This is a genomic window from Actinoplanes nipponensis (assembly GCF_016862275.1).
Taxonomy (GTDB): Bacteria; Actinomycetota; Actinomycetes; order Mycobacteriales; family Micromonosporaceae; genus Actinoplanes; species Actinoplanes nipponensis.
Window position 1 is genome coordinate 1 of the sequence record NZ_BOMQ01000091.1, and the last position, 46,691, is coordinate 46,691.

Here is a 46,691-nt window from a genome sequence, read left to right on the forward strand (position 1 = left end):
GCCCGCGCTGCCCGCGCTGCCCGCGCTGCCCGCGCTGCCCGCGCTGCCCGCGCTGCCCGCGCTGCCCGCGCTGCCCGCGCTGCCCGCGCTGCCGTCTGCGCCTGCGGTTCCGGCCTTGCCCGAGCTCCCGCCCTCGCCTGTCCAACTTCCATCAGCTGCGCTGCCGCCCGTGCCGGCCTTGCCGGCAAACCCCACGTTGCCCGCGCTGCCGGTGCTGCCTGCGCTGCCCGCGCTGCCGGTGCTGCCTGCCCTGCCGGTGCTGCCCGCGCTGCCTGCCCTGCCTGCGCTGCCCGCCCTGCCCGCGCTGCCTGCCCTGCCTGCCCTGCCGGTGCTGCCGGCGCTGCCCGCCCTGCCCACCCTCCCCGTCCCGCCCACGCCTCCGGTCCCGCCGACCTTCCCGGCCCTGCCGGCACCCCCCAACCTGCCACCCCCCTCAACCACCCTGCCCACGCTCATCCCGCCAGTCCGCCCCCCGACTGCCGCACCCCACCTCACCCTCCCCGACCCGACCCGGCCGGCAGACAAAACCGCCCCCCTGACCCGTCAGCCCGTCGCGACCCCACCCCCGGCCCCTGCCCTCCGAGCACCAGCCACCACCACCCCCCTCACCCGCTCCCAGGCCCGCCCCCACCCGATCCCCCCGCCGGGCCCCCCGCGGCAGCCCACCGATTCCGCCGGCATGGGCCACTCCCGGGACTCCGGCGGCGCCGGCTCGACCGTGGTGGGCACCGTCCCGTCGTCCTGGCGGCCGGAGATCCGTACCGCCGGCCTGCTGCCGGCCGCCGACTCCGCCGCCCGCGGGCGATCCGTCCGCTACAGCGGACCTCCCAGCTGATCGCCCTCCCTCCGGGGACAGGAAACCGGCCCGCGCCCGGGTGGTGACCCGGCGCCGGCCTTCCGCCGGCCGTTCCTGACATCCGCGCTCCGCCCCGTGACCGGGGCCGGGCCGCGCCGGACGCCGGCATTCCCACCGCGAAGCTTTGACCCTGGCTGGGAGGCCATCGTGATCCGCATTCTGCTCGTCGAACCCGTGAATCTGCTGCGCGGCGCCCTCGCCGCGACGTTGTCCCTGGAGGAGGACTTCGAGGTGGTCGCCGACCTGGGCCGCCTCGACGAGGCGCTGGACATGGCCCGGGCCGTGCCGCCGGACGTGGCCGTGATCGGCGTCGACCTGCTGGCCGATGACGGCCTGCGCACGATCGACCGGTTCACCCGGGAGCTGCCGCACTGCGCCACCCTGGTGCTGGCCGGCCCGGACGCGCCCGGGCTGCTCGGGCGGGCGCTGGAGGGGCACGTCCGGGGGGTCGTCGGCACCCACGCCGCGCCGAGCGAGCTGGTGCGCGGCATCCGGCGGCTGGCCCGCGGCGAACGGGTGATCGACGCCGGTCTGGCCGTCGCCGTGGTGGCCGCCCCGCGCAGCCCGCTGTCAGCGAGGGAGCTGGACGTGCTCGGTGTCGTCGCGTCCGGGGTGCCGTCGCAGGAGGTCGCCGCGAAGCTGCATCTGTCGCCAGGCACCGTCCGCAACTACATCTCCGCCATTCTCCGCAAGACCGGTACGCGCAACCGGCTGGAGGCCGTCCGTCTCGCCGAGGAGGCGGGCTGGTTCCGCTGACGGCGCCGGGCCGGGACCGTCCCAGTGGCCGACGATGGCGCGGTACAGCGGCGCGGTCCTCCGCAGCGACTCGTCGGTGCCCAGGATCGCGTTCCGGCCGTCCAGCAGCAGGATCCGGTCGGCCCGCAGCGCCGAGGTGACCCGGTGGGCGACCACCACCAGCGGGCCCGGGCGGTCGGCGAAGGCCCGTTCGGCGCGGGCCTCGCCGGCGGCGTCGAGGTGGCAGGTGGCCTCGTCGAGCAGCGCCAGCCGGGCCGGGGAGAGGTACGCCCGGGCCAGGGCCACCAGCTGCCGCTCGCCCGCCGACAGCCGGTCCGGGGTGACCGTCGCGGGGTAGCCGCCGAGCCGCTCGACCAGGTCGCGCAGGCCGACGGCGTCCACCGCCCGGTCGAGGTCGCGGTCGGTGGCGGCGGGGCGCAGGTAGCGCAGGTTGTCCCGCAGGGTGCCGCTGAAGACGTACGCCTCCTGCGGGATGAGCACCCGGTGCCGGGCCAGGGTCCGGGCGTCGAGGTCGGCCAGGCGGGTCCCGCCCAGCCGGGCCTCGCCGCGCCCGGGTCGCAGGGTGCCGGCCAGCAGGGCGACCAGGGTGGACTTGCCGATGCCGCTGGGGCCGACGATCGCCAGGTGGTCGCCGTCGCGCAGGTCGAGGTCGAGGTCGCGGACCACGGGCTCGGCGTGCCGGCCGTACGAGAACGTGACGCCGCGCAGGCTCACGTCCGCTGTGTCCGGCTGTCGCGCCGCCGAGGCCGGTCCGGCCGCCGGGCCGGGCCCGGCGGCGCGCAGGATGCGTTCGAGGGTCACGGTGAGGCGTACCCCGCCGCCGCCGAGGCCGCCGATCAGGGTGTTCAGGGCGGGCTGCACGCCGTGCAGCAGGTAGGTCAGGGCGCCGAGGACCGCGCCGGCGGTCAGCCCTCCGCGGATCAGCCACGGCGTCGCCAGCAGCACGACCACGACCGGCAGCCAGCCGGCGACGGCCAGGCTGAGGCCGCGGACGGCCGTCATGCGGGCCACCGCGCGTTCCGCCGCGGCCTGGCCGTCCACCGGCCCGGCGAGGGCGGCGGCCACCCGGTCCTCCGCCCCGCACGCGACGACGTCCCGCAGCCCCGCGAACGCCAGGCCGGCGCGGTCGGCGAGCTCCTCGTCGGCGTGCACGTACGCGCGCTGCCGGGCGACCATCGCCGGCAGGGTCGCGGCGAACAGGGCCAGGCCGGCCAGGATCGGCGCCGCCACGGCCAGGGCGAGCCGCGGCGCCAGCGCGGCCAGGCCCAGCAGCGCCCCGGTCACCGCGAACAGGAAGCCGCGCAGCGTCATGACCGCCCCGGCGAACGTGTCCCGGACGATCTCGACCTGGTGGGTGAGCCGGGCCACGGCCCCGCGTCCGTCGCCGCCGCCCGCCGCCGACCGCAGCGCGCCGCCCACGACGCGGGTCACCAGGTCGTCGCGCAGCGGCTCGGCCAGGCCGGCCAGGCAGCGGTAGGTGTTGCGGGTGCCGGCCGCGCCCAGCACGACCGCCGCCGCGAGCAGGCCGAGCCAGGCCAGGCCGGTGCGCGGCTGGCCGGCGAGGAAGCCGCGGTCCACGGCGTGGGCGACGGCCTGCCCGGACAGCACCGCGGGCACCGCCTCGACGGCCGACCACCAGGCCAGCCGGCCCAGCTCGGCGGGATGGCGGCGCAGGAACCGCAGCAGGTACCTCATCGGCCGGCCCCGGGGAACAGCGCCCGGTAGCCCGGGTCGCGCCACAGCACCCGGTGCTCGGCGTACCCGCGGAGCCGGCCGTGGTCGAGCCAGGCGACCCGGTCGACCCGGGCGGCGGTGCCGGCCCGGTGGGTGACGACCAGGCGGGTACGGCGGTCAGCGGCGTCGATCAGCGCCCGGCCGACCTCGTGCTCGGTCACCGTGTCCAGGCTGGAGGTGGCGTCGTCGAGGACCAGCAGCCGTTGCGCCCCCAGGGCCCGGGCGATGCCGAGCCGCTGCGCCTCGCCGCCGGAGAGCGGGGTGTCGGCCAGTCGCGTGTCGTACCCGTCGGGCAGGCGCTCGATGACGGTGTCGATGCGGGCGGCCCGGGCGGCGGCCCGGATCCGGGCCGCGGTGGGGGCGCCGGGGCCCAGGGCGAGGGCGGCGTCGACGGTCTCGCCGACGAGGACGGGACGGGCGAAGGCGTACCCGACGGCGCGGCGCAGCGACTCGTGGCGTACCCGGGGCAGCGGCACCCCGTCGAGCAGCACCTCGCCCTCGTCCGGGTCGAGGAGCCGGCCGCAGGCCGCGACCAGCGCGGACTTGCCCGCGCCGGACGGGCCGACCACCGCCACGGTGGCGCCGGCCGCGACCACCAGGTCGAGGTGGTCGAGCACCGGCGGCCGGCCCGCGCCGTCCGGGTGGCGCACGGTGACCCCGCGCAGCTCCAGGCGGCCGGCGCCGGGCGGGAGGTCCCGCCGGCCGTACCGCTGCGCCGGCGCGGCCAGGATCTCGGCGGTCCGGCGGCAGCCGGCCCGGCTGCGGGCGATGCGGCCCAGCACGCCGACCACCCCGCCGAGCCCGGCGCCGAGCGCGACGTACTGCAGCGCGGCCAGCACCGCGCCGGGGGTCAGCCGGCCGGCGGCGAGCGCGAGCCCGGCCACGGCGACCACGGCCAGCTGCATGAGGGGCGCCAGCAGGACGCCCTGCGCCGCGGCCCGGCCGATCGCGTCCCAGATGCGGGCGCCGTGCCGGCCCAGCTCGGGCAGCGGCCGCAGCACCCGCCGGATCTCCGCGTCCACGGTGGCGGCGGCCCCGATCGTGCGCGCGCCGGTCAGGGCCTCGGCCAGCCGCGCGGCGATGGTGCTCTGGGTGTGCTGGTAACGGGTGGCGGCGTCGGCCGTGTCGGCCACGTACGCGCGCAGCAGCAGGGTCAGCACCACCAGTCCGGCGACGAACGTCGCGCCCAGCCACGGGTCGATGAGGGTCAGGGCGACCAGGCTGCCCGCCGGCGGCACGAGCGCGGTGGCGGCCAGGGCGACGGCCGGGCCGGCCCCGGCCGCGCCGGGAACCTGGCCCACCAGCCGGCTGACCAGGTCGCCGGCCGGGTGCCGCCGGGCGGCGCCGGGAGCCAGCGCGAGCACGTGGCGGATCAGGGTGTGCCGCAGCCGGGCGGTGGCCCGGGCGGTGCCCAGGCCGGCCGCGAGCCCGGTCAGGATCTCGGCGGCGGCGATGACGGCGATGAGGGCGACGGCCGCGGCGATCCAGCGGCCGGGGCGGTCGCCGGGCCGCAGCGCCGCGTCGACGGCGGCGCCCAGCACGGCCGGGAGCAGCAGGTCCGCCCCGGCCACGGCCAGGGCGCTCACCGCCAGCACGGCGATCCACGGCCCGCCGTGCCGGACCGCGCGGGCGAGCACCCGGTCGCCGGTCACCGCGGACATCGCGCCTCCTCGGACGGTTGTCGGGTCGCGACGAGAAGGGCGGCCCCGGAACCGGGGGGTGTCCGGTCCGGGGCCGCGCCGTTCCCGCCTCGTCAGTTACAGGTCGTGACGCTCAGCGAGCTGTCGCCGCAGAGCAGCAGGCTGGCCCGGCTGCCACCGCCGCCGCCGGAGTTCTTCGCCTCGGTGGACAGTTCCATTCCCTGCAGGTCGAGAAGTGCCATGGTCGTTCTCCTCCTTGCTCGGTGGTGCGTTCTTCTTCCCGCCCGGTCGGGCGGAAGTCATCGGGCGCCGGCCGGGCCGGCCGCCGGGGCGAGGAACGGCAGGTCGGCCGCGGGGTCGTGGCGGGCCGCGCCGAGGGCGAGCAGCACCCCGGCCGTGCCGGTGGCCAGGTCCATGGACAGCCGCAGCAGCTGGTCGCCGGGGAAGGCGAGCCCGCTGCGGAACGGCACCGCGTGCCAGGCCAGGTTGCCGACCTGCCGGTCCAGCCGGTCGTCGTCGCGGTCGTGGCCGGCCAGGTAGCGGATGATCCCGGCGCGCCCGGCGAACAGCCCGGCCTGGGCGTAGAACGGGGACCCGGCGGCGCGGCCGATCGCGGCGCCGGCCCGGGCCAGGCGCTCGTCGGGGCGGTGGGCGAGCACCTGGTCGAGCACGATGCCGATGCCGGTGCTGCCCTGGGCCAGGTACGGCATGGTGCGCCAGCCCTCGTCGACCTCCAGCGCGCCGTCGGCCCGGGTGACGCAGCGGCGCAGGTCCTGGCGGAGCGCCGTCACGGCCCGGTCCAGCTGGGCGGGGTCGCCGGTGCGCTCGTACAGCCGCAGGAAGAGCAGGGCGGGACCGGTCCAGCCGTGGGTGAGCCCGGCCCGGGGCTGCCGTCCGCCGCTGACGGCGCGCTCACCGGCCGGCGGCTCCTCGGCGGCGACCGCGGCCAGCCGGGCGGACACCAGGTCGGTGGCGCGGCGGGCGGCGTCGTGCAGCGCCGTCTCGCCGGTGGCGTCGGCGAGGTGCAGCAGGCTGAGGGCGATGCCGGCCAGCCCGCTCATCAGGTCGGTGCCCAGCTCGTCCCAGGGTTCGCCCAGGCAGCGTGCGAGCACGTCGAGCGCTTCCTGGCGGCGGTCCAGCTCGTGCAGGACGTACGCGACCCCGTGCAGCCCGTCGTAGAAGCCCAGGCGCGAGCCGGAGGACGGGCGCAGCGCCCGCCGCACGAGCCAGTCCTCGAAGCCGGGGAACGGGCCGGCGCCGGTGGCGGCCAGGGCGTGCAGCACGCCGGCGGCGCCGTAGGCCAGGTTCAGCCCGCCGGAGTGGAACTGCTCGATGTCGCCGGGGAACAGCCGGTCGTCGCGGCGCGGGGTGGCACTGTCCACGATGGCGTCGGTGAGCCGGCGCATCAGGGCCGGCACGTCGGTGTCCGGCCGCGGCCGGGCAGCCGGGCCGGGGGCGGCGGGCCGCCCGGTGATCGTGGCGACCGCCTCGTCGAGGAACTCGGCCGGCACCTCGAAGTGCTCGGCGATCACGGCGGCGAAGTCACGTGCCTTCTCCGGCGCCAGCCGCAGCATGGCGGTCAGCGGCAGGAACATCGCCAGCCGCAGGCAGGCCAGGGCGTACCGGTCGACGTCGGGCCCGGTGACCCCGCGGGGCGCCGCGAAGCCCTGGTTGCGCAGGCCCGGGCGGCGGTAGCCGTCCGCCGGGCCGGCCACCTCGAAGTCGATGAGGACCGCGGTGTCCGCGTCCGGGCCGTCCGTGCGCACCAGCACGTTGAACAGGTGCAGGTCGCCGTAGACCAGGCCGCGCTCGTGGACCGCGTCGATGATCCGCTCGACCTGGGCGTAGACGTGCAGCGCCCACCGGCTGTACGCGCGGTACCGCTCGGCGCCGGCCCGCGCGTCGATCAGCGGGTACCGGTCCACCAGCAGCTTGTTCAGCGGCACGGCGTCGATGTGCTCCAGGGCCAGGAAGTCGTGCTCGCCGAGGCGGAACCGGTCGTGCACGCGGGGCACGCCGGGCAGGTCGGACAGCAGCTCCAGCGCCTCCTGCTCGCGGGTGAGCCGGGCCACCGCGTCCACGCCGTCGGCGTCGAGGCCGGCGTGCGGCCGCGCCTCCTTGAGCACCACGCGGTCGCCGGTCCGGGTGTCGGTGCCCCGGTAGAGGCCGCCGCCGTTGGAGAAGTGGATGACCTCCTCGATCCGGTACGGCAGGTCGACCACGGTGGTGGCGTTGCGGGCGGCCAGGTGCGGGCCGAGGAACCGGGGCAGCGGGACCCAGTCCGGCGTCCGGAAGACCGGGTCGCGCCGGTCGGGGACGAGCCGGCCGGACGGGTCGGCCAGGGCCGGCTCGACCACGCCGTCCGCGACGCAGTACCGGGCGGCGAAACCGCCGTACCGCACGTGCACGGGTCCGTCGCCCAGGCGCAGGTCGCTGAGGATGTACGGGCCCGGCTCGCCGTCGAGCAGCTCGCCGAGTTCCTTGCCGACGACCTCCAGCTCGGCGTCGTCGCGCGGGTACACGGTGATGAACTTGCCGCTGGAGCCGCGCCGGGCGTACTTGGCGTTGCGCAGCAGCAGCGCGGCGCGGCCGTGGATGAACTTGAACGGCAGGCCCCGGGACCGGCAGTAGCCGAAGACCCGGTCCAGGACCCGTTCCGCGTTGTCGAGGCAGGCCGAGACGTGGATCTTCCAGCCCTGGTCGGGCAGCTCGCCGCCCTCCGGGCCGTAGATCAGCCAGTCGTCCAGCGTCTCGCGCCGCCAGCCGTCCGGCACCGGACGCCGGGCCGCGGCGAACCAGGTCGCCTCGGGCTGGGCGCTGGTCAGCGCGTCGTAGAAGTACGGGTCGGCGACGCAGAACCGTTCGTACTGCTTGTCCATGGCGCCGGCTCCCCTCCGCTGATCGGTCCTGGTCGGCTGGCCTTGCTGCCTCCCAGTCTCGGCGCGGCGCAGGGGCGGACCCAGTGAGCGCTGTCATGGGCTCGGGATGAGACGGATGAGGGGTGATTGCTGACGACGGTCACGTTTAGGACGGCGTCCGGGTGGGAGGGAGCCGGCGGACCAGGGCCGGGCGGGTCAGGGCCGGCCGGCCGCGGCGACGCGCTGGGCGCGCGGGTCGAACCCGGACGCCTCGGCCAGGCGCTGCCACAGCGCGCGCTCGGCGGCCGACGGCTGCGGGGGTACGACGATGCGCACCTCGGCGTACAGGTCCCCGGCCGTGCCCCGCGGGTGCGGCATGCCGCGGCCCCGCAGCCGCAGCCGGCGCCCGGTGGACGAGCCCGGCGGGACCTGGACCCGGACCGGGCCGCCCGGGGTGTCCACCGGCACGCTCGCCCCGAGCGCCGCCTCCCACGGCGCGACGGGCAGGTCGACGGTGATGTCCCGCCCCTCGACCCGGTACCGCGGGTGCGGCGCCAGGCGCACCACCAGGTACAGGTCGCCACGGGGACCGCCGCCGAGCCCGGCCGCGCCCTGCCCGGCCAGGCGGATGCGCTGGCCGTCGGTGACGCCGGCCGGGATGGCGACCTCGTAGCCGCGGGCGCCGGCCGAGGTCTGCAGCGTGATCCGCCGCCGGCCGCCGGTGTAGGCGTCCTCCACCGGAAGCTCGAGCTCCGCCTCGCTGTCCGCGCCCGGCGCCGAGAACCGGGTGGCCGGCCCGAAGCCGCCGCCGAACAGGCCGCCCAGCAGGTCGTCGAGGCCGGTGCCGACGGAGCCGCGGCCCGGGTTGTGCACGTACACCCGGCGGCCGCCGGCGCCCGGGAACGGGCCGGCGCCGGGCGCCGGACCCTCGTAGCCCTCCGGCACCTGCCGCCAGGCGTCGCCGAAGCGGTCGTACCGGGCCCGCTTCCGGTCGTCGGAGAGGACCTCGTACGCCTCGTTGATCTGTTTGAAGGTCTCCTCGGCGCCGGGCTCCCGGTTGATGTCCGGGTGGTGGCGGCGGGCGAGCTTGCGGTATGCGCGCTGGATGTCGTCCTGGCCGGCCGTCCGGCTCACCCCGAGGATCTGGTAGTAGTCAGTCGTTGCCACCGCGATCCGCTCCTCGCTGGAAAGGCTGCCACTTCCAGTCATAAAACTTGAGCCCACCACCGTCAAGTCTGGGGAGAATCACCAGCTCAGCCAGCTCGTAACGGGGGGGCGCGGGGTCGCCTTGACGGTGACACGAGATTGTTGTAAAGAAGAAGGGGGGTTGAGTCAAGGGGACTCAACTCCGGGTGGTTCCCCCGGACCCGTCCTGGTGAAGGAGCACCGAGGAGGAGATGACCATGTTGATGCGTACCGACCCGTTCCGCGAGTTCGACCGCCTGTTCGAGCAGCTCGCCGGCACCGCCGGCCGCCCGGCGGTGATGCCTGTGGACGCCGAGCGTGACGGCGAGTGGTTCAACGTCTACTTCGACCTGCCCGGCGTCGACCCGGACTCGATCGACCTGACCGTCGAGCGCAACGTGCTGCAGGTCAGGGCCCAGCGGCAGCGCGCGGGCAAGGAGGGCGTCGAGGGCGTGATCTCCGAACGGCCGATGGGGGTGTTCAGCCGCCAGCTGTTCCTCGGCGACACCCTCGACACCGACAACCTGCAGGCCAGCTATGAGAACGGCGTGCTGACGCTGCGCATCCCGGTCTCCGAGCGGGCCAAGCCCCGCAAGATCAGCATCGGCGCCGGCGACAGCGGCCACAAGGTGATCAACGGCTGAACGGCGCGGGCGAAGGTCCTCTTCCCGGCCCGGCGCCCGCCCGCGGGCGCCGGGCCGCGACCCGGACGAGCAGGACCGGGCAGACACCCGGCCGGGCACGATGACGGCCGCCCGCCACTCACCCGGCGGGCGCGGGCGCATCCTCCGCCGGCACCGCTGCCGGCACCGCCGCCGCCAGCGTGAACGTCAGGCGGGCACCCTCCCGGTACGCCGGGTCCAGCGCGATGTGCCCGCCGTGGTACTCGACGATCTTCTTGCACACGGCCAGGCCGATGCCGGTGCCCGGGTAGCTGTCGCGCGGGTGCAGCCGCTGGAAGATGACGAAGATCTTGCCGGCGAACTCGGGGTCGACGCCGATGCCGTTGTCCTGCACCGCGAACGTCCAGACCCCGTCGGCCTGCGCGGCGGTGATGTGGATGACCGGTTCCCCCTGCGGGCGGCGGAACTTGATCGCGTTGCCGATGAGGTTCTGCCACAGCATGGTCAGCAGCGTGGCGTCGCCGTGCACGGTGGGCAGCGCCGGCCGGACGATCCGCGCGCCGCTCTCCGCGATGGCCAGCGCGAGGCCGTCCTCCACCTGGGCGACGACCAGGTCCAGGTCGACCGGCTGGGTCGCGTTGTGCACCCGGCCGATGCGCGAGAAGCCGAGCAGGTCGTTGATCAGGCTCTGCATCCGCGTGGCGCCCTCGACCGCGAACGAGATGTACTGCTGGGCCCGTTCGTCCAGCGCGCCGGCGTACCGGCGTTGCAGCAGCTGGCAGAACGAGGCCACCTTGCGCAGCGGCTCCTGCAGGTCGTGCGACGCGACGTAGGCGAACTGCTCCAGGTCGGCATTGGACCGCTCCAGCTCGCGCCGCTGCTGCTCCAGCTGGTCACGGGCCTGCTGGCTGGCCGCCAGCCCGTCGACCAGGCGGCGCCGCATCGCCTCCACGTCATGGCCCAGCCGGGCCAGGTCGGCCGGGCCGTGCGGGGTCAGCCGATGCTCGAAGTCGCCGCCCGCGACCCGGCGGACCGCGGCGCTCAACCGGCTCAGCGGTCGCAGCACCGCCAGGCGCAGCAGCACGGCGATCACCACGATGAAGGCGAGCAGGACCGCGGCCAGGAAGAGGAACACGCCGTCGCGGACCCGGCGGGAGCGGTCCAGGTCGGCGCGCCCGTCCCGGCGGATCTCGGCGAGCCGTTCGTCGAGGGCGATGACGCGGGACCGGACCGTGGTGAAGGCGTCCTGGCCGCGCAGCACGACAGCCATGGACGCCGGGCCGGCGCCGGCCGGGTGCCCGGCGATCAGCCGGTCCGCCACCGCGCGCCACCGGCCGGCCTCCTGCTCGGCGGCGGTCAGGGCGGCCAGCGCGCCGGGCTCGTCGCTCAGCAGCGCCCGCATCCGGGACACGGCGGCCCGCGCCTCGCCGATGCCCCGGGTGTACGGCTCCAGGAACTGCCGCTGGCTGCTGAGCAGGTAGCCCCGTACCCCGGTCTCCTGGTCGGCCAGCGCCGCGCGGAACTCGACCACGGCCGTGCGCGCCGGTGAGATCCGGTCGCTCAGGTGGTTGGACACCGTCGCGGTACGCGACAACGCCTGCGCGCCGACCACCACCCCGGCCAGCACCAGCAGGACCATCGCCGACAGCACCACAGCGAACCAGCGCTGCGTGGTCCACCGGCCGCCGGCCGCGGCTCCCGCAAGATTCACAGGCGCACCGTACGCGAGGGCGGCGCCGGTCAGAAGTCCCGGGCTGCGTCGAACCAGGTCAGCGCCTGCTGCTCGGCGACCGGCACACCCGCGAGGGCGGCCAGCAGGGCCACCGCCGTGGCGGCGTCGTCGCGTTCGCCCGTCTCGATGCCGGGCAGCGCGTTGACCGCGCCGACGAAGCCGGTGATCGCCCGCTCCGCCTCGGCGAGCCCGGTGGCGGCGGCCGCCGCGGCGGCCGCCGTCCGGAATGCCTTCGTCGCCGGCCGGGCGGCGCGGGCGGGCCAGCCGGAGAACGGGAGGCCGTACTCCTCGACGAACCAGCGCCGCGACCGCAGCCGGCTGACGCCGCTGTGGTCGCTCAGCCGGCCCGCGGGCAGCGCCCGGAGCTGCCGGCGCAGCTGCCGCCCGCCGGCCTCGTCGATGTTCCAGGCGATGAGCCGGGTCAGCGCCGGCCAGGTGTCCAGCGGCGGCAGCCCGGCGAGGTCGGGCACGTACCGGAGCTCGAGGGCGGCCAGCGGCAGCCGGGCCAGCGCCTCCGGGTGTGCGAGGGCGCCCCGGAGGTCCAGGCTGTGCAGGGCCGGGAACCGGCCGAGGCTGCGGCAGTCGAGCGGCCGGTCGAGCGGGCCGCCGATCACGGTCAGCGCGGTCACGCCGGCCAGCGCGGGCAGCGGCGGCAGGGCCCGGGCGCCGCCCGCGCCGGAGGCCGGTGCGGGCATCCGGTCGGCGGTCGGCGCGTCCGGCAGCACGAGCGCGACGGACGCCGGTAGACCGTCGGGGTGCGCGACGATGGTGAAGCGGGCCGGGTCCCCGTGCAGGGTCAGGTGCCGCAGCACCGACGGCGCGGGCAGCCGGATCCGGATCCGGGGACCGTGGCTGACCAGGGACAGCTCCCGGATCCGCGAGCCGGAGGCGTCCCAGTCGGCGTCGCGCAGCGGTGCGACGCGCAGGCCCTCGGCCGGGCGCTCCCGGGTCCAGGCCAGGACGGCGTCGTCGTCGCCGGTGTAGGTGAGGTACCGCGGCCACGGGTCACCCGCCGGGGTGGTCAGCGCGTCGAACACCGACCAGTCGATCCGGGCCGCCGGGTCGACGTGCAGGTCGGCGCCGCTCCCGGGCGGACCGACGTGCAGGCTGCCCACCCCCGGCCGGCGGACCAGCAGGTGGCTGCCGGGCCCGGTGAGGGAGATCCGGCACTTCTCGATCATGGTCATCCGGTCATCCTCGCGTGCCCGGCCCGCGGCCGGACCGCCGCGTCAGCGTCCCGCGCCGAGCAGCGCGCGCACGGCCGCGGCGTCCGGCCGCCCCAGCGCGGCCCGCGCGAGGTCGGCGGCGGCGGCCCGGTCGGTGGCGCGCACGGCCTCCTTGATCGCCGGTACAGCGGGTGGCGTCACGCTCAGTTCGCGGACCCCGAGCCCGGTCAGCAGGGGCGCCGCCGCCTCGTCGCCCGCCAGCTCCCCGCACACCGCGACCGTGACGCGCTCACCCGCGCCCCGGCACGCCGCGTCGATCAGCCGCAGCACGCCCGGATCCAGCCCGTCGGCGAGCTCGGCCAGCGCGGGGTTGCCCCGCTCGGCCGCCAGCGCGTACTGGGTCAGGTCGTTCGTGCCGATGCTGAGGAAGTCCACGTACGGCGCGAACGTGGCCGCCTTGAGCGCGGCCGACGGCACCTCCACCATGATCCCCACGCGCAGGCCGGCGGGTGGGCCGCCGCCCTCCCGGGCGATGACGTCGTCGAGCATCCGGCGGGCGCGCAGCAGCTCGCCGACCGTGCTCACCATCGGGAACATCACGCTGACCGGCACGTCGCGGGCCACCCGGACGACGGCCAGCAGCTGGTCGGTGAGCAGGGCGGGATGCCGCAGCGTGTACCGCAGCCCGCGGACGCCCAGGAACGGATTCGCCTCGACCGGCGCCGGCAGGTACCGCAGCGGCTTGTCCCCGCCGACGTCGAGGGTGCGGACGGTGATCCGCCGGCCGCCCAGCGCCCCGGCGATCTCCCGCCAGGCGGCCTCCTGCTCGGCCACGTCCGGCGCCGCGTCCCGGTCCAGGAACAGGAACTCGGTGCGGATCAGCCCGACCAGGTCCGCGCCGTGCTCCGCGGCGGCCCGGGCGTCGGCCGGCGAACCCACGTTCGCACCGACCTCGACGGTGACGCCGTCGCGGGTCACGGCCGGAGCCGCGGCCCGGCCGGCCGCGTGCCGCCGGCGGGACTCCTGGTCGCGGGCGCGGGCGCGCAGCTCGGCCAGCACCGGCTCCGCCGGGGCGACGAGCACCTCGCCGGTGCGGCCGTCCAGCGCCACCGGCGTACCGTCGGCGATCTCCAGGACCGCCGGCCCGGCGCCGACCACGGCGGGGATGCCGCGGGTCCGCAGCAGGATCGCGCTGTGCGCGGCCGGGCTGCCGGACGCGAGCAGGACCCCGGCGATCCGGCCGGGGTCGAGCCCGGCGGCCCCGGCCGGGGTGAGATCGGCGGCGATCAGCACCCCGGACCCGGCCACCACCTCGCCCGGCACGCCGAGCAGGGCCCGCAGCGTCTGATCGGCGACCGCGCGCACGTCGGCGGCCCGGGCCTTGAGGTACGGGTCGGCCAGCGCCTCGAACTCCCCGGCGATCCGGTCGGTGGCCGCCGCCCAGGCCCGCGGCGCGCTCTCGCCGGCGTCGGTCCGGGACCGCACCTCGGCCAGCAGGTCGTCGTCGTCGAGCAGCAGCAGGTGCGCGTCGAAGATCGAGCCCTCGCCCCCGGTGGCCGCCCGCAGCCGCGCCAGGTCGTGCCGGACGGCGGTGAGCGCGTCGCCGATGCGCTGCCACTCCCGGGCCGGTTCCCGGGCGGGGACGTCGGGGACGGCGAGCGGCGCCGCGGACAGGCGCCGGGCCGGCCCGATGGCGATGCCCGGCGAGGCCGGCCACCCGGCCGCCGGCTGTCCCGCGCCGGTCCCGCCCGACGCCTGCGCCGCGGGACCGCCTTCAGCCCGGCCGGAGAGCGCGGCCCGGCCCCGGTCCTCCGCCTGGTCCGCGGGCCCGCCCCGCGGCTGGTCCGCCGCCCACGGCTGCGGTCCGGCGCCGGCGGTCTCCTCGGTCTCGTCGAACGCGCGGCCGGCCAGCGCCACGACCCGGTCGACCGCCGCCCGCGCCCGCGGGCCCGAGGCGCGTACCTCGATCCGCTGCCCGTGCCGCACGCCCAGGGTGGCGACCCGCGACAGGCTCGTCGCCGGCGCCCACGGCGACCCCGTGTCGGCGTTGCGGATCCGCACCTGCGCGTCCAGGGACCGGGCCAGCGCGACGAGCCGGGCAGCCGGCCGCGCGTGCAGGCCGTGCCGGTTGCGCACCACCACCGTGGCCGAAGGCCCGTCCCCGGCACCGTCCCCGGTGTCGGCGCTGGTGGCGGCGGGCGCGCCGAGCTGGGACTGTTTGCCCGCCAGCCCGGCCGTGGCCTCGGCGGCGACCTCGTCCCGGCCGGCCCCGCCCGCGGCCGCCACCGCGGCGGCCACCAGACCCTCGACCAGCGGTCCAGGGCACAGCACGACCCGGTCGCGCCGGTCGTCCGGCATCAGGTCGAGCGCCAGCTCCGCGGACAGCACGGCGCTGCCCAGGTCCATCAGCACGACCACGCCGTCGCCCCGGTCGGCGGCGGCCACCGCCTCGGCGATGGCCACCGCGTCCGTGCCGAACGTCTCGTCGTCGAGCCCGGCGGCGATCTCGACCGGCACCGGCACGCCCTGGATCATCTCCGCCGCGAGCGCCGCCGCGGCGCCGGCCAGGACCCGGCTGTGGCTGACCACCACCAGGCCGACCACGCCCTCAGTCCCCGCCGAGCACGGTCGCCGCCGCGCTCACCAGCATTGTCACCGAGGTCGCGCCGGGGTCCTGGTGCCCGGCGCTGCGCTCGCCGAGATAGCTGGCCCGGCCCTTGCGGGCCACCATCGGGATGGTCGCGTCCCGGCCCTGCTCGGCCGCCCGGAGCGCCGCCCGCAGCGCCTCGCCGAGCGGCCGGCCGGCGGCCAGCGCCTCGTCCAGGGCGTCCACCGCGGGGGCCAGCGCGTCGTACATCGTCTTGTCGCCGGCCGCGGGCTTGCCGCGGGCGACCACCCCGTCGAGCCCGGCCCGCAGCACCTTGGCGTACCCGGGGGCGTCGAGCGCGTCGGCGGCCCCGGCCGCGGCGGCCATCCGTAGGAACGCGGTGCCGTACAGCGGGCCGCTGGCCCCGCCGACCTTGCTGACCAGGGTCATGCCGGTCCGCTTGAGCACGTCGGCCGGGGTGGTGGGCGGGTCGGCGGCCAGCGCGGCGAGGACCGCGGTCATCCCGCGGTCCATGTTGACGCCGTGGTCGGCGTCGCCGATCGCCGAGTCGAGCTCGGTGAGCAGGTCCCGGCCGGCCGCGATCAGCCGGCCGAACTCCCGGACCCAGGCGGTCAGGGCCGCGGTGTCCACGGTGGCGGTCATCGCGGTCAGGCTCCCCACCGCAACGCCGGGGTACGCACCGGCGCGTCCCACAGCCGCAGCATCTCGTCGTCGGTCTTGACCAGGGTGACCGAGCAGCCGGCCATGTCGAGGCTGGTGATGTACGGCCCGACCAGCGACCGGGCCACCGTGATGCCGGCCTTCGCGAGGATCGCCGCCACCTCGTGGTAGACCACGTACAGCTCGATCAGCGGCGTGGCGCCCATGCCGTTGACGAAGGCGATCACGCCGTCGCCGCCGGTGAAGTCGAGGTCGCCGAGGATCGGGCCGACGAGCATCTCGGCGATCTCGGCGGCCGTGGCCAGCGGCGCCCGCCGCCGCCCCGGCTCGCCGTGGATGCCGATGCCGACCTCCATCTGGCCGTCCGGCAGGTCGAAGGTGGGCTTGCCGGCGGTCGGCACCGTGCACGAGGAGAGCGCCACGCCCATGCTGCGGCCGTTCGCGTTGACCCTGCGGGCGATGTCGGCGACCTCGGCCAGCGGCCGGTGCTGGCCGGCGGCGGCCCCGGCGATCTTCTCCACCAGCACGGTCACCCCGACCCCGCGGCGCCCGGCGGTGTAGAGGCTGTCCTGCACCGCCACGTCGTCGTCGGTCACCACGGCGACGACCTCGACGCCGGTCTCGGCGGCCGCGATCTCGGCCGCCATCTCGAAGTTCATCACGTCGCCGGTGTAGTTCTTGACGATGTGCAGCACCCCGGCGCCGCCGTCGACGGCCTTGGTCGCCGCCATGATCTGGTCGGGCACCGGCGAGGTGAAGATCTCGCCCGCGCACGCCGCGTCCAGCATGCCGGGGCCGACGAAGCCGGCGTGCAGCGGTTCGTGCCCGGACCCGCCGCCGGAGACCAGGCCCACCTTGCCCTGGACCGGGGCGTCGCCGCGGAAGACGATGCGGTTCTCGTGGTCCACGCGGAGCTCGGGATGGGCGTCGGCCATGCCGCGGAGCGCGTCCGCGACCACATTCGACGGATCGTTGATCAGCTGGTTCATCGATGACTCCTCGCCGCTGGGTGCCGGAGGGACGACCTGCCACCTCAAATTACGCCCGGACCCACGGAAAGGAACCGTTCCGCGGCCCGGCTTGCCGGCCGGACGGGCGCGGACGATCCTGAGCGGTGCCGGTTCGCCGCCCAGGAGGGGGAGAAGTGGACATCGAGCGGGAGTTGTTCGACCTGTGGCGGGTGCCGCCCGCCGGGCACCCGGACCCGGTGGCGGTCTTCGCCCGGCTCTACGCCGACCCGGTGACCATCAACGGCGTCCCGATGCCGGTCGCCGACCTGGTGGCGCGGGCGGCGGCGCTGCACGCCGCGTTCACCGACCACGTCATCGAGGTCGTCGACCGGGTCAGCGCGCCCGGCAAGCTGACCGTCGCGTTCCGGCACCGCGCGCGGCACACCGGCCCGTGGCGTACCCCGCTGGGTGAATTGCCGCCGACCGGGCGGACCGTCACCGGCCTGGGCATCGACGTGCTCAGCCTGGGCCCGGACGGACGGATCACCGCGATCTGGGTGCTGGCCGACGAACTGCAGCGCATCCTGCAGGTGCACGACCCGCGGGTGGGCGCCGGAGGGTGATCCCGCGCCCGGCGGGCGCGGGGGTATGGTCGCTGCGCGCCGGGGCACGCGGAGGTGGATCATGGTACGGGTGAGCCGTCGATTCGCGCTGTGGCAGGCCGACCTGGACGGCGGCGTGTGCGCCGTCCCGGAGGAGTGCGTCGAGACCCTGCGGGACCGCGAGCGCATCGCCCTGGTGCTCGAGCACCGCGAGCACGGGCTGACGCCCACCCGGCACGGGTTCGCGGCGGCGCTGCGGCAGGACGTCGAATGGCAGTTCACCGGCCTCGCCTGGCCGCCCGACCTGCGGCCCGGCGTGCTGGTCACGGTCGCCTGGCACTCCGCCCGGGACGAGGTCGTGGTGCGGACCACCCCGCTGGCCGAGCCGGTCCGCGTCGACGGCGCCGACTACTTCCACGAGTACGACCCCAGGGTCGTCACCCGCGAGTTCCACGTGCGCAAGTCCAACCGCGGCGACGTGCTGCACGCCGTCCGCCGACTGGGCCGCGTCTTCACCGACGGCAGCGCCGTGTTCCCCGAGTCGGGGCTGGCCGCGCAGTGCGGGCTCGGCCGCGGCGCGCGCGGGACGTTCCTGCTCCGCAACGCCGTCGAGCAGCTGATCCGCGAGGGCTACCTGACCCGGGTGCCGGGCAGCGTCGACGCGGCGGGCTACCCGTCCTACCCGGCGGTCGACGGCCAGAAGCCCGCCGAGATGCTGTTCTACGCCCCGCTGGTGGAGCCGGCGCCGTACCCGGGGGAGGAGGACGAGGCCGACGGCGAGGGCGCCGACCGCCGCGACCACTGGGTCAACGGCTTCGTCCGCAAGCTGCCGCCGGGCGCCCAGCCGTCGGAACGGCAGCTCACCCTGCACGAGCGGGCCGTGGAGAGCGAGCAGGTCCCGGCCAGCCCGCTGGCGCCCGGCTACACCTTCGTCAAGAAGCACCACCGCGGCTGAGGCATCATGACCGCATGAAGGTCCACGACTCCATCGACCACCGGCTGCGCGCGTTCATCCTCGGCCAGCCCATGTTCTTCGTGGCCACCGCGCCCGCCGGCGCCGACGGCCACGTCAACGTCTCGCCGAAGGGGATGGGCGGCACCTTCGCGGTGCTCGGCGAGCTGCGCGTGGCGTACCTCGACTTCCACGGCAGCGGCGCCGAGACGGCCGCGCACCTGCGCGAGAACGGCCGGATCACGCTGATGTTCTGCGCCTTCGGCGCCACGCCGAACATCGTCCGGCTGCACGGCACCGGCCGGGTCGTGCCGGCCACCGACCCCGGGTACGCCGAGCTGCTGGCCGCGTTCCCGGCCCCGCCCGACCTGCACGGGGCCCGGGCGATCGTCGACGTGGCCGTGCACCGGGTCAGCGACTCCTGCGGGTACGCCGTCCCCCGGATGACCTACGAGGGCGACCGGGACCTGCTGGTGCAGTGGAGCTCGCGCAAGAGCGAGGACGCCCTGACCGACTACCGCCGGGCGAAGAACGCGGCGAGCATCGACGGGTTGCCCGCCTTCGACTGAGCCCGGGCTCAGGAGCCGGTCGGCGTCGGCACGGCGGCCGCGGGGAAGCGGATCACCCGGTCGTCGTCGGCCGCCGGCGTGCCGCGACCGTCCCGGTTGCTGGTGGTGATCCACAGCGAGCCGTCCGGCGCCCGTTCCACCGTGCGTAGCCGGCCGTACCGGCCCTGGAGCAGCGCGACCGGAGCGCCCGCCCCGCCGGTGCCGTCCAGCGGCACCGACCACAGCCGCTGGCCGCGCAGGGCGGCGACGTAGAGGGTGGTGTCGTCGATGGTGGCGCCGCTGGGGGAGGCCTCGGCGGTGCTCCACACGACGATGGGGTCGCGGAAGCGGGGGTCGCCGGCGCGGCCCTCGACCGTCGGCCAGCCGTAGTTGCCGCCCGGGACGATCTGGTTCACCTCGTCCCAGGTGTTCTGGCCGAACTCGGAGGCGTACAGCCGGCCCTGGGCGTCCCAGGCCAACCCCTGCACGTTGCGGTGGCCCAGGCTGTAGACCAGCGACCCGGGGAACGGGTTGCCGGCGTCGGGCACGCCGCCGTCGGGCCGCATCCGCAGGATCTTGCCGTTGCGGCTCTGCTGGTTCTGGGCGTTGGCGGTGCCGCCGGCGTCGCCCACCCCGGCGTAGAGCATGCCGTCGGGGCCGAAGGCGAGGCGCCCGCCGTCGTGGATGGTCGCCTTGGCCAGCCCGCTGAGAATCACCTGCTGGTCCTGGGGCGCGTCCAGGCGCAGGCGGGCGATGCGGTTGTCCGAGGCGGCGGTGTAGTAGACGTACACGTAGCCGTCGTCGGCGTACGTCGGCGACACGGCCAGGCCGAGCAGGCCCCCCTCGCCGGCCGGCACCACCCCGGGCACCGTGGCGGCCACGGCCGGGGCGCTGCCGGGGCTCAGCCGCAGGATGCGGCCGCCAGCCCGCTCGGTCACCAGGGCGCTGCCGTCCGGCAGGAAGCCGAGCCCCCACGGGACGGCCAGCCCGGTCGCCACTGTCTGCGGGCTGGTCAGGTCCGGGGCGGCCGCGGGCCGGACCTGGGAGAGCGCCTCGGTGGCCGGCGCGGCGGCGAGGGCGCCGAGGCCGAGGATCAGGATGCCGGAGAACGCGAATCGACGGCGCATGACGGGAACCTCCGCTCCAAAGCATTGACCTTGGTCAATATACTCCGCCGGCCACGAGGGGCCCGGGTGAGCCCTTCGTGGCCGGCGGGGGCACGCGGCGGGGGTGGTACGGCGTCAGCACCGCGTCCAGCTGAAGTGGAAGAGGGTGTCGACGTCGCCGTCGCTCGACCGCATCGACATGCTGTTGCGGGCGGTCGACGTGCCGTTGTCCACCCGCAGCTCGGTGTTGATGTTCAGCACCCGCTGCTCGGCGCACGGGCTGTAGATCAGCACCGGGGCGACGTCGCTGGTGTCCCAGTAGCCGTTGAGGGGCCCGGTGAAGGTCTCCTCGCTGCTGTTGTTGGCCGAGGAGCCCTGCCAGTAGTAGTTGGTGCGCTGCAGGGCCGTCGCGCCGGCGTAGAGGCGGGCGCGGCCCCGGTATTCCGCCTCGGCGATGGCGAACGTCCAGCCCGCCGGGACGGTGATCAGCACGCCGACCTGGCAGTTCTTGCGGCGGTCGGTCGGGTCGGCAGCGCCGCCGGCCTCGGCCACGAAGTCGTGGTACCTGATCCGGAAGCCGCTGCGGTCGGCGTTGGCGACCACCGTGGCGGTCCCGGGCGCGCAGCCCGAGCCGTTCGCGGCTATCACCTCGGCGGTGACGTTTCCGTCCGGGGCGGCGGCGAGCGTCTCTCCGCCGGCGGCCCGGGCCGCCGTGGACAGCGACAGGGCGAGAACCGTGCCGAGTACGGCGAAAGCCGTCCGTCTCGCGCCGACGAGGCGTCTGGTCATGGTGATCCTCTCGTTCGTAACTGACATGCCGACTGTTCTTCCCGCGGGCAGGATTCATCGCATTCCCACGTCCACAGCTGCCCGAGAATGTGACGCAGAAATATCGATCATCGTCTGCCGGCTGCCCCATTGTCTTCCGCCAGGGAATGTTAGCCAGCCGCCTGTTGGTATGCAAGCATTGGCGAGGATCGATGCACCAGATGGGACGCGGCAGCGTCTAAATGCAGCTTGGGTGCTGCATCCGGGGTGAGTTGCCCGATGAAGCTGTATAGCGCCGCGCACTTGCCGCGTCATGCGACAAAAGAACGTCACATTGACGCTCTTCTATGTCTACCAATAGCATTGCCCCGCGCGCGCATCGTCGTTTCCGAAATTTCGAAGGGAGTTCCATGCGTAAATTGTTGGTGCGTGGGGGAGCCGTGCTGGCGTTACTCGCCTCCTCCTTGACCGTGGCGGCGCCGGCCTCGGCGAGCAGCATCCTGGACGACCCGCCGCGCGACCACATCGTCATCGACCTGGTCGCCATGGCGGGCTCCGGCTGCCGGCCGGGCACGGCCGACGTGGCGGTCTCGCCGGACAACACGGCGTTCACCGCCATCTACAGCGAGTACCTGGCCCAGGCCGGCCCGGGCATCGCCAGCACCGAGGGCCGCAAGAACTGCCAGCTCAACGTGCTGGTCCACGTGCCACAGGGCTTCACCTTCGCGATCACGAAGGTGGACTACCGCGGCTACGGGCTGCTCCAGCGGGGGGCCACCGCCTCACAGCGCGCGAACTACTACTTCCAGGGCATGACCCAGAGCACCTTCACGACCCACCCGATCACGGCGCCCCTGGACGACAACTGGTTCGCCAGCGACGAGGTGCCCGTCGCGGCGGTCGTCTGGCATCCGTGCGGCGAGCTGCGCAACCTCAACATCAACACGGAGTTGCGGGTCGCCAAGGGCACGTCGACGGACGCCAGCTTCCTGACGATGGACTCCACCGACGGCAGCATCGCGACCACGTACCACTTCGCCTGGCGGCAGTGCCAGTAACGGACGGGCCCGCGGTGGCGGGGGTCGCCGGCTCGGCCCGGCGACCCCGGCCATCCGCACCCGGTCAGTTCGCGCGGCGGCTGATCATGCCGTGCGGGTCGAGCACGTACTTGCGGGCCGCGCCCCGGTCGAACTCCTCGTAGCCGCGGGGGGCGTCGTCGAGCGGGATCGGGGTGGCGTTGACGTTCCGGGCGATCTGCACCCGGTCGTGCAGGATCGCCATCATCAGCTCCCGGTTGTACTTCATCACCGGGCACTGGCCGGTGACGAACGAGTGCGACTTGGCCCAGCCGAGGCCCAGCCGCAGCGAGAGCGAACCCACCTTCGCCGCCTCGTCGACGCCGCCGGGGTCCCCGGTGACGTAGAGGCCCGGCACGCCGATCGCGCCGCCGGCCCGGGTGAGGTCCATCAGCGAGTTCAGCACGGTCGCCGGCATCTCGGTCTCGGCGTTCGCGCCGTGCCCGCGGGCCTCGAACCCCACCGCGTCGACGGCCGAGTCGACCAGCGGCTGGCCCAGCGCGGGGGCGTCCCGGCCCAGGATGTCGTAGACCTGCTCGACCGGCTCGCCCTGGGAGACGTCGACCGTCTCGCAGCCGAAACTGCGGGCCTGCTCCAGCCGTTCCTTGTTGAGGTCGCCCACGATGACGACCGCGGCCCCCAGCAGGAACGCCGAGGTGGCAGCGGCCAGGCCGACCGGGCCGGCCCCGGCGATGTAGACGGTGGATCCGGTCGTGACGCCGGCGCTGACGCACCCGTGGTAGCCGGTGGGGAAGATGTCGGTGAGCATGGCCAGGTCGAGGATCTTCTCCATGGCCTGGTCCCGGTCGGGGAACTTCAGCAGGTTCCAGTCGGCGTACGGCACCATGACGTACTCCGCCTGCCCGCCGACCCAGCCGCCCATGTCGACGTAGCCGTACGCCGAGCCCGGCCGGTCCGGGTTGACGTTGAGGCAGACGCCGGTCTTGCGCTCCTTGCAGTTGCGGCACCGCCCGCAGGAGATGTTGAACGGCACCGAGCAGATGTCGCCGACCTTGATGAACTCCACGCCCGGGCCGACGTCGACCACCTCACCGGTGATCTCGTGGCCGAGCACCAGCCCCGCCGGGGCCGTGGTGCGACCGCGGACCATGTGCTGGTCGCTGCCGCAGATGTTGGTGGCGACGGTCTTGAGGATCGCGCCGTGCGGTGTCTTGCGGCCGACGTTGGCCTTGTTGACACCGGGGCCGTCCTTCATCTCGTACGTGGGGTACTCGCCGTCGCGGATCTCCACCTGGCCAGGACCCTGATAGACAACCGCTCTGTTGCCTGCCATCTGTTGTGCTCCCATCCTGCTCGCACTCGACTGTGGCCGGATACCTCACGGCCAAGAGCCTCACCTCCGCGACGGGCGGGTGATCAGGCCGCGGGTGGCGGGAGAGTGACACCGCTATGACGGCCATGTTTCCCGCGTGGCGCGGCAAAGAGAACCGTCAATACTCCCGAGACATGCCGATATTCGCATTGATCCCGTAAGGGGCGCGGGCGCCGGCCGGGCCCGGCGCCTCAGTAGCCGAGGGCCGCGGCGGCCACGGTCCGCAGCCGGCCGGCCGTCGCCGGCGGCAGGTACAGATCGGGCAGGTCGCGGGGCGACTCGCCGAAGAAGAGCCCGTGCAGGGTGACCGCCTCCAGATAGATGCCGCGGCCGGTCGGGTGCTTGCCGTCGGGGGCGAGCACGGCGCCGGGGCCGTCGCGGGTCACCACCGCCTCGAACGCGTCGCCGACCGGGGCGATCACGGTCGGCGCCGGCAGCGCCGCGGCCAGCCGGGCGTACCCGGCGCGGATGACGGCCACCGTGCGCGCCCGCGCGGCCGACGGCGCCGGGCCGGCCAGCGCCCAGTTCTCGAAGAGCACGACCCGCCCGCCGGGCTTGAGGGAACGCGCCAGGGCCGGGGCGTACGTGTCCAGCAGCGTCGCCGTGACGCGCGCCGGGTCGGTGACGATCAGCGTGCTGTACTCCTGCAGCACGATGTAGTCGTAGCGGGTGGAGCCGTCCAGGGCGTGCCGCGCCGCGCCCCCGTCCCAGGTACGCCGCAGCGTCTGGCCGTACCGGATGACCTTGGTGGCCCGGACCTCCCGGCCGCCGTCGCGGGCCAGCCGGCGCACCACGTCCGGGGTGTCCTCGCCGGTGGCCGCGCGGGTGCCGATCAGGCTGTTGCCGACGAACAGCACGTCCAGCCCCGCCGGGCGCCCGGTGGTCCCGGCCGAGGCGCCGTGGTGCGCGCCGCTGGCCACCAGGCCGGCGGACGCCACCACGCCGACGAGCACGAGCGCGAACGTTCTGCGGATCACGCCGCCATGGTGCGGTCCGGGGCGGCCCGTCCGGCTCATCCGGTCGGGCGGTTCTGGTCATGATCAGGACCGATCTGTCCGGCGTCCGGGCCGGCCGCGGGCGCGCCGGCGACCGCCCGGCCGTAGGTGACGCGCCGGATGAGCGCCTCGAACGGCCCGCGCCGGCCGCGGCGGCGCATCCGGTCGGCGAGGACCACGGTGGCCAGCCAGGTCGCCGCGGCCAGCAGCGCGGTGGCGGTGACGCTCAGGGCGCCGGACAGGTCCAGCAGGAACGGCGTGAAGACCACCGACCAGACCACCGACTGGACCAGGTAGCAGGTCATCGACCGCTGCCCGACGGCGGCGATCGCGGTGGTCACCGGCCGCGGGCGGGCGCCCAGCCGGACGGCGAGCAGCGACAGCAGGGCCGCGTAGCCGAAGCCGCCCAGGATGCCCGTCGCGTCGTGCAGCGGGCCGAGCAGTTCGAGCACCGGCCGGGCGGGGGAGTCCACCACCCCGGCGAGGATCAGCGCGACCGGCTGCGCCCCGAGCGCCGCCGCGCCGAGGCCCACCCACGCCGTGCCGCGCAGCAGCCGGCGGTGCTGCTCCGGCCGCTCCAGCAGGCGGGCCCGGCCGGCCCACAGGCCGATCAGGAACGGGCAGACGAAGCCGATCGGCCCGAGCAGCGCCACGTACAGCGACACCTGGGCGCGGGCGGGGAGCACGGCGGCCAGGTCCGGCGGCAGCATCGCGGCGTGCGGCGGATCGCTGCTGATGGTCAGCGACCCGTCGCCGGGCAGCGCGGTCAGCACGAGGAACAGCGCCGCCGTGGCCAGCAGCGCGCCGTTGCGCCAGCGCACGCACCAGGCGCCGAGGAGCAGCAGCACGCCGTACGCGGCCAGGATGTCGCCGGCGAAGAACAGCAGGGCGTCCAGGACGCCCACGACCACCAGCACCAGGCTGCGCCGCCACAGCAGCCGGCGTACCCCGCGGGGGCCGAGCGAGCGCTGCCGGTCGGCGATGCGCGCGACGCCGTAGCCGAACAGGGCGCCGAACAGCGGGAACGCCCGGCCGTCGACGAAGGTCGCGAGCAGCCAGATGACGGCCCGGTCGAGCGCGGAACCGTCCTGCGGGTAGCCGCCGAGCACCGTGGCGCCGCGCAGGAAGTAGTGCGAGTTGGCCAGGGCGATGAACAGCAGCATGCCGCCGCGGGCCAGGTCGGGACCCAGGGCGCGGGCGGAGACCGGGGTCGGGCGGGGTGGGGTGGCGGTCGCTGTCATGCCCCTCATGCAAGCAGCTCCGGGTCCGCTTCCTCGTCGGCCGTCGGTCGGTATCCGCGAGACCGAAGTAGGTGGCCCCGGGCCCCGGCTCTACCCTGGTGGCCGTGACCGACGTGGACAGCAGGACGCAGGACGAGACGACCGGCGAGACGGCCCCCGAGCTGATCGCCACCCACTACCTGGCCGGCATCGACGAGGTGGTCGAGCATCTGCGCGCCGCCGACCAGCTGGGCCTCGGCGTGCGGGTCAGCTCGTACCTGGTGGCCGACGAGGAGGGCGAGGGCTTCGCCGTGCGGTGGGAGCTGGAGCTGCTGACCTCGTCCCCGGTGCATCAGGAGGAGGAGGCCGAGTAGGCGGCGTCGGCCGCGTGCGGCCGGCGCGCGGCGGCGTGGCGCACCACCGGCGGCACCAGGCAGCCCGCGACGGCGAAGGCCGCGCCGAGCAGCAGCCAGCCGGGGGTGCCCCAGCCCAGCGCGAGGGTGGTGACCACGGCCGGGGCGATCATCTGGCCGAACTGGTGGCCCATGGAGTACGTGCCCTGGTACTGCCCGTGCGCGTGCTCCGGCGCCAGGCCGAACGAGATGCCCCAGCCGCCGGCCGAGTACCACATCTCGGCGGCCACGTGCACCAGCGCGGCGGCCACCAGCAGGGCGATGGTCAGCCACCGGGTCGTGCCGGCCGTGAGCGGGAAGATCAGGCAGGCCAGCAGCAGCCCGAACCCCGCCCGCCGGGACGCCCGGGCGGCCCCGTCGAGGGTGTCCGTGCCCCGGGCCGCGCGCACCTGCAACAGCACCACGGTCACGGTGTTCACCGCGAACACCACCGAGATCATCCAGCGCGGCGCGTCGGTGCGTCCCGCGATCCACAGCGGCAGGGCCACCTCGAAGAGGCCGAAATTGGTGGCCAGCAGCCCGTCCAGCACGACGAAGGCGAGGAACGGCCGGTCGCGCAGGGCGGTCAGCCGCGGCCCGGACGCCGACCGGGGTACGGGTGCGATCGGCGCCAGCCGGGTGAGCACGGCGGCGGCGAGCAGGAAGGTCACCGCGTCCCCGAGGACCAGGGCCAGGTACGCGCCGCGGGTGTCCACGGTGAGCCCGACGCCGGCCAGTGCGGCCCCGACGGTGATCCCGACGTTGGTGACTGAGCGCAGGTAGGCGCGGGTGTGCACCCGGCGTTCCGGCGGCACCGTCCCGCCGATGACGGCGCCCCGGGCGGCCCGCTGCGCCGCGTCGAAGACCGCCATGGGCCCGGCCACCGCCAGGAACCCGGCGAGCGAGCGGACCTCGACCATGGCCACCTCGCACAGGCCCAGCGCGGTCAGGCCGGCGATCGCCACCCCGCGCGGGCCCAGCCGGTCGGCCAGGTAGCCGACCGGCGTGCTGGTCACCAGGCTGACCAGGGCGACCAGGGTGAGGGCCAGGCCGGTCTGCGCGACCGTGAGGCCGACCGAGCGGGTCAGGAACAGCGCGCTCGACGCCATCCACAGTCCACTCCCGACCGTGTTGACCAGGGTGGCCACGGCGAGCGTGCGGATCGGTCCGGGCTCCGGCAGCAGCGACATGCCCCCATCAAACCGTACGCTCGTACGGTTTGCCAAGCGCCGGAGACGACGCGGCGCTGCCGGCGGGCCGGGGCCCGCCGACAGCGCCGCGGATCAGCTGGTCGGGAAGGAGTCGGGAGTGCGGATCCGGCTGCGCAGCAGCGCACCCGACTCGGTGAGCACCCCGGTGCCCGCGTACGTGCCGCTCGCGCACGTGCCCGGCTTGAGGGCGGCGCTGCCCTCACCGGCGTCGGAGAACGTCCAGTTCGCGTAGCTGATCTTGAGGCGGTCGAGCAGGTCGAGCCACGCCGCGCTGCTCGCCGTGTCGACCGCGCCGCCGCCGGTGGCGCTCACCGTGCCGAACTCGGTCGCGAACATCGGCAGCGACGCGGCCGCCCGCTCCAGCTCGGCGCGGTAGTTGTCCTTGTGCGATGCCGCGTAGAAGTGGAACGTGTACATGATGTTGGTGGCCCGGACCGGGTTGGCGATGACCTCGGCCGAGCTCGAGCCGTCCGAGACGCCCAGCGAGGACCAGCCCCGGGTGCCGACGATGACCACGGCGTCCGGGTCGTTCGCGCGGATCACCGGGATGACCTGCTCGGCGTAGCTCTTGATGCCGGCCCAGCTCACGCCGTTCGGCTCGTTGGCGATCTCGTAGATCACGTTCTTCTTGGCGGCGTTACGGGCCGAGACGGCCGCGAAGAAGGTCTTGGCCCGGTCGAGGTTGTAGTTCGGGTCGCCGGGGGTGAGCGTGTGGAAGTCGATCAGCGCGTACATGCCGCGGGCCTCGGCCAGGTCGACCAGGGTGTTGACCCGGCTGGTGAAGCCGGCCGGGTTGGTCTCGTAGCCGCCCTCCTGCACGTACATGGCGATCCGGAGCAGGTCGGCCTGCCAGTCGTTGGCCAGCGCGTCCATCGAGGCGGCGTTGTAGCAGTTGGCGAACCACTGCAGGCCGTGCGTGCTCATGCCGCGCAGCTGGATGGCCCGGTTGTACTGGTTGCACAGGTTGACGCCGCAGACGTGCAGCTGCCCGTTGATCGCCACCGGGGTCCGGCCGGCCGGCGCGCTGGTGGGCGTCGTGGTCGGGGTCGGGGTCGGGGTGATGGTCCGGGTCGGCGACGGTACGGGCGAGGTCGGCGTGCCGCCGCCGCCGCAGGCCTTGCCGTTGACCAGGCAGGTGGTGGGCCGCCCGGTGCCGTTGACGATCAGCCCGAACTCGGTCGAGGCGCCGGCGCCGAGGGTGGCGTTCCAGCCGGCCGGGGTGAAGGTGTACGTGCTGCCGGCGCTCGCCTGCGTGGCGTTCCAGGCATTGACGACGGACGTCCCGGCGGGCAGGGTGAGCTCCACCCGCCAGGTGGAGATGGTCGACGAGGTGTCGTTCTTGACGACCACGCTCGCCTCGTAGCCGGTGCTCCAGGAGTTCGTCACGGTGAACGCGGCGGTCTCCGCGGAGGCCGGCAGGGCGATCAGGGCCACTGCCGAGGCGGCGGCGACGACCGCGCCGGCCAGGAGGACTTTGAGTTTGTTGCTGCGCATGAACGGGGGCTCCGTCGGTTGAGGGGGGAGACGGCGGCGTGGGAGCGCTCCCACGCCGGCCGACTGTAGCCCCACCTCCGGACCGGCGCAATCTGTCGAAGCTCGCCGAGGAGGCCGGTCAGCAGGTTCCCGGTGCTGCCCCCGGCCGGAGCGCCCGGCGGTCCCACGCCGTCGGCCGGGCGAGCTGGACCATCTCGTCGGTCACCGTGGCCGGCGGCGACGCCTGGAACAGCTCCGCCGGCGCCGGCCCGGCCAGGTGGGCGACGTTGACGACCCACTTCTGGTAGCGCCACTCGCCGTGGCCGTCGTCCTCCCAGAGCCGGAAGTTCAGGCGCCATCGCCCCCACCGGCCCGGCAGCAGGACCAGCACCGTGCGGTCAGGTCGCCGGGGGAAGACGGTGAAGCACTGGCACCAGACGCCGGTGACGCCGGTGACCTGGAGTCGACCGTCGGCCCGCTCCAGGCGGACGCCGGCCACGCCGTCGAGGGGGAGCGACCCGGACGCCGGCAGGGTGTGACCCGAGCGGGTCTCCCGCCCGGCGAAGCCGTCCCGCTCGCGGGCGAAGACCTGGTGGACGAGCACGCCGGCCCCATCGGCCGGCGGCACCGGGCACGCCTCGGGCACCGCGTTGCGCCGAACCGCACCGGGAGCGCCCCGCGATCGCTTCGTCCACTCCGTCACCACGCGCTGCACCACGATCATCGGGCGACCTTTTCACGAACCTCTCCCGGCCCGGCCACGGAGATCACGCGATACTTCTCGGATGTCGTCCTACACCGCCCTGCTGCGGCGCCTGGGCCGCCGACGCTGGTTCGCCACGCTCGGCCGGCTGCTGACCCCGCTGGACCGCCGGCTGTACCGGCTCACCGGCGGGCGCTGGTCGGTGATCGGCCGGCACGAGCTGCCGTCGCTGCTGCTCACCACGACCGGCCGCAAGTCGGGCCTGCCGCGCACCCAGCCGCTGCTGTACGCCACCGACGGCGACGACTACGTCGTGGTCGGCTCCAACTGGGGTCAGGCGCACCACCCGGCCTGGTCGGCCAATCTGCTGGCGCAGCCGGCGGCCCGGGTGACCCTCGGCGACCGGGAGATCGACGTGCGGGCCACGTTGCTCACCGGCGCCGAGCGGGACCGGATGTGGCAGGGGCTGCAGCGGATCTGGCCGGGCTACGACGCCTACGCGGCGCGGGCCGAGCACCGGGAGATCCGGCTCTTCCGGCTGAGCCCGCGCCCGTGGGATGGCACGAACGCGTGAGGGAGCGCTCCCACGGGACTCCGTAGGCTGCGAGCCGAGGCGGTCCGGTACTGGTGACCGCCCCGGCATACAGGGATCAACTGTGCTCAAGCGCGTCGCACTGCTCACGTCGGTACCGCTGGCCACCCTCGCGCTCGCCGCAGGTTGCACCAGCGCCGGTGGCCCGGCCCAGCCGCCGGTGAGCGGGTCTGCCGCCGTACCGCCGGCCACCGCGACCGGGACGCCGGCCGCCGCGACCGGGACGCCGGCCGGCGACGCCGGCGACGGCGCGGGCGGGTCCGGCGACGCCGCCGGGGGCGACCCGGGCGACGGCGGCATGCTCGCCGGGCTCGGCGAGGACGCCGACTGGAAGAAGATCGTCAAGCCCTGCCCGAACGACGGCCAGCGGGTCATCGTCCAGCGGGTCGTCACCGCGGACGTGACCGGCGACGGCACGTACGACGCCGTGGTCGCCCGCAGCTGCGAGGCGGTGACGTCCTACTGGCCGTCCACCGTGGAGGTCTTCGACGGCACGTCCCCGTCCACCCGGCCCGAGCGCGTCGGCACCCTGCTCGCCGACGTGGGCCCGGCCGACGAGCCCTGGCTGACGACGCTGCGGGTCAACGGCCGCGAGGTCGTCATCGAGGCCAACGGCGTGGACGACAGCAGCAGCAAGGGATGCGCGGATCTCGGCTTCACCTACCGGTACCGCTTCACCGGCGGCTCCTTCAAGCGGGTGGCCCGCGAGGTCGGCAACGCCGGCAAGTGCCTGCCCACCGGCTGACCCGCCGGGCGGCCCGGTGCCGCAACCGGCCGGTGGCGGGAGGACGCGCCCCCGGCCGGTTGCCCGGCGGCGCGACGATGGGTCCATGGTCGACACCGACGCGCTCCTGGCCGCCTACGACGCACAGATGCGGATGCCCTCCGGCGCCGTCCCGACCGGCCTGACCTACGAGCGGGACGGTCCGGTCCTGCGGATCGTCGGCGGGCCCGTGGGCCGGATCCGGGCGCCGCGCGACGTCGGCGTCACCGGGGCCGGGCTCGACCGGCTGATCGCCCGTCAGCGGGACTACTTCCGGGCCCGGGGCCAGGGCGTCGAGTGGAAGCTGCGGGCCCACGACCGGCCCGCGGATCTTCCCCGGCGCCTGGCCGCGGCCGGTTTCGTGCCGGGGGAGCCGGCGTCGGTGCTGATCGGTCCCGCCGAGCCGGTGGCCGCGGAACCGGTCCTGCCCGACGGCGTGGTGCTGCGGCAGGTCAGCGAGGCCGAGGACCTGCGCCGCTTCGCCGATCTGCAGACCGAGGTGTTCGGGGTCGACTGCTCCTGGGTCGCGGCCGACCTGGGCGCCCGGGTGTCGGCCGACCCCGACCTGATCACCATCCTGCTCGCCGAGTCCGGCGGGCGGGTGGCCGGTGCCGCCTTCGCGGAGTTCTGCCCGGGCACCGACTTCGTCGCGCTGCTCGGCGGAGCGACGCTGCCGCAGTGGCGGGGACGGGGCATCTACCGCGCCTTGATCGCCGCCCGGGCCCGGGCGGCCGTGGACCGCAACTTCCGGCTGCTGCACGTCGACGCCTCCCCGGCCAGCGCGCCCATCCTGCGCCGCCACGGCTTTCACCAGATCACCACCTCGACGCACTACGAGTGGACGCCGGCCCACGCTTGACGGCGAAATACTAAGCGCGCATACTAATTTCATGAAGACGATCGCCACCGCCCGCATCACGACCGACGTTCCCGCCGCCGCCTTCTTCGAGCGCTGGGCCGACATGGCCACCTGGCCGAGCTGGAACACCGACACCGAGTGGGTCCGCCTCGACGGGCCCTTCCGGACCGGGGCCACCGGCGCACTGAAGCCGAAGGGCGGCCCGACGACGAAGTTCGTCATCGCCTCGCTGGTCCCCGGCCGGGAGTTCATCGACGTCTCCCTGCTGGTCGGCGCGAAGCTGACCTTCGAGCACCGGGTGGGCACGGCGGCCGACGGGCGGACCGAGGTGGCGGTGCGGGTCACCCTCGCCGGGCCGCTCGCGTTCTTCTGGGACCTGGTGCTGGGCCGGGACATCGCCCGGGGGCTCGCGGCCGATCTCGACCGGCTCGAGGCGGCGGCCCGCGCGGCGGGGGTGGCGGCATGAGGCACTGGCTCGGCGTCGTCTGCCGCGACCACGTGCGGCGCGGCACCGGGCTGGGCATCGCCCAGCTCGGGCACGGCAAGCGCGACGGGCTGGCCCGGCTCGCGGCCGGCGACTGGCTCGTCTACTACTCGCCCCGCACCAGCCTGCGCGGCGGCGAGCCGCTGCAGGCCTGCACGGCCATCGGCCAGGTCGCCGACGACGAGATCTGGCAGGCCGACGAGGGCGACTTCCGGCCGTGGCGCCGCCGGGTGCGCTACGTGGACGGCGCCGCCGAGACGCCGATCAAGTCGTTGGCGCTCGACCTCACCGCGGCGCCGGGCTGGGGCCAGCAGCTGCGGCGCGGCCTGGTCCCGCTGTCGGAGCACGACTTCACGGTCATCCACGGCGCGATGCTCGCCCCGGTCCCGGCGTCGTGAGCCTGGCCACCCGGCACTCCAGCGCGGACGAGAGCCCGGGTCTGCTGCTCTGGCAGGTGAGCAACAGGTGGCAGGCCGCCCAGCGGACCGCGCTGAAGCCGTTCGGCCTCACCCACGTGCAGTTCGTGCTGCTGGCGACGCTGACCTATCTCCAGTCGTCCGGACCGGTCACCCAGAAGGCGCTGGCCGGGGTGGCCGCCACCGACCCGATGATGACCTCCCAGGTCCTGCGCGCGCTGGAGGGCCGGGGCCTGGTGCACCGGCCCGAGCATCCCACCGACCGGCGGGCCCGGGCGCTGGCCGTGACCGACGAGGGACGCGCGCTGGCCAACCGCGCGGTGGTCGCGGTGGAGGAGTGCGACGCGGCGTTCTTCGCCCGGCTCGGCGACGACGTGCCCGCCTTCGCCGCGGCGCTGCGCCGGCTGAGCCGCCCCGCGCCCGACTGAGCCCGCTGGATCGAGCCCGCCGGGCTGAGCCCGCGGGACTGAGCCCGCCGGGCTGCGGCTGCCGCCGAGCCGACGGGCGGCGCGTGGTCCTAGTCGTCGTCCCCGTCGTCGTCATCGTCGTCGTCCTGGTCGCCGCCGGGGCAGCCGGTGAGGGTGAGCAGCCCGGCGGCGGCGCCGGCGGCCAGCAGCGTGCGGGTGAAGAACGTGCGACGTCCGATCGTGGGCGGGCTGTCCGGGCCGTTGCGCGGGGTGCGTGCCGTTTCTTCCATCCCGGCAGTCTGGCAGCGTGCGACCGTGGTGTCACATACGCGCCGCCGGTGGTGCTCTGTAGATGTGAAGCAGGATGGGGAACTCGCGGGGCACGGTGGGACCGCGCCGGCCGCCGTCGTGCCGGCGGCTCCGTCCCCCGCCGGCCGGATCGTGCGGCGAGCCGAGCGGGAGGGCGGGGTGGCCGTGCCGGCTCCGGCGGGACGAGGGGCCGTCCGGGCCGACCTGGAAGCGGTGTTCCGGTCCGCGTACCCCCGGGTGGTCGCGGTGGCCGCCCGGGTGCTCGGTTCCCGCGACGAGGCCGAGGACGTGGCCCAGGAGGTGTTCCTGACCTTCGGGCGCTCCGCCGTGCCGGCCGCGGAGGCCCCGGGCTGGTTGTCCGTCGCCGCCGCCCACACCGCGCTGAACCATCTCCGTACGGGCCGGCGTCGCGCCTGGCGCGAGGAGGCCGCCGGCGGTGGCGCCGCCGTCAGCCCCGACGTCGCCGACACCGTCGTCACCCGCGACGAGCGCCGCCGGGTGCGGGCCGCGCTGGCCCGGCTGCCCCGCCGGCAGGCGGTCGCCCTGGTCCTGCGGCACAGCGGCCTGAGCTACGCCGAGGTCGCGGCCGCCCTCGATCTGTCACCCGGCAGCGTCGGCACCACCGTGCGCCGCGCCGAGTCCTCCCTACGCAAGGAGTTGAACCGCCATGCGCCATCCGACTGACGGCACCCTGCGCCGGCTCCTGGACGAGCCGTCCGGGGTCGCCGACACCGACCGCGAGCACGTGGCGGGCTGCCCGGCCTGCCGGTCCGGGCTCGCCGCGGCCCGCCGGGACGCGTCGCTGAGCCGCGCCGCCCTGGACGTCGACGCCACCGTGGACGTGGACGCCGGCTGGTCCCGCCTGTCGCGGTCCGTCGCCGCCGACAGCCGCCGGGGCCGCGCCGCGACGGCCGCCCCCCGATGGCGGGCGGCGCTGCGCCGGCCGGCCGTGGCCGCGGTCGCCGTCGTGGCCGTCCTGGGAGCGGCCAGTGCCGCGGCCGCCGCGGACTGGCTGCAGATCTACCGGACCGAGCGGATCGCGCCCGTCACCCTCAGCCAGGCCGACCTGATCGCCCTGCCCGACCTCTCGGCGTACGGCCCGGTCGAGGTCACCGAGCCCCGGGTGCGGGCGGTCGCCGACGCCGCGGCCGCGCAGAAGGCCACCGGTCTGGCCGTGCCGCGGGTGCGGGACCTGCCCCGTGGCGTGACGGGGGAGCCGGCGTTCCAGGTCGGCGACCGGGTGACCGCGGAGTTCACCTTCTCGGCGGCGCAGGCCGCGCGGACCGCCGCGGCGGCCGGCCGGACGCTGCCCGCACCGCCCCCGGGCCTCGACGGCAGCACGTTCCGGCTGACCGCCGGCCCGGGACTCGCGGCGGTGTGGCGGGAGGCGCGCGGCGTGCCGGCGCTGATCGTGGCCCGCGGCGTGGCGCCCACGGCGTACTCGGAGGGCATCCCGTTCCGGACGGCGGCCGACTACCTGCTGTCGCTGCCCGGGCTGCCGGCGGCCGTCGCGGCGCAGCTGCGCGGCTTCACCGGCGACGGCACGACATTGCCCCTGCCGGTCAACTCGCAGTACCTGACCAGCGCCACCGCCGACGTCGGCGGCCGGCCGGCCACGGTGCTGAAGTCCCGCGACGGCCTGGTGGCCGGGGTGGTGTGGGTGGACGACGGCGTCGTCACCGCGGTGGCCGGCTCGCTCGGCCCCGACGAGGTGCTGTCGGTCGCCCGCGGGCTGGGGGAGCGGTGACGACCGGCCCCGTCGCCGGCCCCGCCGCGGTGGCCGGCGACCCGGACCGCGACGACACCGACCGGCTGCTGGCCGAGCTGCCGCCCGCGCCCGCGGTGTGGTGCTCCGGCCTGCGCAAGCGGTACCGGCGCCGGACGGCGGTGGACGACGTGTCCTTCAGCGTCGGCCGCGGCGAGGTGGTCGGGCTGCTCGGGCCCAACGGCGCGGGCAAGACCACCGTCATCAAGATCCTGCTCGGCCTGGTCCGGCCGGACGCGGGGGAGGTGCTGCTGCTCGGGCGCCCGGGCCGGGACCCGCGGGCCCGGGCCCGCGTCGGCTACCTGCCGGAGCTCTTCCGGTACCAGCCGTGGCTCACCGCGGCCGAGGTGCTGACCCTGCACTGCCGGCTCGCCGGGGTCCCGGTGCCGGCCCGCGAGCGGGGCGAGTGCCTGGCCCTGGTCGGCCTGGCCGACCGCGCCGGTGACCGGGTGGGCGGCTTCTCCAAGGGCATGCAGCAGCGCCTCGGGCTGGCGGTGGCCCTGGTGGCCCGCCCGGAGCTGGTCGTCCTCGACGAGCCGACCAGCGCGCTGGACCCGCTGGGCCGGGCCGACGTGCGCGACCTGCTGCTCTCGCTGCGCGAGCGCGGGGTCGCCGTGCTGCTGAACTCGCACCTCATCGGCGAGGTGGAGCGGGTCTGCGACCGCGTCGTCATCCTGGACCGGGGCCGGGTCGCCGCCGCCGGCACCCTGGCGGAGCTGCTCGGGGCCCGGGAGCTGCGGCTGCGGCTCGGCGCGGTGGGCGACCGGGCGCGGCAACGGCTGGCGGCGGCCGGCCGGCTCACCCACAGCGGGGACTGGTACACCGTCATGCTGCCCCCGGAGGAGGACCCCGCCACCGTGCCGGACCTGGTGGTCGACCTGATCGGCCTCGGGGTCCGGGTGCACGCCGTCGAACCCGGCCGGATCAGCCTCGAGGAGCGCCTGTTGGACATCCTGCGTACCGGGCCGGGCGGTGGTCAGCGATGATCGCCCGGACCGTCCTGACCGTCGCCGCGCTGACCCTGCAGGAGGCCGTCCGCCGGCGGGTGCTGCGTTCGATCGTCGTGATGACGGTGGTGCTGCTCGGCCTCAGCGCCTGGGGCTTCCACCGGCTCGACGCCGAGTTCGGCGCCTTCACCACCGGGGAGGCCCGGATCGCGGCCTCCACGGTGCTCAACCTGGTGATGTTCGGCCTGAGCCTGATCGCCGCCCTCGGTACGGCCTTCCTGGCCGGCCCCACCCTGGCCGGCGAGATCGAGTCCGGCATCGTCCTGGCCGTCATGACCCGGCCGGTCCGCCGCCCCGCCGTCCTGGCCGGCAAGTGGCTGGGCCTGGCCGCGTTCGGCAGCGCGTTCGTGACCGTGGCCGGGCTGGGCCAGCTGCTCATCGTGCGGGTCACCGTGGACTACTGGCCGCCGCACCCGGCGACCGGGCTGGCCCTGCTCGCGGCGCAGACCACGGTGCTGCTGACCCTGAGCCTGCTGCTGTCCACGGTGATCTCGCCGATGGCCTCGGGCATCGTCGCGGTCGGCCTGTTCGGGGCCACCTGGATCGCCGGGGTGGTCGGCATGGTCGGCGAGGCGTTCGGCAACGACGGCGTGGCCCGCGTCGGCACGGTCTCCCGGATGCTGCTGCCCACCGACGGGCTGTGGCGCGGCGCCATGCACGCGTTCCAGCACCCGGGGCTGTCCCAGTTCCCGGCCTTCGAGGACTCGCCGTTCCTGAGCATGGCCCCGCTCACCGCCGGCTACCTGGCCTGGGCCGGCGTCTGGGTGGCGCTGGTGCTCGGGCTGGCGGCGCTGGTCTTCCAGCGCCGCGACCTGTGAGCGGCGCCGGGATCACCGGCGGGCGGCGAGGCCCGCCAGCCGGTCGATGGCGGCGCTCACCTCGGCGGTGAGGCCGGCCACGGTGGCGGCCTGTGCGGTGGTCATCGTCTCGGCGCCGGCCGTGGTGTGGTCGATGTCGGTGATGGTGGCGCTCATCGTCGTCATGATCTCCACGACCGCGGTCACGTGGGCGTTCAGCTCGGCCAACGTCGCGGTGATGGTGTCGGTGGACTCCGCGGTGGTGGCGGCCAGCGTCTTGACCTCGTTGGCGACCACGGCGAAGCCGCGGCCGGCCACCCCGGCCCGCGCCGCCTCGATGGTGGCGTTGAGCGCGAGCAGGTTGGTCTGCCGGGCGATGCCGCCGATGAACCGGGCCACCTCGTCGACCTTCTGCAGGCTCTCGTGCAGGGTGCCGACGGCCCGGCTGGCCTGGTCGTTGTTGGTCAGCAGGTGGCTGGCCGCGGCCCGGGCGTCCCGGACCCGGTCGTCGATCTGCGCCGCGGCGTCGCCCACCGTGCCGGCCCGCGCGGAGACGTCGGCCAGTTGCCGCGCGACCAGCGCGGAGGTCTCGGCGACGAGCTGCCGCGCCTGCTCCTGCGTCTCCCGCTCGGCCGCGCTCTGCCGCTCGTGGGTCTCCTGCAGTTCCCGCTGCCGCTCGTGCTGGCCGGCCCGCAGCGCCCGGTCGCGGCTGCTGATGGTGTCGAGCATCGCGTCGATGGCCCGGCCCAGCCCGGCGATGTCGTCGTCGCCGGTCGCGCCGATCCGCAGGTCGTGGTCCCCGGACGCGACGATCCGCTCGGTGGTCTGCCGCAGCGGGCGGACCCGGCGGCGCACCGCCCGGCGGGTGGAGACCGTCAGCAGGAGCACCAGCAGCAGCGTCGCCACCGCGATGAGGACGAACAGCGTACGGGCGGTGCCGGTCGCGGCCGCGTGGATCGGGCGGCGCTGCACCGACTCCAGCACCAGCGTCGCGCCGTCGACGGTGCCGATGGCGGCGTCGAGCGCGATGCTGTCGCCGCCCAGGACCTTGGTGCGTACGGTGAGCGGGCCCAGCAGGCTGGACACCGAGGGCTGGCTGACGCCGCCGGCCCGCGGCTGCGCGACCAGCCGGGTGGGCAGGTTGACGTCCGTGCCGAGGGCGGCGAGCCGGTCCGGGGTGAGTCGCCGCAGCAGCACCAGCCCGCCCGACGAGGTGCCCTCGCCGCTGCTCGGGTAGGTGGCGGTGCCGCAGAACAGGTACATCGCGTCCGCCGAGACGATGCCGCAGCGGGCGGCGCCGGGCCGGCCGGCCGGGTCGTACAGCCGGCTCAGCAGGGCGGGGTCGGTCAGTTGCGGCGCCGGCGTCCCGAAGCCGGGCGCGTCGGAGGTGTAGCCGCCCACCACGAGCCGGCCGTCGCGGGAGACGCCGAGCAGGCCGTCGAGGTCGCTCGCCGCATGCGTCGCGTCCGGCGGGAAGTCGTCACCGAACGCCGCCCGGTCCGCGTCCCGGATGTCCTGGTAGGTGTCGTCCCAGACCGCGTTGGTCGCCCCGAACGCGGTGAGCAGGCGGGCCTGGCCGTCCAGCCCGATCCGGATGCGGTCGGCGTCCTGGGCCACCTGCCGGGCCTCCAGGCCGTCGAACGCCCGCGTCGTGACCTGCTGCAGCACCAGGAAACCGGCGCCGCAGCCGACCAGCGCGGCCAGGACCGGCCCGAAACGTCTCACCATTGCTCGCATGTCAGTCCCGTCGGCGTGCCGGGCGGACAGATGAGGGTGACAACGGCGACAGGCCCTCGGCCGGCGGCCGCGCTGTCCTAGAATGTCCGGATAACCACACGTCAGGAAGCTCGTCTGCTCGGCAGCGGACCGCGGGCCGCCGCGCTTCAGGTCGCCGCCCTGTTCGCGCTCTCCGGGCTGCTCGCCCTCGTCGGCATCGCCAACGACACCCGGCGCGCGACGGACCTGCTGATCATCGCCGCCGCCGACCTGACGCTCGCCGGGTTCATCGTGCCGCTGCCGTGGCAGCGGTGGCCCGCGAACGCACCCGCGCTGCTCGCCCTGCCCGCCTTCGCGGTGCTCGGCTTCTCGACGTGGGCGTTCGGCGGCATGGCGGCCGGCACCGGCCCGTTCCTGGTGCTGATCTTCGCCTGGGCGGCGTTGCACGTCCGGCGGCGGCTGCTGGTCGCGTTCGTGGCGCCGGCGCTGGCGGCGTACCTCGTCCCGCTGATCCTCACCGACCAGCCGCCGGCCGTGCTCGGCTCGGCCGCGGTGCTGCTGCCCGTGGCCCTGGGCGTGGCCCTGCTGATCGAGGCGCAGGCGCGGTACCTGCGCGAGGACCGGGCCCGGCTGGCCCAGATCGACCGCTGGCGGGCGGCGCTCGTGGCCGCCCTCGCCCACGACGTGCGCTCCCCGCTCAACACCGTGCAACTGGTCCTGGAGGAGCTGCGGGACGGCCCCGAGCAGGGCCGGGGCGAGCTCATCGAGCGGGCGCTGCGGCAGGTGGCCCGGATGACCCACCTCACCGCCGGGCTGCTCGACCTGGACCGGATCGACACCCAGGGCCGGCTGGTCCTCCAGCTGCGCCCCTGGCCGGTCCGGGCGGTGGTGACCGCGGCCGTCGCCCACCTGCCCGGCGACGACGTCGTCGTCGAGATCGACCCGGACCTCGTGCTGACCCTCGACCGGGACCGGTTCGAGCAGATCGTGGTCAACCTGGTGGGCAACGGGCTGCGCCACGGCCGGCCGCCGGTGCTCGTGCGGGTCACCGCCGACGGGGGCACCGCGACGCTGGCGGTACGCGACCACGGCCCCGGCGTCCCGGCCGCCGCGCGGTCCCGCCTGTTCACCCGGTTCGGCAGCGAGACCCCCGGCAGCGTCGGCCTCGGCCTGTGGATCGTCGGCCAGCTCGCGCAGGCACACGGCGGCGAGGCGCACTTCGAGGAGGTCACCGGCGGCGCCCGGATGGTGGTCACCTGGCCGTCGCCACCCCCGGCAGGTGTACGCCGGGCGTGAGCGGGTAGCTGGTCGGCATCCGAGGCGACATACGGCGGGGCCGGACGAGCGGAGACACACCGATGCTGTCGGCAGCCGGCCTGGCGCTGGGACCGTCCTTCCTCGACCCCGAACGGCTCATCTCGACCTTCGGGGTGATCGGGATCCTGGCCGCCGTGTTCGCCGAGTCCGGCCTGCTGGTCGGCTTCTTCCTGCCGGGCGACTCGCTGCTGTTCACGGCCGGCCTGCTCATCGCCGGCGGCGCCTACCTGCACCTGCCGCTGTGGCTGATGTGCCTGCTGGTGTCGCTCGCCGCGGTGACCGGGGACCAGTTCGGCTACGCCTTCGGCCGGCGGTTCGGACCGGCGCTGTTCCGCCGCCCCGACTCGCGCCTGTTCAAGCAGGAGAACCTGGCCCGCGCCCGGGACTTCTTCGCCCGCCACGGCGCCCGGTCGGTCGTGCTGGCCCGGTTCGTGCCGATCGTGCGGACGTTCACGCCCATCGTGGCGGGCGCGAGCCACATGCGGTACCGCACGTTCGTCGGCTTCAACCTGGTCGGCGGCTCGCTGTGGGGCTGCGGCGTCACCGTCCTGGGCTACCTGCTGGGCGGGATCGCGGTCGTCCGGGACAACGTCGAGCTCATCCTGATCGGCATCGTCGCCGTCTCGCTGATCCCGGTCGGGATCGAACTGCTGCGCGCCCGCCGTCGCCGCCGCCGGGCGACGGCGGCCTGACCGGTACGCGGGCATGATGTCCGTTTTGCCACGCACGGTCCCTATCCTGGCTAGCCTGGTCGGGTGGAACCCAGCAACGCGGGGCTGCCTGTCGTCCACGTCGGGCGTCAGGCGATCTATGACCGGTCGGGCGACGTCGTCGCCTACGAGCTGCTCTTCCGCGACGCCGCGGCGGCCACCCAGGCCTCCCGCCGTTCCGCGGACGCGACCAGCCGGGTGATCGTCGCCGCGTTCACCGACTTCGGCCTCGACGAGCTGGTCGGCAACCGGGCCTGCTTCATCAACATCACCCGCGAGTTCCTGATCGGGGAGCTGCCCATCCCGTTCGGCCCGGACCAGACCGTGCTCGAGATCATCGAGACCGTCGACGTGGACGAGGCCGTGGTGGCCGGCGTCGAGGAGCTGGTGTCGCGGGGCTTCACGATCGCGCTGGACGACTACACGCCGGGGGCCCACGACCGGCTGCTGCCGCTGGCCACGTACGTGAAGATCGACGTGCTCGGCACCGGCGCGGACGCCGCCGGGATCGCCCGCCGGTGCCTGGCCGACAACCCCGGTGTGCAGCTGATCGCCGAGCGGCTGGAGACCGAGGAGCAGCTGCACCAGGCGATGGACCTCGGCTTCCACCTCTTCCAGGGCCACGTGCTGGGCCGCCCGCACGTGGTGTCCATGGTCGGCCTCTCGCCGGCCCGGCTCAGCCGGCTGCGGCTGGTCAACGCGCTCGCCGCCGCCGAGGTCGACTTCGATCAGGTGGTCTCGTTCATCACCGGCGATCCGGCCCTGACCTACCGGCTGCTGCAGGCCACCAACGCCGCGGCGTCCGGGCTGAAGGCCCGGGTGTCCTCGGTCCGCGAGGCCGCGGTCCTGCTGGGCCTGCCGACCATCCGCCAGTGGGTCACCCTCATGCTGGTCGGCGACCTCGCGGAGGGCTCGGAGGGCCAGCTGGTCAAGACGATGACCCGGGCCCGGATGTGCCAGACGGTGGCCCAGCGCGTCGGCCTCTCCGGCGACGCGGCCTTCAGCGTGGGACTGCTCTCCGGGGTCGCCGAGGTGATCGGGCACTCCCCGGCCGAGCTCGCCCAGCACCTGCCGCTGGCGGAGGACATCAGCGCCGCCCTCGCCGACGGCGCGGGCCGGCTGGGACACGTGCTGGCGGTGGTCCGCGACTACGAGAACGGCGAGGCCGCGGGCCTGGCCGACCTGCTCGACCCGGGCGACGCCGTCAAGACCTACCTCTCGGCGATGACCTGGTGCAACGAGGTCCTCGGGGCCACCGGCGAGGCCGGCCGGCCGAGCACCTCCCCGGCGCCGGCGTAGGCCGCCGCCGGGTCAGCGCCCGGCGGGCTGGAACAGCTCCACGAGGTTGCCGGCCGGGTCGGCCAGCAGGATCTGGCGTCCGCCGGGGCCGGACACGACCTCGCTGCGGAAGGCCGCCCCGGAGCCGCGCAACCGGTCGATCTCGGCGTCCAGGTCCTCGACCGTCAGGTGGATGCGGTTGCGGCCGGCGGTGGCGGCGTCGCCCGGAGTCGCGCGGGCGCCCGAGCTGGCCGGGCCGGACAGCAGCAGCCGCAGCGGGCCGCGGACGACGTCGGCGAACGCGGGCGCCGCGCTGGTGTTGACGGTGAAGCCGAGCCGGGTGGTGTAGAAGTCGACGGCCTCCTGAACGTCGTCGACGAGGTAGCGCACGCTGGCGTACTGCTCGGATGTGGTCACGACGGTGCCTCCTGAAGGACGGGCAGCAGGTGCCCGATGCGGGTGTCGATGTCGGCCGCGACGCCGCGGAGAGCGCGATAGTCCAGGCGGCCGGGGTCGGGGATGCTCCAGTGCGCCCGCCGGGGCCGTGCCGGGAACTCCGGGCACACCTCGCGGGCCTTGTCGCACAGGCTGATCACGTAGTCGAACTCGTGGCCGGTGAGCGTGTCCCAGTGCCGGGGGCGGCGGTCACCGATGTCGATGCCGTACTCCTCGCGCAGCACCCGGACGGCGTCGGGGTGCATGCCGGGCCGGGGCCGGCTGCCGGCGCTGGCCACCTCGATCCGGCCGCCGGTGCGCAGCCGCAGCAGGGCCTCGGCGATGGGCGAGCGGGCGCTGTTGCCCGTGCACACGAACAGCACGCCGGCGTGCTGCCGCGCCCGCCCGGGCTCGCGAGCGGACCCCGGGCGCAGGGCCGGGTGCAGGGCGGCGCCGGCGTCGCCCAGCGCGGCCCCGCAGCGCCGTACGTCCAGGTGGTAGTAGCTGTCGCGACCGTCGAAGGTGCTGCGCGTGCTGGTCACCAGCCCGCCGTCGCGCAGCAGCCGCAGATGGTACGAGACCAGGCTCTGCGGCTCGCCGGCCAGCGCCACCAGCTCCCGGACCCGCAGGTCGCCGGAGGCCAGCGCGGTCAGCAGCCGCCACCGCAGCGGGTGGGCGGCCAGCCGCACGAAAGCCGGGGGAGCCGGATGCGCGGACGCCATGCACCGCACATTACATCAAACTCATTTGATGGAGTAGCCCAGGCGTGACGCGTACCGGCCGGGATGATCACACCCCGTGGAGAGGTTGGCGGATCGGGTGGGCCCGGATCGGGTGGACAGCCGGTATCCGGGGTCCCCGGGGCGTGCGACATTGTCGCGCGGGCCGGCGGCAGACGCGGGCCGTGACGACACGGGAGGTGCCCATGGACGACGCGCTGCTGGCGTACGACGCCGGCCGGGTCGACGCCCTGGCCGGGCACCGGGACGCCGAGCGGGCCCGGCACCCGCGGACCGGGGCGGACTACCGGATGGGGTTCCTGGACGCGCGCATCGAGATCTTCCGGATGCTCTCGTCCGCCCGCCGCATCCTCGAGGGCAACGACTGACGACCCGGCCGGCATCATCCGCGCAGGACCGGCAGCAGGTGCCGGCGGACGAGGTCCAGCGCCGGCCGCCAGTCCGGGGGCAACTCGTCCCGCGGCGGCGGACCGGGGTCGAAGCCGGGGTCGCCGGTGGTGACGACCACGGCGCCCGGCAGGACCACGACGTGCTGCCCGGCCCAGCCGCCGGCCAGCAGCAGGCCGTCGTCCACCCAGATGCCGAGACCGTACGGCAGTTCCTCGGGCGGCCCGCCGGGCGTCTGCGCCGTGGTCATCGCGGCCGCGAAGGCCGGATCGAGCAGCGGTCGCCCGCCGGCCCGCCACAGCTCCCCGAGCCGGCCCAGGGCGTCCGCCGAGAGCCGCAGGTGGGCGAAGCCGTAGCTCACCCCGTCGGGGTCGGCGGCCCAGGTCGCGTCCGCGATGCCCAGCGGGGTGAACAACTCGGCGGCGGCGTACTCGGCGACCGGGGCCGCGACCACTCGCGACAGACCCGCCGACAGCAGGTGGGCGGCGCCGTTGTCGTACCGGAAGACCCGCCCGGGCGGATCGGTGCTCGGCGCCGACGCGATGTGCGCGACCTGACCCCCCGGCCGGGCGGTGACCGCGTCGATGTCCCACGGCCCGTCGACGGCGGCGCCGCGGGTCATGCTCAGCAGCTGGCGCCAGGTCCGGCCGCGCGCCGGCGTCCCCCGCAGCGCGGGCAGCACCGCGTCGAGCGGCTCGTCCAGGCCGGGCAGCAGCCCCTGGCGCGCGGCGACGCCGGCGACGGTCGCGACCACGGTCTTGGTCACCGAGAACACGTCGGCCACCACCGGGCCGCGATAGTGCTCGTCGAACACCAACTCACCGGCGACGAGCACGCGCAGGTGGCTGGTGTGGGCGTAGCGGTGGTCGGCGCGCACGGTGGCGCCGATGCGGCGGCAGGCCGCGCGGACCGCGGCGGGATCGGGCATCCGGCGAGGATCCCAGGCGCTCGGCGGATGCGCACCACCGTTTCCGGCGGCGACCGTCGCAACGTCCCGACCCGGGCGGGGAAGACCGGGTGAGCCGCGGCGGCGGGTCAGCCCAGCAGCGGGTCGTCCAGCAGGTGCTCGAAGGCCAGCTCGGCCGCGCCGATCAGGGCCGCGTCGTTGCCCAGGCCGGGGGTACGCAGCCGGATGTGCTCGCGGCAGGCCGGCAGCGCCACCTCGTTCAGCCGGCTGCGGATCTGGGCCGCGGCGACCAGGTACACGTCGCGCAGCGTGCCGCCGAAGATCACCGTCTCCGGGTTGAAGATGTTGGCCAGGTTGCCCACCCCGAAGCCGATCCAGTCACCGACCTGGCGGACCGCGAACTGGGCCCGGCTGTCGCCGTGCATCGCCGCCCGCACCACGGCCAGCACCGCCGCGCCGCCGGTCTCGCCCTCCCGGCCCGCGCGCCGCAGCAGCGCCTGCTCGCCGATCTCGGTCTCCCAGCAGCCGCGCGAGCCGCAACTGCACTCGCGGCCGTACGGGTTGACCACCATGTGGCCGACGTCGCCGCCGCGGCCGCCGTACCCGGTCACCCGGCCGCCGCCGGCGATGACGCCGGCGCCGATCCCGGCGTCGCCGTGCAGGTAGATGACGTTGTCGCAGCCGGCGGCGGCGCCCCGGCTGTGCTCGACCAGGGCCGAGACGTCGGCGTGGTTGCCGACGGTGAGCCGGCCCGGGCCGCCCAGCTCGGCGGCGAGCGCGGCGGCGACCGGCTCCGTGGCCCAGTCGACGGCCGGGGCGAGGCGCACCGTGCCGTCGGCGCGGCGGAACCGGCCGGCGACCGCCACCCCCGTGCCGACGTAGCGGGCATCGCCGGGCACGTCCGCCCGCATCTCGCCGACCAGGCCGGCCAGCGCCGGGAGCACGTCGGTGACCAGGGTGCCGGGCGGGCGGGCGGTCTCGCGGTGATCGAGGATGCGGCCGCCCAGCCCGACGCGGGCCGCGCGGAGCCGGTCCACCTCGACGCTCAGCGCGTACGCGTAGACCCGCGCCGACTGGGGCCGCACGACCAGCGACGGCCGCCCGGCGCGGCCGGTCTCGCGCGGCGCCGCCTCGCTGACCAGTCCCGCGGTGGTCAGCTCGGCGGTCAGCGCGCCGATGGTGCTGCGGTTGAGCCCGAGCAGGCTGGTCAGTTCCGCGCGGGAGGTCGCGCCGTGCAGGTGGACGTACCGCAGCAGCGACCCGAGGTTGTGCCGGCGTACCTCCTCCGGGCTGGGGCCGGCTCGCATCAGCGTGCCGTCCCCGGGCCCGAAGTGGTGCTCACCGGGTACCGGTAGCAGCCGCCCTGCGCCGGGCCAGGGCGTCGACGCTGGCGGCGATGAGCAGGATCAGGCCGGTGAAGATGTACTTCTGCCCGGCGGAGAAACCCATCAGACCCATGCCGTTGTCGATCACGGCGATGACCGCGCCGCCGATGACCGCGTTGATCACCTTGCCCTTGCCGCCGAAGAGGCTGGTGCCGCCGATGACGGCCGCGCCGACCGAGTAGAGCAGGATGTTGCTGCCGCCGGTGTTCGGGTCGACCGAGCTGGCCCGGCTGACCGCCATGATGCCGCCGATGGCGGCCATGAACGAGCCGATCGCGAAGACCGAGATGCGGATCCGGTCGACCGGGATGCCGGCCCGGCGGGCGGCCTCGGTGTTGCCGCCGACCGCGTAGACGTGCCGGCCGTACGTGGTGCGGCCCAGCACGAACGTCCAGAAGATCAGGAACGCCCCGATGATCGGCACCACGATCGGCACGCCCTTGAGCGAGTTGATCGCCGGGTTGACCGCGCGCTCCTGCGACAGCACGGCCGTGGTGGCCAGGATCAGCACGGCCAGCCCGCCGACGCGCAGCAGCACCACGCCCACCGGGTCGGTCACCAGGCCGCGGGCGGCCCGGGCGCGCATCCGGTTGAACTGCACCAGCGCGTAACCGATCACGACGCCCACGGCCAGGATCCAGCTCCACAGCACCGAGAGGTTGTCGTTGTTCAGCGAGATGACGAACTCGTCGCGGATCGAGACGTTGATGCCGCCCTTGAGCAGCACCAGCAGGATGCCCTGGAAGGCCAGGAAGGCGGCCAGCGTCACCACGAACGACGGGATGCCGACCTTGGCGATGAGCAGGCCCAGCACCAGCCCGATGACCAACCCGGTGAGCAGGGCGGCGGGAATGGCCAGATACCAGGCGACGCCGTGGTTGGTGAGCAGGATGGCCATCACCGCGCCGCACACGCCGCTGGCGTAGCCGGCGGACAGGTCGATCTCGCCCAGCAGCAGCACGAAGATCAGGCCCATGGCGATGAACACCACCTGGGCGCCCTGGGTGAACAGGTTGGCGAAGTTGAGCGGGCTGAAGAACGTCTCCCGCGCGACGCCGAAGATCAGCGACAGGACGATCAGGCCCAGCACGGCCGGCAGGCTGCCGAGGTCGCCGCCGCGGACCCGGCCCCAGTAGTCGTGGATGTGCCCGGCGACGGTCGGCTTGACGACCTTGACGCCGCCGGCCGTGGTCGTGGTGGTGGTCACTGGTCGCCTCCGGGCGTGATGTCGATGGCGTCGCCGTTGAAGGCGGAGGGCTTCTCGGGCGGT

At 75.2% G+C, this 46,691-nt stretch carries 45 protein-coding genes and 2 pseudogenes; 22 read left to right on the forward strand and 25 right to left on the reverse strand.

Annotation, left to right across the window (positions count from 1 at the left end; genetic code table 11):
* Together Ani05nite_RS41640 and Ani05nite_RS36980 are read left to right on the forward strand one after the other, a co-directional pair.
* Positions 1 to 835, forward strand: a pseudogene (locus Ani05nite_RS41640) (hypothetical protein); the annotation flags it as partial.
* 291 nt (positions 836 to 1,126) lie between these two features.
* Positions 1,127 to 1,528 (forward strand): annotated as a pseudogene (locus tag Ani05nite_RS36980) (LuxR C-terminal-related transcriptional regulator); the annotation flags it as partial.
* Here Ani05nite_RS36980 and Ani05nite_RS42170 read toward each other — a convergent pair.
* The 5 genes from Ani05nite_RS42170 to Ani05nite_RS37005 form a co-directional block, all read right to left on the reverse strand.
* Positions 1,427 to 3,307 (reverse strand): ATP-binding cassette domain-containing protein, encoded by a 1,881-nt coding sequence (locus Ani05nite_RS42170; protein WP_377882690.1) that lies wholly within the window; start codon positions 3,305 to 3,307, stop codon positions 1,427 to 1,429. The pseudogene Ani05nite_RS36980 and the gene Ani05nite_RS42170 sit on opposite strands and share 102 nt — an antisense overlap.
* Positions 3,304 to 5,007, reverse strand: a complete 1,704-nt coding sequence (locus tag Ani05nite_RS36990; RefSeq protein ID WP_203776263.1) for an ATP-binding cassette domain-containing protein — start codon at positions 5,005 to 5,007, stop codon at positions 3,304 to 3,306. Before Ani05nite_RS36990 ends, Ani05nite_RS42170 begins: the two co-directional genes overlap by 4 nt.
* Before the next feature lie 92 nt (positions 5,008 to 5,099).
* Positions 5,100 to 5,228, reverse strand: a complete 129-nt coding sequence (locus tag Ani05nite_RS36995) for a SapB/AmfS family lanthipeptide (RefSeq protein ID WP_203776271.1) — start codon at positions 5,226 to 5,228, stop codon at positions 5,100 to 5,102.
* Positions 5,229 to 5,285: 57 nt separating this feature from the next.
* Positions 5,286 to 7,865 (reverse strand): class III lanthionine synthetase LanKC, encoded by a 2,580-nt coding sequence (lanKC, locus tag Ani05nite_RS37000; protein ID WP_203776273.1) that lies wholly within the window; start codon positions 7,863 to 7,865, stop codon positions 5,286 to 5,288.
* Between the two features lie 195 nt (positions 7,866 to 8,060).
* Positions 8,061 to 9,011, reverse strand: coding sequence for a DnaJ C-terminal domain-containing protein (locus Ani05nite_RS37005; protein WP_239131016.1), 951 nt, complete (start codon positions 9,009 to 9,011; stop codon positions 8,061 to 8,063).
* A gap of 236 nt (positions 9,012 to 9,247) precedes the next feature.
* Here Ani05nite_RS37005 and Ani05nite_RS37010 point away from each other — a divergent pair, with 236 nt between their 5' ends.
* On the forward strand, positions 9,248 to 9,673 hold the full coding sequence (locus Ani05nite_RS37010; RefSeq protein WP_203776274.1) for an Hsp20/alpha crystallin family protein: 426 nt from the start codon (positions 9,248 to 9,250) through the stop codon (positions 9,671 to 9,673).
* Between the two features lie 118 nt (positions 9,674 to 9,791).
* Here Ani05nite_RS37010 and Ani05nite_RS37015 read toward each other — a convergent pair whose 3' ends face one another.
* The 5 genes from Ani05nite_RS37015 to dhaK are packed head-to-tail and all read right to left on the reverse strand — an operon-like array spanning position 9,792 to position 16,807.
* Entirely contained in the window at positions 9,792 to 11,363 is a 1,572-nt protein-coding gene (locus Ani05nite_RS37015; RefSeq protein ID WP_203776276.1) for a sensor histidine kinase, read from the reverse strand.
* 29 nt (positions 11,364 to 11,392) lie between these two features.
* A complete protein-coding gene (locus Ani05nite_RS37020) occupies positions 11,393 to 12,571 on the reverse strand; it encodes a hypothetical protein (RefSeq protein WP_203776278.1) in 1,179 nt (392 codons plus the stop codon).
* Between the two features lie 42 nt (positions 12,572 to 12,613).
* Positions 12,614 to 15,154 carry a phosphoenolpyruvate--protein phosphotransferase gene (ptsP, locus tag Ani05nite_RS37025; protein ID WP_203776280.1) on the reverse strand — a complete coding sequence of 847 codons (2,541 nt, stop codon included), beginning with the start codon at positions 15,152 to 15,154 and terminating at the stop codon, positions 12,614 to 12,616.
* 4 nt (positions 15,155 to 15,158) lie between these two features.
* On the reverse strand, positions 15,159 to 15,800 hold the full coding sequence (gene dhaL / locus Ani05nite_RS37030; protein WP_203776282.1) for a dihydroxyacetone kinase subunit DhaL: 642 nt from the start codon (positions 15,798 to 15,800) through the stop codon (positions 15,159 to 15,161).
* A 5-nt stretch (positions 15,801 to 15,805) separates the two neighbouring features.
* Positions 15,806 to 16,807 carry a dihydroxyacetone kinase subunit DhaK gene (dhaK, locus tag Ani05nite_RS37035; protein ID WP_203776284.1) on the reverse strand — a complete coding sequence of 334 codons (1,002 nt, stop codon included), beginning with the start codon at positions 16,805 to 16,807 and terminating at the stop codon, positions 15,806 to 15,808.
* A 155-nt stretch (positions 16,808 to 16,962) separates the two neighbouring features.
* Between dhaK and Ani05nite_RS37040 the strand changes: the two genes are divergently transcribed.
* From Ani05nite_RS37040 to Ani05nite_RS37050, 3 genes are all read left to right on the forward strand, one after another.
* The gene (locus tag Ani05nite_RS37040) at positions 16,963 to 17,391 is read left to right on the forward strand and encodes an ester cyclase (protein ID WP_203776286.1); all 429 of its coding nucleotides are present in this window, start codon (positions 16,963 to 16,965) and stop codon (positions 17,389 to 17,391) included.
* Positions 17,392 to 17,452: 61 nt separating this feature from the next.
* A complete protein-coding gene (locus tag Ani05nite_RS37045; RefSeq protein WP_203776288.1) occupies positions 17,453 to 18,325 on the forward strand; it encodes a hypothetical protein in 873 nt (290 codons plus the stop codon).
* A gap of 14 nt (positions 18,326 to 18,339) precedes the next feature.
* Complete coding sequence (locus Ani05nite_RS37050; protein WP_203776290.1) at positions 18,340 to 18,891, forward strand: pyridoxamine 5'-phosphate oxidase family protein; 552 nt, start codon at positions 18,340 to 18,342, stop codon at positions 18,889 to 18,891.
* A gap of 8 nt (positions 18,892 to 18,899) precedes the next feature.
* Here the strand turns inward: Ani05nite_RS37050 and Ani05nite_RS37055 are convergent, their stop codons facing one another.
* Positions 18,900 to 19,997 carry a PQQ-dependent sugar dehydrogenase gene (locus Ani05nite_RS37055; protein WP_203776292.1) on the reverse strand — a complete coding sequence of 366 codons (1,098 nt, stop codon included), beginning with the start codon at positions 19,995 to 19,997 and terminating at the stop codon, positions 18,900 to 18,902.
* A gap of 114 nt (positions 19,998 to 20,111) precedes the next feature.
* Entirely contained in the window at positions 20,112 to 20,765 is a 654-nt protein-coding gene (locus Ani05nite_RS37060) for a DUF4360 domain-containing protein (RefSeq protein ID WP_203776294.1), read from the reverse strand.
* A gap of 389 nt (positions 20,766 to 21,154) precedes the next feature.
* Between Ani05nite_RS37060 and Ani05nite_RS37065 the strand changes: the two genes are divergently transcribed.
* Entirely contained in the window at positions 21,155 to 21,802 is a 648-nt protein-coding gene (locus Ani05nite_RS37065) for a DUF4360 domain-containing protein (RefSeq protein ID WP_203776296.1), read from the forward strand.
* A gap of 64 nt (positions 21,803 to 21,866) precedes the next feature.
* Here the strand turns inward: Ani05nite_RS37065 and fdhA are convergent, their stop codons facing one another.
* The 3 genes from fdhA to Ani05nite_RS37080 form a co-directional block, all read right to left on the reverse strand.
* Complete coding sequence (gene fdhA, locus Ani05nite_RS37070) at positions 21,867 to 23,114, reverse strand: formaldehyde dehydrogenase, glutathione-independent (RefSeq protein ID WP_203776298.1); 1,248 nt, start codon at positions 23,112 to 23,114, stop codon at positions 21,867 to 21,869.
* 230 nt (positions 23,115 to 23,344) lie between these two features.
* Positions 23,345 to 24,130: a hypothetical protein gene (locus tag Ani05nite_RS37075; RefSeq protein ID WP_203776300.1), complete on the reverse strand. Its 786-nt coding sequence runs from the start codon at positions 24,128 to 24,130 to the stop codon at positions 23,345 to 23,347.
* 35 nt (positions 24,131 to 24,165) lie between these two features.
* Positions 24,166 to 25,389: a DUF418 domain-containing protein gene (locus tag Ani05nite_RS37080; RefSeq protein ID WP_203776302.1), complete on the reverse strand. Its 1,224-nt coding sequence runs from the start codon at positions 25,387 to 25,389 to the stop codon at positions 24,166 to 24,168.
* Between the two features lie 104 nt (positions 25,390 to 25,493).
* Between Ani05nite_RS37080 and Ani05nite_RS37085 the strand changes: the two genes are divergently transcribed.
* Positions 25,494 to 25,742 (forward strand): hypothetical protein, encoded by a 249-nt coding sequence (locus Ani05nite_RS37085; protein ID WP_203776304.1) that lies wholly within the window; start codon positions 25,494 to 25,496, stop codon positions 25,740 to 25,742.
* Here Ani05nite_RS37085 and Ani05nite_RS37090 read toward each other — a convergent pair.
* The 3 genes from Ani05nite_RS37090 to Ani05nite_RS37100 form a co-directional block, all read right to left on the reverse strand.
* Positions 25,721 to 26,950, reverse strand: coding sequence for an MFS transporter (locus tag Ani05nite_RS37090; RefSeq protein WP_203776306.1), 1,230 nt, complete (start codon positions 26,948 to 26,950; stop codon positions 25,721 to 25,723). The two genes, Ani05nite_RS37085 and Ani05nite_RS37090, sit on opposite strands and share 22 nt — an antisense overlap.
* A gap of 93 nt (positions 26,951 to 27,043) precedes the next feature.
* Positions 27,044 to 28,465, reverse strand: coding sequence for a cellulase family glycosylhydrolase (locus Ani05nite_RS37095; RefSeq protein WP_203776308.1), 1,422 nt, complete (start codon positions 28,463 to 28,465; stop codon positions 27,044 to 27,046).
* A gap of 118 nt (positions 28,466 to 28,583) precedes the next feature.
* A complete protein-coding gene (locus Ani05nite_RS37100; RefSeq protein ID WP_203776310.1) occupies positions 28,584 to 29,168 on the reverse strand; it encodes a hypothetical protein in 585 nt (194 codons plus the stop codon).
* 61 nt (positions 29,169 to 29,229) lie between these two features.
* Between Ani05nite_RS37100 and Ani05nite_RS37105 the strand changes: the two genes are divergently transcribed.
* From Ani05nite_RS37105 to Ani05nite_RS37130, 6 genes are all read left to right on the forward strand, one after another.
* Positions 29,230 to 29,721, forward strand: coding sequence for a nitroreductase/quinone reductase family protein (locus Ani05nite_RS37105; protein WP_203776312.1), 492 nt, complete (start codon positions 29,230 to 29,232; stop codon positions 29,719 to 29,721).
* An 82-nt stretch (positions 29,722 to 29,803) separates the two neighbouring features.
* Complete coding sequence (locus Ani05nite_RS37110; protein ID WP_203776314.1) at positions 29,804 to 30,484, forward strand: hypothetical protein; 681 nt, start codon at positions 29,804 to 29,806, stop codon at positions 30,482 to 30,484.
* A gap of 85 nt (positions 30,485 to 30,569) precedes the next feature.
* Positions 30,570 to 31,361, forward strand: a complete 792-nt coding sequence (locus Ani05nite_RS37115) for a GNAT family N-acetyltransferase (RefSeq protein WP_203776316.1) — start codon at positions 30,570 to 30,572, stop codon at positions 31,359 to 31,361.
* A 31-nt stretch (positions 31,362 to 31,392) separates the two neighbouring features.
* Positions 31,393 to 31,827, forward strand: coding sequence for an SRPBCC family protein (locus Ani05nite_RS37120; RefSeq protein WP_203776318.1), 435 nt, complete (start codon positions 31,393 to 31,395; stop codon positions 31,825 to 31,827).
* Entirely contained in the window at positions 31,824 to 32,243 is a 420-nt protein-coding gene (locus Ani05nite_RS37125) for an EVE domain-containing protein (RefSeq protein ID WP_203776320.1), read from the forward strand. Before Ani05nite_RS37120 ends, Ani05nite_RS37125 begins: the two co-directional genes overlap by 4 nt.
* Entirely contained in the window at positions 32,240 to 32,689 is a 450-nt protein-coding gene (locus Ani05nite_RS37130; protein WP_203776322.1) for a MarR family winged helix-turn-helix transcriptional regulator, read from the forward strand. Before Ani05nite_RS37125 ends, Ani05nite_RS37130 begins: the two co-directional genes overlap by 4 nt.
* An 89-nt stretch (positions 32,690 to 32,778) precedes the next feature.
* Here Ani05nite_RS37130 and Ani05nite_RS37135 read toward each other — a convergent pair whose 3' ends face one another.
* Positions 32,779 to 32,958 carry a hypothetical protein gene (locus Ani05nite_RS37135; protein WP_203776324.1) on the reverse strand — a complete coding sequence of 60 codons (180 nt, stop codon included), beginning with the start codon at positions 32,956 to 32,958 and terminating at the stop codon, positions 32,779 to 32,781.
* Positions 32,959 to 33,136: 178 nt separating this feature from the next.
* Between Ani05nite_RS37135 and Ani05nite_RS37140 the strand changes: the two genes are divergently transcribed.
* The 4 genes from Ani05nite_RS37140 to Ani05nite_RS37155 are packed head-to-tail and all read left to right on the forward strand — an operon-like array spanning position 33,137 to position 36,567.
* Positions 33,137 to 33,661: a sigma-70 family RNA polymerase sigma factor gene (locus tag Ani05nite_RS37140; RefSeq protein WP_239131017.1), complete on the forward strand. Its 525-nt coding sequence runs from the start codon at positions 33,137 to 33,139 to the stop codon at positions 33,659 to 33,661.
* Positions 33,645 to 34,724 (forward strand): hypothetical protein, encoded by a 1,080-nt coding sequence (locus Ani05nite_RS37145; protein WP_203776326.1) that lies wholly within the window; start codon positions 33,645 to 33,647, stop codon positions 34,722 to 34,724. Before Ani05nite_RS37140 ends, Ani05nite_RS37145 begins: the two co-directional genes overlap by 17 nt.
* Positions 34,721 to 35,728: an ABC transporter ATP-binding protein gene (locus Ani05nite_RS37150; RefSeq protein WP_203776327.1), complete on the forward strand. Its 1,008-nt coding sequence runs from the start codon at positions 34,721 to 34,723 to the stop codon at positions 35,726 to 35,728. Before Ani05nite_RS37145 ends, Ani05nite_RS37150 begins: the two co-directional genes overlap by 4 nt.
* Positions 35,725 to 36,567 (forward strand): ABC transporter permease subunit, encoded by an 843-nt coding sequence (locus Ani05nite_RS37155; RefSeq protein ID WP_203776329.1) that lies wholly within the window; start codon positions 35,725 to 35,727, stop codon positions 36,565 to 36,567. The genes Ani05nite_RS37150 and Ani05nite_RS37155 overlap by 4 nt, the downstream gene beginning before the upstream one ends.
* A 12-nt stretch (positions 36,568 to 36,579) precedes the next feature.
* Here the strand turns inward: Ani05nite_RS37155 and Ani05nite_RS37160 are convergent, their stop codons facing one another.
* Complete coding sequence (locus Ani05nite_RS37160) at positions 36,580 to 38,274, reverse strand: methyl-accepting chemotaxis protein (protein WP_203776331.1); 1,695 nt, start codon at positions 38,272 to 38,274, stop codon at positions 36,580 to 36,582.
* 279 nt (positions 38,275 to 38,553) lie between these two features.
* Between Ani05nite_RS37160 and Ani05nite_RS37165 the strand changes: the two genes are divergently transcribed.
* From Ani05nite_RS37165 to Ani05nite_RS37175, 3 genes are all read left to right on the forward strand, one after another.
* Positions 38,554 to 39,558 carry a sensor histidine kinase gene (locus Ani05nite_RS37165; protein ID WP_203776333.1) on the forward strand — a complete coding sequence of 335 codons (1,005 nt, stop codon included), beginning with the start codon at positions 38,554 to 38,556 and terminating at the stop codon, positions 39,556 to 39,558.
* A 62-nt stretch (positions 39,559 to 39,620) separates the two neighbouring features.
* Complete coding sequence (locus Ani05nite_RS37170) at positions 39,621 to 40,271, forward strand: DedA family protein (RefSeq protein ID WP_203776335.1); 651 nt, start codon at positions 39,621 to 39,623, stop codon at positions 40,269 to 40,271.
* A 63-nt stretch (positions 40,272 to 40,334) separates the two neighbouring features.
* Entirely contained in the window at positions 40,335 to 41,588 is a 1,254-nt protein-coding gene (locus tag Ani05nite_RS37175; protein ID WP_203776337.1) for an EAL and HDOD domain-containing protein, read from the forward strand.
* Between the two features lie 12 nt (positions 41,589 to 41,600).
* Here the strand turns inward: Ani05nite_RS37175 and Ani05nite_RS37180 are convergent, their stop codons facing one another.
* Complete coding sequence (locus tag Ani05nite_RS37180; RefSeq protein WP_203776339.1) at positions 41,601 to 41,984, reverse strand: VOC family protein; 384 nt, start codon at positions 41,982 to 41,984, stop codon at positions 41,601 to 41,603.
* Complete coding sequence (locus tag Ani05nite_RS37185) at positions 41,981 to 42,724, reverse strand: arsenate reductase/protein-tyrosine-phosphatase family protein (RefSeq protein ID WP_203776341.1); 744 nt, start codon at positions 42,722 to 42,724, stop codon at positions 41,981 to 41,983. The genes Ani05nite_RS37180 and Ani05nite_RS37185 overlap by 4 nt, the downstream gene beginning before the upstream one ends.
* A 182-nt stretch (positions 42,725 to 42,906) precedes the next feature.
* Here Ani05nite_RS37185 and Ani05nite_RS37190 point away from each other — a divergent pair, with 182 nt between their 5' ends.
* Positions 42,907 to 43,110, forward strand: coding sequence for a hypothetical protein (locus Ani05nite_RS37190; RefSeq protein ID WP_239131018.1), 204 nt, complete (start codon positions 42,907 to 42,909; stop codon positions 43,108 to 43,110).
* Between the two features lie 14 nt (positions 43,111 to 43,124).
* Here the strand turns inward: Ani05nite_RS37190 and Ani05nite_RS37195 are convergent, their stop codons facing one another.
* The 3 genes from Ani05nite_RS37195 to Ani05nite_RS37205 all read right to left on the reverse strand — a co-directional run bounded on the left by Ani05nite_RS37195 (position 43,125) and on the right by Ani05nite_RS37205 (position 46,628).
* A complete protein-coding gene (locus tag Ani05nite_RS37195) occupies positions 43,125 to 44,057 on the reverse strand; it encodes a serine hydrolase (protein WP_203776343.1) in 933 nt (310 codons plus the stop codon).
* Between the two features lie 107 nt (positions 44,058 to 44,164).
* Positions 44,165 to 45,343: an ROK family transcriptional regulator gene (locus Ani05nite_RS37200; protein ID WP_203776345.1), complete on the reverse strand. Its 1,179-nt coding sequence runs from the start codon at positions 45,341 to 45,343 to the stop codon at positions 44,165 to 44,167.
* A 31-nt stretch (positions 45,344 to 45,374) separates the two neighbouring features.
* On the reverse strand, positions 45,375 to 46,628 hold the full coding sequence (locus Ani05nite_RS37205; RefSeq protein ID WP_203776347.1) for a sugar ABC transporter permease: 1,254 nt from the start codon (positions 46,626 to 46,628) through the stop codon (positions 45,375 to 45,377).
* Positions 46,629 to 46,691 lie beyond the last annotated feature (63 nt).

What these genes read in the sequence shown, in the direction of transcription:
- Ani05nite_RS42170 (WP_377882690.1), bottom strand. Translation starts at nt 3,307, where the DNA reads ATGAGGTACCTGCTGCGGTTCCTGCGCCGCCATCCCGCCGAGCTGGGC.
- Ani05nite_RS36990 (WP_203776263.1), bottom strand. Translation starts at nt 5,007, where the DNA reads ATGTCCGCGGTGACCGGCGACCGGGTGCTCGCCCGCGCGGTCCGGCAC.
- Ani05nite_RS36995 (WP_203776271.1), bottom strand. Translation starts at nt 5,228, where the DNA reads ATGGCACTTCTCGACCTGCAGGGAATGGAACTGTCCACCGAGGCGAAG.
- lanKC (WP_203776273.1), bottom strand. Translation starts at nt 7,865, where the DNA reads ATGGACAAGCAGTACGAACGGTTCTGCGTCGCCGACCCGTACTTCTAC.
- Ani05nite_RS37010 (WP_203776274.1), top strand. Translation starts at nt 9,248, where the DNA reads ATGTTGATGCGTACCGACCCGTTCCGCGAGTTCGACCGCCTGTTCGAG.
- Ani05nite_RS37020 (WP_203776278.1), bottom strand. Translation starts at nt 12,571, where the DNA reads ATGACCATGATCGAGAAGTGCCGGATCTCCCTCACCGGGCCCGGCAGC.
- dhaL (WP_203776282.1), bottom strand. Translation starts at nt 15,800, where the DNA reads ATGACCGCCACCGTGGACACCGCGGCCCTGACCGCCTGGGTCCGGGAG.
- dhaK (WP_203776284.1), bottom strand. Translation starts at nt 16,807, where the DNA reads ATGAACCAGCTGATCAACGATCCGTCGAATGTGGTCGCGGACGCGCTC.
- Ani05nite_RS37045 (WP_203776288.1), top strand. Translation starts at nt 17,453, where the DNA reads ATGGTACGGGTGAGCCGTCGATTCGCGCTGTGGCAGGCCGACCTGGAC.
- Ani05nite_RS37050 (WP_203776290.1), top strand. Translation starts at nt 18,340, where the DNA reads ATGAAGGTCCACGACTCCATCGACCACCGGCTGCGCGCGTTCATCCTC.
- Ani05nite_RS37055 (WP_203776292.1), bottom strand. Translation starts at nt 19,997, where the DNA reads ATGCGCCGTCGATTCGCGTTCTCCGGCATCCTGATCCTCGGCCTCGGC.
- Ani05nite_RS37060 (WP_203776294.1), bottom strand. Translation starts at nt 20,765, where the DNA reads ATGACCAGACGCCTCGTCGGCGCGAGACGGACGGCTTTCGCCGTACTC.
- Ani05nite_RS37065 (WP_203776296.1), top strand. Translation starts at nt 21,155, where the DNA reads ATGCGTAAATTGTTGGTGCGTGGGGGAGCCGTGCTGGCGTTACTCGCC.
- fdhA (WP_203776298.1), bottom strand. Translation starts at nt 23,114, where the DNA reads ATGGCAGGCAACAGAGCGGTTGTCTATCAGGGTCCTGGCCAGGTGGAG.
- Ani05nite_RS37080 (WP_203776302.1), bottom strand. Translation starts at nt 25,389, where the DNA reads ATGACAGCGACCGCCACCCCACCCCGCCCGACCCCGGTCTCCGCCCGC.
- Ani05nite_RS37090 (WP_203776306.1), bottom strand. Translation starts at nt 26,950, where the DNA reads ATGTCGCTGCTGCCGGAGCCCGGACCGATCCGCACGCTCGCCGTGGCC.
- Ani05nite_RS37095 (WP_203776308.1), bottom strand. Translation starts at nt 28,465, where the DNA reads ATGCGCAGCAACAAACTCAAAGTCCTCCTGGCCGGCGCGGTCGTCGCC.
- Ani05nite_RS37100 (WP_203776310.1), bottom strand. Translation starts at nt 29,168, where the DNA reads ATGATCGTGGTGCAGCGCGTGGTGACGGAGTGGACGAAGCGATCGCGG.
- Ani05nite_RS37105 (WP_203776312.1), top strand. Translation starts at nt 29,230, where the DNA reads ATGTCGTCCTACACCGCCCTGCTGCGGCGCCTGGGCCGCCGACGCTGG.
- Ani05nite_RS37115 (WP_203776316.1), top strand. Translation starts at nt 30,570, where the DNA reads ATGGTCGACACCGACGCGCTCCTGGCCGCCTACGACGCACAGATGCGG.
- Ani05nite_RS37120 (WP_203776318.1), top strand. Translation starts at nt 31,393, where the DNA reads ATGAAGACGATCGCCACCGCCCGCATCACGACCGACGTTCCCGCCGCC.
- Ani05nite_RS37125 (WP_203776320.1), top strand. Translation starts at nt 31,824, where the DNA reads ATGAGGCACTGGCTCGGCGTCGTCTGCCGCGACCACGTGCGGCGCGGC.
- Ani05nite_RS37135 (WP_203776324.1), bottom strand. Translation starts at nt 32,958, where the DNA reads ATGGAAGAAACGGCACGCACCCCGCGCAACGGCCCGGACAGCCCGCCC.
- Ani05nite_RS37145 (WP_203776326.1), top strand. Translation starts at nt 33,645, where the DNA reads ATGCGCCATCCGACTGACGGCACCCTGCGCCGGCTCCTGGACGAGCCG.
- Ani05nite_RS37155 (WP_203776329.1), top strand. Translation starts at nt 35,725, where the DNA reads ATGATCGCCCGGACCGTCCTGACCGTCGCCGCGCTGACCCTGCAGGAG.
- Ani05nite_RS37160 (WP_203776331.1), bottom strand. Translation starts at nt 38,274, where the DNA reads ATGGTGAGACGTTTCGGGCCGGTCCTGGCCGCGCTGGTCGGCTGCGGC.
- Ani05nite_RS37170 (WP_203776335.1), top strand. Translation starts at nt 39,621, where the DNA reads ATGCTGTCGGCAGCCGGCCTGGCGCTGGGACCGTCCTTCCTCGACCCC.
- Ani05nite_RS37185 (WP_203776341.1), bottom strand. Translation starts at nt 42,724, where the DNA reads ATGGCGTCCGCGCATCCGGCTCCCCCGGCTTTCGTGCGGCTGGCCGCC.
- Ani05nite_RS37195 (WP_203776343.1), bottom strand. Translation starts at nt 44,057, where the DNA reads ATGCCCGATCCCGCCGCGGTCCGCGCGGCCTGCCGCCGCATCGGCGCC.
- Ani05nite_RS37200 (WP_203776345.1), bottom strand. Translation starts at nt 45,343, where the DNA reads ATGCGAGCCGGCCCCAGCCCGGAGGAGGTACGCCGGCACAACCTCGGG.